We start from the raw sequence: 57,671 nt of genomic DNA, 5'->3' as shown, positions 1-57,671 counted from the left end.
AGCGGGAGCAGGGCATCACCATCGATGTCGCCTACCGCTACTTCGCCACGCCCCGGCGGCGGTTCATCCTCGCCGACACCCCCGGCCATGTGCAGTACACCCGCAACATGGTGACCGGCGCCTCGACCGCCGAGCTGGCCGTGGTCCTCGTCGACGCCCGCAACGGCGTGGTGGAGCAGACCCGCCGCCATGCCGCGGTGGCCGCCCTGCTGCGCGTCCCGCACGTGGTGCTGGCCGTCAACAAGATGGACCTCGTCGGCTACAAGGAGTCCGTCTTCGCCGCGATAGCCGAGGAGTTCTCGGCGTACGCCACCTCGCTCGGCGTTCCGGAGATCACCGCGATCCCGATCTCGGCGCTCGCCGGCGACAACGTGGTGACGGCGTCGGCGAACATGGACTGGTACGGCGGTCCGACCGTGCTGGAGCACCTGGAGACCGTGCCCGTCGGCAGCGACCCCTCCGACGACGCCGCCCGCTTCCCGGTCCAGTACGTCATTCGCCCGCAGAGCGCCGAGCACCCCGACTACCGGGGTTACGCCGGCCAGATCGCCGCGGGTGTGCTGCGCGTCGGCGAGCAGGTGACCGTCCTGCCGTCCGGCCGCAGCAGCACCATCGAGGGCCTCGACGCGCTCGGCGAATCCGTGGACGTGGCGTGGGCACCGCAGTCGGTGACCGTCCGTCTCGCGGACGACCTCGACATATCCCGTGGCGACATGATCGTCCCGGCTGCCGCCGTCCCGGCGACCACGCAGGACATCGAGGCGACCGTGTGCCATCTGCACGACCGCCCGCTGAAGGTCGGCGAGCGCGTGCTGCTCAAGCACACCACCCGCACGGTGAAGGCGATCGTCAAGGACATCCCGTCGCGGCTGAGCCTGAACGACCTGTCGCAGCACCCGGCTCCGGGCGAGCTGGCCGCCAACGACATCGGCCAGGTGAAGATCCGTACGGCCGAGCCGCTGGCGCTCGACGCGTACGCGGACTCCCGGCGCACCGGCTCGTTCCTGCTCATCGATCCCGCGGACGGTACGACGCTGACCGCCGGTATGTCGGGCAAGGCTTTTGCGGCGGAGGAAATCCCTGCCGCGGCTGACGAGGAGGGCTGGGACTTCTAGTCATGGCGAACGAAGCATTCTCCAGCTTCGCGAAGGAAGGCGGCCGCGTCGGCAGCGGCGCCCGCGGCAGCGGCCAGGGCGGAGTCGGCCGATGTGTGCGCTGACGACTGAGCACCACGCAGCCGCGCACTCGCGCCACCGATTCCGAACTCCCCACCCCAGCTACCGCTGGGGGCGCCCCCAACCGCCGGGCGTGCCTTGACGCACGTGATCCCGGCTGCACGAAAGGACCTCCCGTGTCTGCCGATCGCACCACCCCCGTAAGAAGTCGCCGCCTCCTCGCGGCCGCAGCCACCCTCCCCCTCCTCATCGGCGCACTGGGCGCCTGCGGCTATGGCTCTCAGGCCAAGAAGGACGACGCGGCGCCGGCCGCCGCGAAGGGCAAGAAGCTCTCCGTCGACACGGTGAAGATCGGCTATTTCGCCAACCTCACGCACGCCACCGCCCTGGTCGGGCTGAAGAAGAACGGCCTGATCCAGAAGGAGCTGGGCGGGACCCAGCTCTCCACCTCGGTCTTCAACGCCGGTCCGTCCGAGATCGAGGCGCTCAACTCGGGCTCCATCGACATCGGCTGGATCGGGCCCTCCCCCGCGATCAACGGCTACACGAAGTCGCACGGCCAGAACCTGAAGATCATCTCGGGTTCGGTGTCCGGCGGTGTGAAGCTCGTCGTCAACCCGAAGAAGATCAAGAGCCTGGGCGACGTCAAGGGCAAGAAGATCGCCACCCCGCAGCTGGGCAACACCCAGGACGTGGCGTTCCTCAACTGGGTCGCCGAGAAGGGCTGGACGGTCGACTCCCAGAGCGGCAAGGGCGATGTGTCGGTGGTCCGCACCGACAACAAGGTCACCCCGGACGCCTACAAGTCCGGCTCCATCGACGGTGCATGGGTGCCCGAGCCGACCGCATCCAAGCTGGTCGCCGAGGGCGGCAAGGTTCTCCTCGATGAGAGGGACCTGTGGAAGGACGGCAAGTTCGTCATCACGAACCTGATCGTCCGCCGGCAGTTCCTTGAGGAACACCCGGATGTCGTCGAGGCGGTGCTGCGCGGATCGGTGAAGACGAACGCCTGGATCAAGGACAACCCGGACCAGGCCAAGGCCGACGCCAACGCCGCGCTCAAGCAGCTGTCCGGCAAGGCGCTGCCCGCGGAGGTGCTGGACCCGGCGTGGAAGAGCATCGAGGTCACCGACGACCCGCTCGCCGCGACGCTGGAAACCGAGGCCGGCCACGCGGTCAAGGCCGGTCTGCTCGAGAAGCCGGACCTCAAGGGCATCTACGACCTGACGCTCCTGAACAAGGTGCTGAAGGCCGAAGGCAAGCCCGCCGTCGACGACGCCGGCCTCGGCGCCAAGTAACCGCTCCCAACCCGTAGCAGCGCCCCAGGAGGTGACGCCCATGGCCACCGCACTCAGCAAGCAGCACACCGAGGATGTCTCGGACCTCTCGGTTCCGTACGCCGCCCGCATCGACCATGTGTCGAAGGCGTTCGGGCGCCCCGGCGCCCGGCAACTGGTGCTGGACGACATCAGTATCGATGTCGCCCCCGGTGAGTTCGTCTGCCTCCTGGGGGCTTCGGGCTGCGGTAAGTCCACCCTGCTCAACCTGGTCGCCGGGCTGGACAAGCCGACCTCCGGGGGCATCGAGACCCCCGGGGGCCGGCCGGCCCTGATGTTCCAGGAGCACGCCCTGTTCCCGTGGCTGACCGCGGGCAGGAACATCGAGCTCGCGCTGCGGCTGCGCGGGGTGCCGCGCCCCGAACGCCGCGACGAGGCCGAGCGGCTGCTGGAGCTCGTACGCCTCAAGGGCGCCTATGGCAAGCGGGTGCACGAGCTGTCCGGCGGTATGCGGCAGCGGGTGGCGATGGCCCGGGCGCTCGCCCAGGACAGCCAGCTGCTGCTGATGGACGAGCCGTTCGCCGCACTCGACGCCATCACCCGCGATGTGCTGCACGACGAGCTGACCCGTATCTGGGACGAGACCCGCCTGTCCGTCCTCTTCGTCACCCACAACGTCCGCGAGGCCGTACGGCTCGCCCAGCGCGTCATCCTGATGTCCTCCCGGCCGGGCCGCATCGCGCGCGAGTGGACGGTCGACATCCCGCAGCCGCGTCGCATCGAGGACGCCGCGGTCGCCGATCTGTCCATCGAGATCACCGAACAGCTCCGGGGGGAGATCCGCCGTCATGGCCAGCACTGAGACAATCCTCGACGCCACCACCGACAAGGTCACCGAGCCCGGCAAGAAGGCGTCCCAGGACCTGGCAGGGCTCGAAGCCGGCCTGGACGCGCTGGACACGGTGGAGGTCCGCCGTACGCCCCTGACCCAGGTCCTGACCCAGAAGGTCTTCCCGCCCGTCCTGGCCATCGCCCTGGTACTGGCCGTCTGGAAGCTCCTCGTTCTGGCCAAGGTCACCGACGACTACAAGCTGCCCGACCCGACGGCGGTCTGGGAGAGCGTGCGGGACCTGTGGCTCCAGGGCACGCTGTTCGACATCATCTGGACGAGTGTCTCGCGCGGTCTGCTCGGCTTCCTGGCCGCGCTGGCCATCGGTACTCCGCTCGGCCTGCTGATCGCCCGGGTGAAGCCGGTACGGGCCGCCATCGGACCGATCCTGTCCGGCCTGCAGTCGCTGCCGTCGGTCGCCTGGGTGCCGCCCGCCGTCATCTGGCTGGGCCTCAACGACTCGATGATGTACGCGGTGATCCTGCTCGGCGCCGTTCCCTCCATCGCCAACGGCCTGGTGTCCGGGGTCGACCAGGTACCGCCGCTGTTCCTGCGGGCCGGGCGGACGCTCGGTGCCACCGGGCTGCGCGGCGTCCGGCACATCGTGCTGCCCGCCGCCCTGCCCGGCTATCTGGCCGGACTCAAGCAGGGCTGGGCGTTCTCCTGGCGCTCGCTCATGGCCGCGGAGATCATCGCCTCCTCGCCTGATCTGGGCCTCGGCCTTGGGCAGTTCCTGGAGAACGGTCGCAACAACTTCGACATGCCTGGCGTGTTCCTCGGTATTCTGCTGATCCTCCTCGTCGGCATCGCCATCGATCTGCTGCTCTTCAGTCCGCTCGAGCGTCGCGTGCTGCGCAGCCGCGGCCTGCTGGGCACCCCCCGCTGAACGGACCCACGGAGTCCATCGCATGACCGCTCCCGTACTGTTCGTCGTCGCCCACGGCAGCCGCGATCCGCGGCACGCGGCGACCGTCACCGCGCTCACCGAGCGCGTACGGTCGCTGCGGCCGGGGCTGCGCGTTGAGACCGGCTATCTGGACTTCTGCGCGCCGAGCGTGCCCCAGGTGCTGGAGCGGCTCGCGGCAGAGGGAGCGCAGGACGTGGTCGCACTTCCCCTGCTGCTGACACGCGCCTTCCACGCGAAGGCCGACATCCCGGCGGTCCTGCGGGAGGCCTCGGCGCGCCTTCCCCAACTGTCGTTGCGCCAGGCCGATGTGCTCGGCCCGTCTTCTCTCCTCACGGCCGCCCTGGATCGGCGGCTGTACGAAGCCGGGGTGCGCCCCGGCGACCGACGCTCGACAGGGGTCGTGCTGGCCTCGGCGGGCTCCTCCGACCCGGAGGCGATCGCAGTGATCGCTGATATCGCGCGGGAGTGGCGGCTCACCGGTTGGTGCGCCGTGCGGCCTGCGTTCGCCTCCGCATCTCTGCCCCGCACCGAGGACGCCGTACGGGAGCTGCGCGCCGAGGGCGCCCGGCGCGTGGCCGTCGCGCCGTACGTCATCGCGCCCGGCTTTCTGCCCGACCGCATCGCGCGCGGCGCGCAGGAGGCCGGGGCGGACGTACTGGCCGACGTCCTCGGGCCCGCGCCTGAGCTGGCCCGGCTTCTGCTGCGGCGCTACGACGAGGCGCGCCTGCCGCGGCTGACGGCGATCAGCGCCTGATCCCCGGTATCAGACGTTGGGGACCTTCAGCTTGTTCCAGGTGGTCTCACCAGGCCAGCCGTCCGCGTCACTGCCGCTGAACCCGCACTTGCGCTGCCACGCGGCGTAGGACTTGCGGTCGGCATCGGTCCACTGCGGACCCGGGCCCTCCTCGTACCTGCCACAGCCCTCCGCTACCAGGCGCTTGCCCATCGCGGTGATGATCGCCGACCTCGGCTCCCTCTTGAACCAGGCCGTGCCCGGGAAAGGTTCGTACTTGGGCTGGGAGGGGCCGGAGCTGTCCTTGGCCGCGGCCAGGATCCGCGCCATGGGGAGCGCGCCAGGGTCGGAGTGGTCGTTCTCGGGTACGTGCTCGTGCCCGCAGTGGCCGCGGTAGGCGTTCCACTCCGAGAAGGACATGCGCCTGGCCTCGCCCGGCGCTTTGAAGGCCACCCCAGAGGTCAGCGGAACGCCGTGCTGGTCATGAGCCCACTTGGCGAAGTCGGCCAGGTCCCGGATCGCCCAGTCCGGCAGCTCCGGCATGTACAGGTGCTTGGTCGATCCCCATTTGCGGTGCGTGGCCGGGACGCAGGTGCCGACGATCTCGACCTGGCACACGTTCAGCGTGTTCGTCTCGACCCCGCCGGGCCGGTTCACCAGGGCGCGCGCGGAGGTGTCGAAGTCGAAGTGCTGGTACCAGACCAGCCGCTGGCCTTTGAAGTCCGGCTTGGCGGTGAAGTTGGGCGCGGACGCACCGCCGCCGTAGTCCGGCAGGCTGGTGCCCTCCGTCGAGTGCCACACGATGACGTTGGTTTCCATCGCGTCGCCGCCGTAACGCGACTGCCACCAGTACGCGGTGGATGCGCCCGGGTACTTCTGCGGGCCGCTCCTGGCCATGGTGTCTCTCCCCCGTCGTGTCAAGGGTCCTGCGACAGCCGCTGGTTCGGCTGTCCATTGGCTCAACTGAGGCTACTGAGCCCCAAGTTGTTCGATCACTGGTGAACGACGCCAGCCATTCGAGTTCGGTTGCGCGCTCATTTTTCCCCTGCCCCGGAGTGGTCCGTCTCACTCGTGATCGTCGCGGTATTGGCGCAGTTGTGGCGGGCCCAGGCGGCAATCGGATGTCCCCCCTCCACGCTCACATGCGAGCCGGAGGGGGTCCTCCTTGAGCCGCCCGGCCGTCAGCCTTCCGTCATCGACAACAGCTTGCTGATGGTGTTCCAGTTGCGGGCCGTGGCCGTCGTCCCATAGAAGCTGCTCTTGCCGAGGGTGTCGGCGAGGCGCGAGCGGCCAAGGCCGCTTGGGCAGTGGAGGTAGACCTCCTGCTCGCCGGCGCGGAACTCGTCCGGGAGGAACACCTCCGGCTCGAGGGTGTCCAGCCGTTCGAGGCCGGACGGTTTCCCGAGGAAGACAACGACGAGCTGCGCCGGGTCGAACGAACCGGCCGGGAAGGGATTGCGGTCGGCCACCGCCCGTATGTTCACGGCGGTGCGCGCCAAGCACGGGACCTCGAAGCCGAAGTGTTCCGCGATCGCCGACTCCAGCTCCCCCGCAAGCTGGACGGGGTCTTGCTCCGGCCCCGTGAAGACGGCGTTTCCGCTCTGCAGCAGCGTACGGACGTTTTCGTACCCCAGGCCGGTCAGCAGGTCGCGCAGCTGCGCCATCGGGACCTTCTTGTGCCCGCCCACATTGATTCCGCGCAGCAGCGCCACATATGTCGTCGTCACGGCGGAACCCTAAAGGAAACCCCATGGTCTATAGAGACCCGGTATCTGCTCATCACGCTGCGTGGGGCGTAGGCGGGCGGCCCTTCTCGTACACGGTCAGCCCCCGGGCGAGCTGGAGAGGCACCAGAAGCAGTTCGACGATGAGTCCCTTCCATGCGTAGTAGAGATTGACGACCTTGGTCGGGTAGACGGAGGGGATGTTCAGCAGCACCTGGAGAACCGACAGCTTCCGCCTTCGCGCCGCGTAGACCAGGGGTGGTGCGGTGAGGAGCATTTCGGCACCGGCCCACCAGGCGAGGGCCAGGACCAAGGACTGCCCCGTGGTCGCCGCGAGGACGAACGGAGTGGCCCACCACAGGGGCGCCGTGATGATCTCCAGCAGCGCGAGGAGGACCCACAGGGCGAGCAGAGGTTTCCTGATGACCAGCCGCCCCATGTGCAGCCGGACGTTCTGGCAGAACCCGGCCATCCACCGCCACACCTGCTTCCGCAAGTAGGTCAGGGTCTCGGGGTCGGCTGCCCAGGCGACGGCGTCACCGACGTAGACAGCTCGTCGGCCCTCGATCTGCTGAGACCAGGTGAAGTCCATGTCCTCGACGATGGTGCGCTCGGGAAACCCTCCGAAGGCGACCAGGTCCGCACGCCGGAACGCCGAGCAGCAACCGGAGCAGACCATGGGGCTGTTGGCGCGGTTCTGGATTGGCCGGTGCCAGTGGAATCCGAAGAGGTACTCGACAGATCTCCCGCGCTCCCACACCGTGCGCGTGTAGCGGGTCTGCACAGTGCCCGCCGCGACCACCACGTTCGGATCGTCGAAGGCGGGTGTGATCCGCTCGATGTAGTCCGGGGCCAGCACCGTGTCCGCGTCGACCGCGAGCACCAGATCGGTGTCGCAGTGAGGCAGCGCATAGTTCTGCGCCCTCGCCTTACTGCCGAGGTTGCTCGGCGGTCTCAGCACGGTCACGCCGTACGCCGCCGCCACCTCTCCGGTGCGGTCGGACGAGCCGTCGTCGATGACGATGACCTTGTCCGCCGAAACCGTCTGCCGCAAGACCGATTCCAGCGTCGCCGGCAGGCCTTGCTCCTCGTTGTGGGCCGGGACGATGACAGTGACGCTTCGCATGCTTGATTCCCCCGAGTTTCAGAACGCCGCTTGCCATGACGGTGGCCAGCCCGATCACGCCGTAGACGATGGTGCTGAAGCCGATGAACGGCAGACCCCCGTGCATCTCATCCCCCTGCGTCTCATTCCTGGCGTGTGTTCATCACCGACGGTAGCCGTTAAGGCCGATCCTCGCTTCGATCCGTCACTGCCTGTGGATAACTCGGCGACGCCGACACCCCCAACTCCCAGTCAGACATCGAAGAACAAGACCGGCCGCCGCGCCCTGTGGGGGTGGACGCGACGGCCGGGACCGTGGGAAGGACGGTGAGGGTTACTCCACGACCTTCAGCAGCTTGTTCGGGGTGCCCTGGCTCGGGTTGGAGATCTTGTCCGGCGTGGCACCCTCGGTCAGGGCGGTTGCCACCTGGCCGGGGGTGGCGTCCTTGTGGTTGCCCAGGTAGACAGCGGCGGCTCCCACGACGTGCGGAGTGGCCATCGAGGTACCGGAGATGGTCTTGGTGCCCTCGTCGCTGTCGTTCCAGTCGGAGGTGATGTCCGAGCCGGGGGCGTAGACGTCGACGACACTGCCGAAGTTGGAGAAGTCGGACTGCTTGTCGTCGATGGTGCTGGAGGCGACGGTGATCGCTTCCTTCACCCGCGCCGGGGACCCCTGGCCTGCGTCGGTGGACTCGTTGCCGGCCGCGACCGCGAAGGTGACGCCGGAAGCGATGGCCTTCTGTACGGCCGCGTCGAGCGCCTCGTCCGCGCCGCCGCCGAGGCTCATGTTGGCGACGGACGGGCCCTGGTGCTTCTGGGTGACCCAGTCGATACCGGCGACGACCTGCTCGGTGGTCCCGGAGCCCTGGCCGTCCAGGACCTTGACGGCCACGATCTTGGCCTTCTTGGCGACGCCGTGCTCGGTGCCGGCGATGGTGCCGGCGACATGGGTCCCGTGGCCGTTGTCGTCCTCGGCCTTGTCGCTGCCGTCAACGGCGTTGAAACCGTAGGAGGCCCGGCCGCCGAAGTCCTTGTGGCTGATGCGCACGCCGGTGTCGATGACGTACGCGGTGACGCCCTCACCCGCGCCGTCCGGGTAGTTGTACTTCTTGTCGCCCTGGGTGTCGGCCTGGTCGATCCGGTCCAGACCCCACGACGGCGGGTTGTCCTGCGTGGCGTTGATGGTGAACTTCTTGTTCTGGACGACCTTGTCCACGGACGGGTCGGCCGCGAGCTGCTTGGCCTCGGTCTCGCTCAGGCCGCTCGCGGAGAAGCCGTTGACGGAGGAGTAGTTCTCCTTGAGCTTGCCGCCGTACTCCTTGGCGAGGTCGCTCTTGTCCGCCTTGTGGTCGAGCAGGACGATGTAGCTGCCGGTGACGGCGCCTTCGGCGTTCGCGCCGTAGATCTTGCCCTCGGCGGGCGCGGCGCCCGCGGGGAGGGCGATGAAGGTGCCTCCGGCGATCACGGCGGCGGCGGCGGATATCGCCACGGTGAGCCGACGTTTGCTGTAACGCTTGTGTGTAGCCATGAAGAGGTGGCTCCTCGTGTGCTGTGTGGGGGGTTGAAGCGTTTGTTGCAATCACCCCCGGTCCACAGGAAGATCTGCGCCCGGGAGGCTCGAAAACCCTTGCGGATTGACCCGTGCAAAGCAATACCGACTGGCCGTTGTTATTTAAATAACAAGGTTTCATAAATATAAATCCAGCTAAAATGGGGCAGGAGTTGAGGCGGAGGACCTCAACTCCGTTCACAAAAAAGTCACTTATGGACTCAAATCGGCTGACTAGTGCCGCGTCAGCCAGGGTTTGCCCGGTAGCGAGGTGGCCTGGTGCGGTCAGCTGCAAGGCGCCGGATCGGCCTCGTAGTGGGCCTGCTCGGTCGATCGGGCAACGCAGCAGATGGCCGTGCCAGGGCGGCGAGCGGGGCAGACCCTGGCTGACGCGGCACTAGTCCCAAGGCCGTGAAGTTAACGGGTCTCGCGGGTTGTCCAGGGGCCTGTAGGTGAGGGTTTGGCCGGACATGAAGAGCGGAGCCCCGGTAGAACTGCAGTCGACCAAGACAGCCGTTCACAAAGACCGGAGGCTCCGCTGTCCGGACAGTCTGCCATCACCCGTGCCGTCACGGTGGCCGGAGGCCGGTTTGCGCCCGGTCATCTCGGTGAACTCACCCAGCTTGTGCCCTTCGAGATGGTCGACGAGGCGCTGAGCGCCACCAGGGCCGTGCAGTCGCGGTTGCGGGATCTGCCCTCCCGGGTCGTGATCTACCTGGTCCTGGCCGCGTGCCTGTTCCCGGAGGTGGGATACCCCGGCGTGTGGCGCAAGCTCACCGGGGCGCTCGTCGGCCTACCGCTGGTCGCGCCCACGGCGAGCGCGCTGGCCCAGGCCCGCCGACGCGTCGGCAGCAAGCCGCTGCGGTGGCTGTTCGACCTGCTGCGCGGCCCCGCCGCAACCCCGCACGGACCACAGACCCACTGGCGCGGGCTGCTGGTGGTCGCGCTCGACGGCACCACCATGACCGTGCCTGACAGTCCCGCCGTCCTGACCAGGTTCACCAAGCAGGCGGGCAACCACGGCGGGACCGGCTACCCACAGATCCGCCTGCTCGCCCTGGTCGCCTGCGGCACCCGCACCCTCATCGATGCGGTGTTCGGCCCCACCACCTCGGGCGAGACCACCTACGCCCCGCGCCTGCTGTCCAGCCTCCGGCCGGGGGTGATCCTGCTGGCCGACCGCAACTTCGCCGCCCAGAAACTGGTGGCCGGTATTGCGGCCACCGGAAGCGAGGTCCTGGTCCGGCTCAAGAACGGCCGCCGGATGCCGGTCCTGGCCCGCTGCCGGGACGGCTCCTACCTCTCGACGCTCGGACCGGTACGGGTTCGCGTCGTCGACTGCGAGATCACCATCACCACCACCTCCGGGAAGCACACCGGTCTCTACCGGCTGGCCACCACCCTGCTCGATCACCACCGCCACCCGGCAGCCGAGCTCGCCGCCCTGTATCACCAGCGCTGGGAGATCGAAACCGCCTACCTGGAACTGAAGTCGACCATGCTGGGGGGCCGCGTCCTGCGGGCCCGCACCCCCGAAGGCGTCGAGCAGGAGATCTACGCGCTGCTGGTGGTCTACCAGCTGCTACGGACGGCCATGGCGGATGCAACCAGCACCCGGCCCGGCACCGATCCGGACCGGGCCGGCTTCACCATCGCCTGGCAGGCCGCCCGCGACCAGATCATCCTGGCCGCGGGCGTCATCGCCGACACTGTCATCGACTTGGCCGGCACGATCGGCCGACATGTCCTGGCCGGCCTGCTGCCCGCACGGCGCCTGCGGATCAGTCCCCGGATCGTCAAACGCGCCATATCCAAATACCAGGCCCGAGGCTCCCGCATCGACCGGACCAGCTACAAAGCCACCACCAGCATCGAAATCCTCGCGGCCGCCAGCCCTTGACAACCCAGCCCAGCCGCAAACTTCACGGCCTTGGCACTAGCCCCTGGGCTCCCGGCCTTCGCCGCAGTCGCCGCTTCAGGCCGCCTTCGCCTTCTCGAACGATTCGAGCGTGCGCGTGAAGTCCCGTGTGGACAGCAGAAGTTTGTAGATGATGGCCAGCTCGAAAACCAGCAACAAAGCGGCCGCTCCGACGGTCACCCGGGCCACGGCGTCGACCGCCGGGGCGACGATGAACACGGCCATCTGGAACTCGATGCCGCTCACCAGATGCGTACGGATGCGGTGACGCAGCAGGAAGGAGCGGACGCGGAGGTACCAGGGGAAGCGGTGCCGGAACTCCTGATGCAGATCGACGACCGCGGCAACGCCTTGTGGTTGCGGCTCCTGCGCACCCACTGCCTCCGCCACGGTCTCCTCCTGCTGGAGGTCGGCTTCAGGGTTCTCCCTCAGAAGGTCCTCCATGAAGGCGAGTTCTCGCTCGTCCTCCGCGCGCCGCGCCTCGCGGGCCCGCGCCTTGATCTGCTTGCGCATCCCATGCCGGATCTTGAAGATCTGCAGGGCGTCGACGTAGCGGAGCATGTCGAGGAAGACGACGACGAGCGCCAGCCACAGATAGCCGACCTCGCCGGTCCGGGCGTACTGACCACCCATCAGCGTCACGGCGCAGGCCAGCACACGCATCCGGTCGAAGACATAGTCCAGCCAGGCGCCGAAGACCGAGCCAGTGCCGGTGAGCCGCGCGAGCTTGCCGTCCATACAGTCGAGGATGAAGCTCGCGTGGTACAGCGCGGCGCCGGTCAGCAGCCAGCCCCAACCGCCCACCGCGAAGCAGCCGGCGGCACCGAGGCCGAGGAGGAGCGCGAACCAGGTGATCTGGTTCGGAGTGATGCGCGTCCACTTCGCCGTCCAGCGGACAAGAGGGGTGGCGACCGGATCCACGAGCAGCACGGTCCACCAGGCGTCACGCTTCTTCTCGGTCCTGCGGCGCACCTCGGCAAGGGGCGGTATGTCCTTGGGCATGGCCAACTTCCGGTGAGGAAAGACTGATTTACCTGACGTTAGGAATGTCGTCACCTGAAGTACAAGATTCGTCCCGTGCAACCTTTGACCTGGGGTAACGGTCTGCCTTTGTGCCTGAGTCGATGGCAGTCTCAGGCCCCGGCACCGAGCCTCTGGTGCGGAGCAGGTGCGGACGTGCGCTGGATGAGGTATGAGACCAGAGTGAGCCACTGATCCGGGGTCGCCTGGGCGACGACCGCCGTCCGGTCCAGCCGGGCGACGCGGAAGGCCGCGTCGAGCCCGCGGGCGCCGTACGCACGGCGCAGCGAAGCGTACAGCGCCCCACCGACGCCCGGGAAGCCGAGCGCCACCAGCTGCTCGTAGCCAGCGAGCACGTCCCGCGGCAGCAGAGGTCGCGGCCTGCGCTCGATGCGCAGAATGCCCGCGTCGACGCGCGGGACCGGCCGGAACTCCTTGCGCCGGACGCGGCCGGGCAGGCGCGGCCTCACCGGACTGCAGGGGCCGCAGGCCGGGACCGGCTGAGAGACTGACTGCTCAGACGCGGGTGAGGAGCACGGAGGTGGGTGTGCGGGGCAGCACGGCAGGTGAGGGGTTCACGCAGGAGCGGGCGCGGCGAGTGCTCGCCGCCGCCGGGCACCCGGCCGAGGAGGCCGATGCCCGGCTGCTCGCGCTCGGCGAGAACGCCGTCTTCGCCCTCGGCACCCGCGGCCCCGTCGTCCGTATCGGCCGCAGCCCCGAGCTGCTGGAGCGCGTACGCCGCGAACTGCGCATCGCGGCCTGGCTCGCCGAGCAGGGTGTCCCCGCGGTACAGCCCGCCGAGCCGGAGGCACGGCTGGTGGACGGGCATCCGGTGACCGTCTGGCAGCGGCTTCCGGAGCCGGTTCGGCCCGCCGGCGCCCGTGACCTGGCCGAGCTGCTGCGGCTCGTCCACGCGCTGCCCGCGCCGCCATTCCCGCTGCCACGGCGTGAGTTGCTGGGTGGTGTCGACCGGTGGCTGCGGCTCGCCGGCGACGCGATCGACCCGGCCGACGCCGCGTTTCTGCGCGGGCGGCGGAAGGAATTCGCAACGGCCGCCGCGAAGCTCGTGCCGCAGCTGCCGCCCGGACCCATCCACGGCGACGCGCTGCCGCGCAACGTCCATATCGGCCCGCGCGGGCCGCTGCTCGTCGATCTGGAGACGTTCTCGCACGACCTGCGCGAGCACGACCTGGTGGTGATGGCGCTGACCCAGGACCGCTACGGCCTGCCCGAAGGGGAGTACGCCGCATTCACCGCGGCCTACGGCTGGGATGTACGGGACTGGGAGGGGTGCGCGGTCCTGCGCGGCGCCCGCGAAATCGCGAGCTGCGCCTGGGTGGCCCAGCACGCACCCGCCAATCCGGCAGCCCTCGCCGAGTTCCGCCGCCGGATCGCGTCCCTGCGACAGGACGATCCCACGGTGCGCTGGCACACCTTCTGAACGGCCGTCCTTCGGCGGGCTCAGGACGGCAGGGTGCCCCAGCGGCCAACTGCCGTCCGGCGGTGGCCGCTCACGTGCCCTCGGAAGCCGGTTCCGCTGTCAGCCTCTGTGCGGGGATCACCGGCCAGGCAGGCTCAATGTACGCCGACGGGTCGGACGTACGCCGGAGATAGCTCTGCAGAGAGGCCGACTGCTCGGCTGCCGCCCGCACTTGGATGTCGCTCAGCTCCGCCAGCGGTACGGCCCCGACCGCGGGGTGCTCCTCACCTATCCGCCGAGCCACGCGCACCGCGGCCACCGCGTCGGCCCGTGCGTCGTGGGCCCCCTCGAGAGGCACCCGATAGTGGGCGCACAGCGCCTGGAGAGTGCGCCTCCCCTTCCGGTACCGGTCGACGTGCTTGTCCAGGACCAAGGGGTCGATGACGGGATACGGCGTGGCGCCCAACCGCTCCGACAGCGGCTCGATGCCGTACCGCCGGCACTCGCGGTCGAGGAGGGAGAGGTCGTACCGCGCGTTCATGACCACCAGCGGTGTACCGGTACGGAGCACCTGCGCGACGGCCTGGGTGATCTCCTCGATCGTGGGAGCGGCGGGAAGCCCGTATCTGCGGGCGCGATCCGTCGAGATGCCGTGGATCGCCGCAGCCTGTTCCGGAATGACCACTCCGGGGTCGAGCAGCCAGGTCCGCTCCTGCGAGACCCCTGCATCCGGCTCCAGCCTGACCAGTGCCGCGGTGACGATGCGATCGGCCTGGATGTCGGTGCCCGTCGTCTCCAGGTCGAAGCCGACCAGCAGCTTCCGGTGCCAGCTCATACGGCGGCCCCCCTCATTCATGGTGCTTTCCCCCCGGTGTGCACTTCACCTTCCCATGCACCACTGACAGTCGATCCACCGCCGGCCGACGGCTGCCCGCCGCATGCGGTCAGGACACGGCCCGGGAGTCCGCCCACACGCTCTCGAATTCCTCCCGATAGGTCTGGAAGAGGCCGCCTTCAGCGTCCTTGTCGCGTTCCTGCACCACATCCCGGCCACCGGCGCGCAGCACCAGCACCGGGGCTTCCATGCCCCGCGCCCGCCGCAGATACGACTGGACCACGGCCAGCCCGTCCGCGCCGTCCCCGTTGACCAGGTAGGCGGTGAAGCGCGGCGTCTCGTCGAAGACCCGGATCTCAAAGCCGCCGGTGTCCCGCAGCCGTGCCCGGACCCGCCGCACGTGCATGATGTTCATCTCGACGGAGCGGCTCAGCTCGCCTTTCTTCAGGCCGAGTTCGCGCTCGCGGCGGCGCACCGCGCTGCTCGCCGGGTTGAGGAAGAGCAGCCGGGTCCGGCAGCCGGATTCGATCAGCCGCACGAGCCGCCGCCCCGAGTAGTTCTGCACCAGCAGGTTCAGGCCTATGCCGATCGCGTCGAGGCGCCGGGCGCCGCCGAAAAGGTCCTCGGCCGGCAGCTGCCGCTGTAGCCGTACGCGGTCGGTGTGAATGCCCACAACGTCCGCGTACCGGTCCCCCACGAGGTCCTCCACCGCGTCGACCGGCAGCCGGTCGGCCGACGGCGTGGCGGCGCCGGTGCCGAGGATCTCCAGCAACCGGGCCGAGGCGCGCTCGGCCTGGGCGAGGACCGTCTGGGACAGCGCCCGGTTCCGCGAGACGATGTTACGGGCCACCTCCAGCTCGTCCAGGGCGAGTTCGAGTTCCCGGCGGTCGTCGAGATACGGCTCGAAGCACGGCCAGTGCTGCACTATCAGCTCGCGCAGTTGCGGCAGCGTGAGAAAGCTCAGCACATTGTCGTCGGCGGGGTCGAGCAGATACCCCTTGCGCCGGCTGACCTCGCGTACGGCGACGGCCCGTTGTACCCACTCCTGCCCGGCCGGCCCGGCCGCGGCCACCACCCACTCATCGCCGTGCACCGGCTCGTAGATGGGGCTGAGCACCGCGGCGACGACCGCACGCAGCCGCTGCTCGACGAGGTTCAGCCAGATGTAGGCCCGTCCGGCCCGTCGGGCGCGGGTGCGCACCTCGGCCCACGCGTCGGCGCCCCAGTCCAGTTCTGCTCCGATCTCCATCGGCCGCGCCAGGGACACCGCGCCGGGTGGGACCTCTGTGGCGCCGCCCTCGTGACCTCCGTCACCAGGGGGCAGCTCCAGCCCGCCCGAGCTCACTTGTGTACCGCCTTCCGCCCCGGGCCGTTCGATCAAGGAAGGGTACTGCGAGGGCGGGAGGCGGTGCACGCTGAACCAGGGGGTCTGGGAATGTTCACCCGGAAAAATGCACCGGGTGAACATCAACTGCCCTCACTGGCCAGTCGGTTGTCCGTTCTGACCGGCAAGTTCCGCCGGGGTGAGGGGATTCATGGCGGTCACATCGCGCGGCGCGAGCTGGAAGCCCTGCCAGTGGACGGGCATCGGCGCCTGGTCCTCGTCGCGCGCCACGTGGTGGAAGCCGACGTTGACCCAGACGACCGGGTGCTTGAGCGTCTGGCCGTTCACCCACTTGTCCACGCTGGTGCCGGGGCAGCTGCGGTTGTGACTCGCGTACTGCTGGCACTTGTCGAACTCGGTGAAGTAGACGTCGTGCCTGGTGTAGGGCCGGCCGGAGTACTTGTCGGTGCGGCCGAGGACGATCTCGTACGACCGCGGGTGGTTGTCCTTGTTCCTGCCCGCGGTGCTCACCACTCGCCACCAGCGCTGCGCAGCGGTGTCACCCGCCAGTTCCTTGGTGACGTCGGTACGCGTGGTCTTCGTCGTCGGGGTCTGGCCCGGGCGGGTGGTGGTGGCCGCGTCGAACTGCTGCACCTTGGCGTTCGGCGAGCCGTCGAGGCCGAAGTTGAGCCGCCAGAAGACGTTGTGGCTGTGGCTGACGGCGTAGCTCCGGGCGCCCTTGCCGATCGGCCAGCCCCGGCCGTCGGAGGAGTCGTAGTCGAAGGGGGAGAGATTGCCGGTCGCGCCGGCCTGGGCGGAGATCGTGCCGTCGTCGGAGAACCGCCACTCGGTGATGTACTCGTACCAGCCGACCTTGTTGACGCTGTAGACGAGCATGTCCTTGCCCTGGGCGGACCACACCTTGTCGCTCGTGTCAGAGGCGGCGCGGTAGGCGTGCCCGCGGGCGCGGGTGGTGGTGCACAGGCCGTTGACCGCGGTCATGTGCGGCAGTGCGACCTTCTTGAGGGTGCCGCCGGGGCATTCCTGGGGGCCGAGGTTCTGCACGCCCTCACCGAAGCCGGCGCTGGTGAGGTCGTCGTACTCGGCCGACCCGTTGTCGTACGGCACATGGATCTGGGCGAGCTTGGCGGTGGTGAGCACGGGTATCGGGCGTGCCTCGCCCTTCGGCTGGTAGCTGACCTTGTCCAGGACCAGACCGGCCTTGCTCTCGTAGTGCCAGCACATCCGCCAGGTGGTGCCGCCGGAGAGCGTCTGCTCGATCCGGGAGCCGGCGCTGCAGTCCGCGGCAGCCGCCGGCGCCTGGGGAGCCCTGGGCGCCGCATGGGCCGCCCCTGCCGGGCCCGCCGCGGCTGCCGCGCCGCCGACCAGCACCGCCGCGGCGACGGCCGCCGACACCCGCGTACGGGCACGGCTGATGGTTCCTTCACGCATGGGTGATGACTCCGCTTTCTCGCGTCTGTCGAGTCTGTCGCGTGTCGCGTTGGTCGCGTGTCGCGTCTGGGGACTAGTGGATGCGGCCCACGGTGCGGGCGCTCAGGTCGACGACCAGCTGCCGGGTGTCGATCCAGGGGCCGTTCTTGACCTTGGGGAACAGCCGTACGCAGCGGTGCTTGCCGCACTCGCGCAGTCCGGCCGGTCCGCTGTTCTCCTCGTCGACCCGGTAGATCATGCCGGTGGTCTCCAGCTGGCCGGGGTCGTTGAGCGCCTTGCCGGTGGCGTCGCGGTAGTCCTGCTTCAGCCCGTCGCTGAGCGGGCTGCCCAGCAGTACGCGGACGGCTTCCGCCGCCTCGGCCCGGGTCGGCGGCGGCTGCTCACCGTGCCGGGTGCCGGTCTCCTCGACCTTGCCGGTCGACAGATTGACGGTCTTGATGACGAGCGTGTCGTGCTCGTAGTCGTAGTACGAGACCTCGGCGCGGCGCGGCGGAGAGGTGTCGTCGACCTCCGAGGGCCGCAGCTCCGCGAGGTCCGTGCTGAGCCACTGCGGTCCCGTACGCCCCCTGACGTTCTCGGCCGCGGAGCGCAGCCCCGGGTTCAGCGCCAACCGCTCCGCGCGCTGCAGCTCGTCATCGGTCAGCGCGTCGCGGCCCGTTCCCTGCTCGCCCGCAGGGGCGTCCTGCTCGACGACGCCGGGCTGCTGCTCCGCCTGGCCGTCCCCCTGCCCCTGTCCTGACGCCTGGCCCTGGGCTCCGGCGCGCGCGCCGGGTCCGTCCGCGGCACCGGCGTCCCGCGGCAGCGTCACTCCGATCATCACCGCGGTCCCTGTCACCGCGATGGCCGCACCCGCCACCACCTTGCCCAGGTGGCGGTGCATCATCCTGCGCACAATGCTCCCCCTGCTTCCCCAGCTCCCCTGCTGGCTGCATACGGCGTATGCATCGGTCACCCGGTAGGACGAGCCCGAGTCGTAGGAGGTTGCCCCTCTTTCGAGGAAGATCTGACGAAAGTGCCCCACAACTGCGCGGCTTGGGCAAGGATTCCTGTTCGACCGGGGAATCGCCATCTCGCGGAGCCCGGATCAGAAATGGAAGAGTCGACATCATGCAGGTCTGGCCGGGACAGGCGTACCCCCTTGGCGCCACCTACGACGGCGCCGGTACCAACTTCGCGGTGTTCTCCGAAGCAGCCCAGCGCATCGAGCTGTGCCTGCTGCACGACGACGGCTCGGAGACGGCGGTGGAGCTGCGCGAGTCTGACGCGTTCGTGCGACACGCGTACCTGCCGGGCATCATGCCCGGCCAGCGCTACGGCTTCCGGGTGCACGGCCCGTACGATCCGGCGAACGGGCACCGCTGCAACTCCGCCAAGCTGCTGCTCGACCCGTACGCCAAGGCCATCAGCGGCACGATCGACTGGAGCGAGGCGGTCTACGGCTACCACTTCGGCCGGCCGGGTGACCGCAACGACCTCGACTCGGCGCCCCACACGATGGCGTCCGTGGTGGTCAACCCGTACTTCGACTGGGGCGACGACCGGCCGCCGCGGACCGACTACCACCGCACCGTGCTGTACGAGGCCCATGTCAAGGGCCTGACCATGTTGCATCCAGCGCTGCCGGAGGAGCTGCGCGGCACCTACGCGGCACTCGCCCAGCCCGCGATCATCGAGCATCTGACCGAGCTCGGGGTGACGGCACTGGAGCTGATGCCCGTACACCAGTTCGTGCACGACCACCGGCTGGTCGACGCCGGAATGGCCAACTACTGGGGCTACAACACCATCGGCTTCTTCGCCCCGCACAACGCCTACGCCTCCTGGGGCGACCGCGGCCAGCAGGTCCTGGAGTTCAAATCGGCCGTACGGGCGCTGCACCAGGCGGGCATCGAGGTCATCCTCGACGTGGTCTACAACCACACGGCCGAGGGAAACCACCTCGGGCCGACGCTGTCCTTCCGCGGCATCGACAACGCCTCGTACTACCGGCTCGCCGAGGACCAGCGGTACTACATGGACACCACCGGCACCGGGAACTCGCTGCTGATGCGCAGCCCGCACGTGCTCCAGCTGATCATGGACTCGCTGCGGTACTGGGTGACCGAGATGCATGTGGACGGCTTCCGGTTCGACCTGGCGGCGACCTTGGCCCGTCAGTTCCACGAGGTGGACCGGCTGTCGTCGTTCTTCGACCTGGTGCAGCAGGACCCGGTCGTCAGCCAGGTGAAGCTGATCGCCGAGCCGTGGGACGTGGGGGAAGGCGGCTACCAGGTGGGGAACTTCCCGCCGCTGTGGTCGGAGTGGAACGGCATGTACCGGGACACGGTGCGGGATCTGTGGCGGGGCGAGCCTCGCACGCTCGCCGAGTTCGCCTCCCGGCTCACCGGATCCTCCGACCTCTACCAGGACGACGGCCGGCGGCCGCTCGCCTCGGTGAACTTCGTGACCTGCCACGACGGCTTCACGCTGCACGATCTGGTGAGTTACGACCACAAGCACAACGAGGCCAACGGCGAGGGCAACCGGGACGGCGAGAACTACAACCGGTCCTGGAACTGCGGGGCGGAGGGGCCGAGCGACGACCTCGGAGTGCTGTCGCTGCGCGCACGGCAGCAGCGGAACTTCATCGCGACGCTGATGCTCTCCCTGGGCGTGCCGATGCTCAGCCACGGCGACGAGTTCGGCCGTACGCAGCACGGCAACAACAACGCGTACTGCCAGGACAACGAGCTGTCCTGGGTGCACTGGCCCGGGCCGGACGAGGACCGCAGGCTGCTGGAGTTCACCCGGTCGATGGTCTGGCTGCGGCGCGACCACCCGGTCTTCCGGCGCCGCCGCTTCTTCCACGGCAGACCGATGGAGGGCACACACGACGAGCTGTCGGACATCGCGTGGTTCACCCCGGAAGGCGAGGAGATGACCCAGCGCGACTGGCAGGCCGCCTGGGCGAAGTCGCTGACCGTCTTCCTCAACGGCCAGGCCATCTCCGAGCCGGGACCGCGCGGCGAGCGCATCTCGGACGACTCGTTCCTGCTGATGTTCAACGCCAGCGACCGGGCGCTGGACTTCGTGGTGCCGGTCAACCACGGGCGGCAGTGGCAGGTGGTGGTGGACACCTCGCTCTCGGAGGGCGTAGAGCCGGGCACCGGGCGCCGGGTGAAGGCGGGCGACCGCCTCACCCTGATCGACCGCAGCCTGACGGTACTGCAGCGCCCGGCTTAGCCACTGGCGTCGGCCACTCAGATGCTCCGCCCGGCGGCACATGTCGCTGGGCGGGGTACGTAGGTGTCTATGACGCCTGAGCCGACCGCCGAGCTCCCGCAACCGTCCTTCACGCCGCCGACCGCCACCTACCGGCTCCAACTGCAACCGGACTTTCCCTTCTCCGCGGCAGCGGAGGCGGTCCCGTACATCGCCTCGCTCGGGGTCTCGCATCTGCATCTGTCGCCCGTGCTGGAGGCCGTCCCCGGCTCGGCACACGGCTACGACGTGGTGGACCACCAGGCCGTACGGGCGGAACTGGGCGGCGAGGACGGGCTGCGCGCGCTGTCCCGTACCGCCCGGGCGCATGGGCTCGGCCTGGTGGTCGACATCGTGCCGAACCATATGGCGGTGCCGGCACCGGAGCGGCTGAACCGGCCGCTGTGGGAGGTGCTGCGCGACGGGCCGGAGTCTCCTTACGCGCGCTGGTTCGACATCGACTGGGCCGCGGACCCCACGGCGGGGCACGGCGGCCGCGTGCTGCTGCCCGTCCTCGGCGGGCGGCTCGGCGACGAGCTGTGCCACATCGATCGCGACGGAGATGTGCTGCGCTACTACGACCACGAGTTCCCCGTCCGGCCCGGCACCGGTCATCTGCCGTTGCCGGAGCTGCTGGATGCGCAGTGGTACCGGCTCGGCTGGTGGCGGCTGGCCCGCACGGAGCTGAACTACCGGCGCTTTTTCACCATCTCCGGCCTGATCGGGGTGCGGGTGCAGGACCCGGAGGTGTTCGAGGCGACCCATGCCAAGGTGCTGCGGCTGCTGCGCGAGGGTGTCGTGGACGGCTTGCGGATCGACCACCCGGATGGGCTCGCCGACCCCGGGGCGTATCTGCACCGGCTCGACCGGGCCACCGGCGGCCGCTGGACGGTCGTGGAGAAGATTCTGACCGGAGAGGAGCGGCTGCCCGCCCACTGGCCGGTCGCGGGCACCACGGGGTATGACGCGCTGCGGCGCGTCGACGGCCTGTTCGTCGACCCCGACGGGGCGGCTGAACTCGTCCGTGGTTACCAGGAGTTCACCGGACAGCCGCCCGACCGAGGGGGCGCGTGGCAGGCCACCGTGCGCCGGGCGGCGTACCGAGTGGTCACCCGGGAACTGGCCGCTGAGGTGGCGGTCCTCGGCCGGACGGCCGCCCGTGTCTGCGCGGCCACGCCCGCTCTCCGCGACCACGCGCCCTGGGCACTGCGCACCGCGATCCGCGAACTGCTCGTCCGGATCCCGGTCTACCGCCCGTACGCGGTCGCGGGCGGCCCGCTGCCGGACGGGGACGCGGAGATGCTGCGGGAGGCGGCGGAGAAGGCACGGGATGCCTTCACCGTGCCCGAAGAGGCGGACGCGGTGGACGTCGTACGGGACCTGGCCCTGGGCCGGCTCGGGGTGACGCAGGATCACGTCGCGTTCTGTTCGCGCTTCGCCCAGACCTCCTCTGCGCTGCGCGCCAAGTCGGTCGAGGACATGGCGTTCTACCGTTACGCGCCGCTGCTGTCGGCCGGGGAGGTCGGGGGCGAGCCGGGCTGCCCGGCGGTGTCCGCGGACGACTTCCACGCCTTCTGCGCCCGGCTGCAGCGCGACTGGCCGCACAGCGGCACGGTGCTGTCCACGCACGACACGAAGCGCAGCGGTGACGTACGGGCCCGGATCGCGCTGTTGTCCGAGGCCCCGCGCGAGTGGGCCGAGCTGCTGGAGCGGCTGACGAAGGAGACGCAGCCCGGCGGAAGCACAGGCGCCGATGGAACGGATGTCTCTACGCCCCCTGCTGCGCGCGCTCCCGACCAGCACGTCGCCTGGACCGCCTGGCAGGCGGCCTTCGGACTCGGGCTACCGCACGGTGACGGCACACCGCGGGAGCGTCTCGTGCCGGCGGTGGTGAAGTCGGTTCGGGAGGCCGGGCTGAGCACCTCCTGGACCGAGGGCGACCCGGAGTACGAGGCGGCGGTGACGGCTTTCGTCGAGGGCGGGCCGTGCGGTCCGCCGATGTACTCACTGGCCGTCTTCCGGCGCTCGCTCGACGCGTACGCCCGGGCGAACGTCCTCGGCGCGGCCCTGTTGCACCTGACCATGCCCGGGGTCCCGGACCTCTACCAGGGCACGGAGCGGGAGTACGCGGCCCTCGTCGACCCGGACAACCGGCGGCCGGCACGCTTCCGGCCGGACATCCTGTCCTCGCTGGACGAGGGAGGCATCCCGCGCGGCCTGTCGGAGGAGAAACTGCGGCTGACGTCCGTCACGCTGCGGCTGCGGCGCGAGCATCCGGACTGGTTCGGTGCGCTGGGCACGTACGAGCCCCTGGGGGCGCGGGGCGCGGCGGCCGGCCACTGCGTCGCCTTCGCCCGCGGGGGCCGGGTGGTCACGGCGGTCACACGGCTGTCGCGGCGGCTGGAGCAGGCGGGCGGCTGGGGCGACACGGAGCTTGCTCTCCCGGAGGGCCGCTGGAGGGACCTGCTGGCGGGCCCTGACGGGGGCTACGAGGGCACCGGGGGCGCTGTACACGAGGGAACGGTGCGGCTCAGCGAGCTGTGCGCGGCGCGGCCGGTAGCGCTGCTGGTGCGTATCTGACGCACCGCGCCCACCCCCCAAAACTCTCAGAGTTCGTCGATGACCAGCCAGCTACCGTCCGCCGCCTGCCAGTGGCACAGCCTCGACTGATCGTCGGTCCACGGGGCGCGCTCGGGCCAGTCCACTGCCCGGAGCTCCTCGCCCACCGGGGGACCGCAGCGGTCGACGACCAGCTGGACCGCGGATACCCGCTGCCGGCGGGCTCTCTCGCGCGCCGGGCCGCGCGCCAGAAGCACGTACACCTTGCCGTCGGGCCCGACCCAGAACTCGCCGTCGTCACCTTGCACCAGTTCGGGAGCCTCAACGGGTAGCTCGCCGCGCTCCAGAGCCTCTCTGAGCGCGGTCAGCGCCACCTGCCGGGCCCTGCTGCCGACGGAACCTTTCCTCGCCATGCCTCCATGCTCTCTCCGGGCGCGGCCCCACGCACGGGGAGCGACCAGGCAGCAAACCAGCAGGAGCCGACCGGGTACGCAACGTTGCCGAGCCCGTCGCCCGGCGCACCGGGACATCACCGCTTCGGGCGCTGATCCGCAGGTCGAGCGCCGGTGCGCGCGGGATGCGCTGATGCGCCCAGCGCCCGTATCGCGCAGCATGGAGGCACCCCGGACGAGAAGGAGCCGCCAGTGCTGTTCGAGGTGTGGGCGCCTGACGCCCGACGCGTCGCGCTCCATACGGAAGGCCGTACGCGCCGCATGGAGCGCGACCCCGTACGCGCGGGCTGGTGGCGGGCCGAGGCGCCCGCCGCGGACGGCAACCGGTACGGCTTCTCGCTGGACGGCGGCCCCGTCCTGCCCGACCCGCGGTCCCGTCGCCAGCCGGACGGCCCCGACGGGCTCAGCGCCGTCGTGGAACACCAGCGCTTCGACTGGCGGAACGCCTGGTACGGCAGGCCGCTGCAGGGAGCGGTGCTGTACGAGCTGCACATCGGCACCTTCACGCGCGAGGGCACCTTCGACGCGGCCGCCGAACGCCTCGGCCATCTCGCCGCGTTGGGCGTCACCCATGTCGAGCTGATGCCGGTGTGCCCGTTCCCCGGCAGGCATGGCTGGGGGTACGAGGGGGTGTCCCTGTGGGCGGTGCACGAGCCGTACGGCGGCCCCGAGGGGCTCAAACGATTCGTCGACGCGGCGCACGCCCACAGTCTGGGCGTGGTCCTGGACGTCGTGCACAACCACCTCGGCCCGTCCGGCAATCACCTGCCCGCGTACGGGCCGTACTTCACCGACACCCACCACACTCCCTGGGGCGCGGCCGTCAATCTCGACGCCCCGGGCTCGGACGAGGTCCGCGGGTATCTGATCGGCAGCGCCGTCAGCTGGCTGCGGGACTACCGGCTGGACGGGCTGCGGCTCGACGCCATACACGCCCTGCACGACTCCCGGGCCCGGCACTTCCTCGAAGAGCTCTCCGCCGCCGTGGACAGGCTGTCCACGGAGACCGGACGCCCGCTGTTCCTGGTCGCGGAGTCCGACCGCAACGACCCGCGCACCACCACCGCGCGGGAGGCGGGCGGCCTCGGCCTGCACGCCCAATGGAACGACGACTTCCATCACGCCCTGCACGCTGCCCTCACCGGCGAGTCCCAGGGCTACTACGCCGACTTCGCCCGCGACCCGCTCGCCGCCCTGGCCAAGACCCTGACCGGCGGGTTCTTCCACGACGGCACGTTCTCCAGCTTCCGCGGCCGCACCCATGGCCGTCCCCTGGACCCGCGGACCGCGTCCGGGCACCGGCTCCTGGCCTACTCCCAGACCCACGATCAGATCGGCAACCGCGCCGTGGGCGACCGGCTCTCCGCGTCCCTCTCCCCCGGCCTGCTCGCGTGCGCCGCGGCCCTGGTCCTCACCTCCCCCTTCACCCCGATGCTGTTCATGGGTGAGGAGTGGGGCGCGGGCACACCCTGGCAGTTCTTCACCGACCACACGGATCCGGAACTGGCCGAGGCGGTGCGCTCCGGCCGCCGCCGGGAATTCGCCCGCCACGGCTGGTCCGCCTCCGACATACCCGACCCCCAGCACCCCGCCACTCGCGACCGGTCCTGTCTGGACTGGTCGGAGCCCAGGCACGAGCCGCACGCCCGGCTCCTCGCCTGGTACCGCGAGCTGATCGCGCTGCGCCGCGCCCGCCCCGAGCTGGCCGACCCGGACCTGGGCACCGTCGATGCCGCGTACGACACCAAGGACCGATGGGCGGTCGTCCGCCGCGGCGGGGTGCGGGTCGTGGTCAGCCTCTCCCAGGAGCGCTACGTGGATGTGCCGGTCGGCGCGGAGTACGAGAACGTGCTCGCGGCCTGGCTGCCGTGCGAAACGCTGCCGGGCGAGGGCCTGGTCCGTATCCCGCCGGAGTCGGCGGCCGTGCTCGCGGTCCCCGACTGATCCACGGTGCCTGGCAGGCCACCGGGCGGGAATGGATCAGGCGAAGGCCGGCCCGTCCGCGGAGCGGCGGCCCAGCTCGGACACGAATGCCTTGGCCGGCTCGACGAGCATCGCCTCGAGCACCGCGAGAGCGATCTCGGACAGCACGGCGGCCAGGAACAGGAAGGGGGCATGGGGACCTCACACAGGTACAGGAACGGACCCGGAAGCATCGGCAGAGACTTCCTGCGCCGAAGAGTGCCCCCGCGACGGCGAAGCAGCGGCACCCTCCGGTGCGAACCGACGGTGAACACCAGACACAAGTCCGGCGGTCCACTGCCAGGCGAGAGGCAGCAGTACGGAGCCTCCCGCCACGGCCAGGCTGATCGTCCACCCTGTGGGCCCCAGCGGCCGGTTGCCGAAGAAGGAGCTCAGGCCGGGGACGGTGACCACCAGGGCGAGAACCGCCAGCGATCCCAGGACGGCGGCGGCCACCACCGGGTCCCGGCCCGCGACGGTCAGGGTCTGCAGCAGCTGGGATGCCACCAGCGCGACCAGCGCCACGGTCCCCGCATGGGTCCGGGTTCCCGTTGACCGGGCCAGGAACCAGGCGGCGCAGACGGCGGCCGTGGTGATGACGGCCCGCAGCCGCATGTCCCGTGTGAGCGCCGTGCCGAGTGAGGTCTCGGGCCCCTCGGCCAGGAGCTTGTCGGCACTGCCCGCCGGTGGACGGGCGGCGATGGCCACGGCCGGCAGCATGTCGGTGAGCAGGTTGACCAGCAGCAGCTGCCGCGCGCCCAGTGCGCTGCGGCCGGTGAGCAGCACCGACGCCACGGTGAAGGCGATCTCGCCGAGGTTGCCGCCCAGCAGGACGCCCAAGGCCTTGCGTACGGAGGACCACATGGCACGGCCCTCGACGATGGCGTCGACGACGGTCTCGAACCGGTCGTCGGTGACCACCACGTCGGCGGCGGCGCGGGCCGCGGGCGTCGCCCGGGAGCCGAAGGCGATGCCGACGTCGGCGATGCGGACCGCGGGTGCGTCGTTGGCGCCGTCGCCGGTCACGGCGACCACCCGGCCGGCCGCACGCAGCGCCGTGACGATGCGGACCTTGTGGGCGGGGGTGACCCGGGCGAAAACCTTGATCGCCGGCAGTACCTCGGCCAGGGCGGCATCGTCCAGGGAGTCCAGTTCGGGGCCCGTCATCGTGCTCGCCCCGTCACCGACGCGCAGCTCGCCGGCGATAGCCGCCGCGGTGCTGGGGTGGTCGCCGGTGAGCATCACGATCTGCACCCCGGCCTTCTCCAGCCGGGCAACGCTCTCGGCAGCGGTAGGGCGCACGGGATCCGCCAGGCCGAGCAGGCCGAGCAGGCACAGCTCGTCGACCGCGGAGTCGTCCAGGACGGGGTGGGCTTCCTGCTCCTGTTCTTCACCGGTGGCCTGTTCACCGATGGCCTGTTCACCGATGGCCTGTTCACCGATGGCCTGTTCACCGATGGCCTGTTCACCGATGGCCTGTTCGCCGGCGGGCGCCCCGCCGGCGGTGCGTTCGCCGACGTCGGCATTGCCGACGGTGCGTTCGGCGACCGCGAGGACGCGCAGGCCACGTCGGGCGAGCTCATCGATCTCCCGGCGGGTCTCCTCCCGTAGGTCGGCCTCGAACGGCAGCTCGACTCCGGCCCGCAGCACCCGATCGCAACGGGCCAGGACGACCTCGGGGGCCCCCTTGAGGATCAACCGGGCTCCTCCGTCCCGGCCGAGCACGGCGTGGTAGCCGCGGCCGGGTTCGAACGGCAGCTCCGCCACACACACCCAGCCCTCGGCGGGCTCCCCGGAGGGTCCCCCGGAGCGAAGCCGCTCGGCCGCGGCAGCGATCGCGCGATCCGTCGGATGGGCCATCTTCGCGGCGGGGCCCGCCGGTCCGGCGAGGGCTGCGGCCCTCACGATCCGCTGCAACTGGGGGGTGAGCGCGTCGACCGGTCGACGGTCGCGGAGGTCGGAGACCAACTGGAGGCTGATTCTGCCTTCCGTAAGGGTGCCGGTCTTGTCGAAGCACAGCACGTCGGCCCGGCCGAGCGCCTCGATCGTGGTAGGGCTGCGCACCAGCGTGTTGCGGCCGGACAGCCGCCGAGCCGCCGCCAGTTCCGCGACCGTCGCCACGAAGGGCAGCCCCTCGGGCACGGCGGCGACGCAGAGGCTGACGGCGGATCCCAGCGCCGCCCCCAGCCGCCGTCCGCGCGCTGCCTCGATGGCGAAGAGGACAGCGCCCGAGGCGATGGAGAGCGGCAGGAACCAACGGCCCAGCCCGCTCAGCCGGCGCTCGACGCCGCTCGGCGGAGGGCCACCCTCCGGCGCGGCCCGCGCGGCGCTGCCGGCCTCCGTGGCATACCCGGTGGCGACGACCGCGGCGAGGCCGCTGCCCGCCGCCACCGCGGTCCCCTGATACAGCATCGAGTGACGCTCCGCCACCGCCTGCGCGGCCGTGGGCGCGGGAGACTTGGTCACCGGCTGAGACTCACCGGTGAGGCTGGACTCGTCGACCTCCAGGCCCGTGGCGCGCAGTATCCGGCAGTCGGCCGGGACCTCGTCGCCGGCGTTCAGCTCGATGATGTCACCGGGCACAAGCCGGTCGGCGGTGTCCGCGGCGGCGCTGCCGCCCCGCCACAGCCGTACCCGCGTCGCGGTCCCCTGGAGGAGCCGCCGGGCCGCGCGGTCCGCCCCCAAGTGCTGGGTTCCGCCGATGAGCGCGTTGAAGACCAGGACGCCGATGATGAGCACCGCGTCCAGTGGAGAGCCGAGCCCCGCCGAAATGCCACCGCCGGCGGCCAGCACCGGAGTCAGCGGGTTGGCCAGCTCCTCGCCGACCCTGGCGAGCAAGGAGGCCGCGGCGGGTTCTTCGGCGCCGGCGGTGAGTTGCCGCCGCCGCCCGGCCTCGGCAGCGTCAAGGCCCCTGAACGACGTGCCCAGCCGACCCAGTACCTGACGCGCCGTCATGGCATGCCACGGTGTGCGCTGGACGGGGACCGGCGACGGGCGCCTGCCCAGCGCATGCCCCGCCCACTCGCCCATGGTGCAGCCGGCGAGCGCCGCGCAGTCGGAGAACAGCCGGGCCCGCGGCAGCGCACGGGGCGTCCTGGCGATCAGGGCCGTGCCGGCCCCGAGCACGGCGCCGGCCACAGCGGTCCGGGCGCAGCGCAGGCTCACCAGCTGGGCCTCCGCCATCGCCACCAGCAGCAGGTGTGCGATCTCCGGCGGCCCTACCAGGTCCGCGTCCCAGGGCACCCGACCTGAGCCGGGAAGGGTCACGCCGATGCCCACATCCGCCCGGGCAAGGGCACGCCGGGTCCGGGTCGTGACCACGGCCACCCCGTGCCCGTCCGCCTGCAGAGACCGGACGAATGCCGCCGTGCGGGCGCCACCCACGGGTACGGCCTTGTCCACCCCCAGCCGGCGGTTCAGCCCCAACGGTCCCCCCACCAGCACCACCCGGCCACATCCCCGAGCGGCCCGCACCAGGTGCTCCGCCATCGGCCGCAGCTCCGGCACCAGGCTGGCGACGGCGACGGGACGGCCCTGACGACTCACCAGGAGTACCTGCGCCTCGTGCCCCGCCCACGCCGCGGCCTGCTCGGCCGCCGCCGGGGGCAGCTCACCGGCCGTGTCCACCACCGGCCGCAGCTGCCAACCGGCCTTCTCCCGGGGCTCCGACGGGTCGAATCCCTCGAGCGTCTCGTGAATCCGCGCGTGGAGCTCGCCGACGTCCTCTCCCTCAGTAGAGGCATCGGCGGCATCCTCATCCCCCGCCTCCACCATGGATGCTGACGGGCAATCCGTTTCAGCCGACTGCTGCGTGAGCGGCATCACTGCCTCGATCGTCCACGTGCCGGCCGCCAGCACCCGGGCGTCGAGGACCACCGTGTCGACCCTGTCCAGACGACGCAGCGCCTCGGGCCACAGGACGAGAGCGCCACGGCGGGAGGCCGCCCGCCCCACCGCGGCGGCGAAGGACTCCCGGCCCGCTTGCGGAGCCCTCGGCGTACCGGCCATCAAGACGGTGAGCCCGCGGCCATGGATGCGGGTGAGGACGCTGGTGAGCCCGTACGCCGCGAGCGTGGTCGGCACGGCCACCCTGGCGTATCGCTCCCCGAGCCCGGGCGGCAGCGGGGCCGGCCGCTGGTACGCGGGGGTGGCCTCATGACGGTACGCACCGTCGCGGCGCCCCAGCCGGACCGCCCACTCCTCCCACGCCCAGCGGCGGGTCCGGACCTCCGTGTACCGGCTGAACGACTGGAAGGCGGCGACTGCCGGTCCCAGCGGCCGGAAGGTCAGCATCGAAACGAGCAGGTTGGCGGCAGACCAGATGGTGTCCGCGGCGGCGCCGAGCCGGCACGCGAGGGCCTGCCCCACCCGCGGGGTCGCCTCGACCAGGTGGAGCAGCGTGGGCACCGCCGGATGCAGGCCAGGGACCCGGGCGGCCCGGGCGACGATCGCCACGCCCGTCGCGGCCAGGCCCGCGCCGAGCCGGACGGCCGCACCGAGCTGCCGCTCCGGGGCCGCCGGCCAGCCGATGGCAGGAGGAGCATGCTCCTCGGCGGCCATTTCGGCTGCCGCCTCCGCCCTGGCGACCAGTGTGGGGATCTGTTCCCAATCCGCGGTGGTGTCACAGGCGACGTAAACGCAGCCGAGCGTCCCGTTCACCTCGGCCCGCGTCACCCCGGGCACGCCGCGCAACGCGGTCTCCAGTTCGCGCGCGGCCTCGCCGGTGCCGGGCCGGCCCAGGTGGCGTACCTCGATCAGCAGGCCGCCGGGGACCTGCCACACCCGCCGGGCGTCCGACACCGGACGGGGCAGCCGCTTGAACAGGACCGATGGCGTCCGCACGGCGATGGCCGCGGCGCCCGCGGTCGTCCGGAAGAGCGCCCTGGGGATCGAGGTCCAGTGCACGCCGCCTCCACTGGCGGAACCGGTGACAGACCTTACTTGCTCCTGATCCATTTTAGGCGTGTCTGCCCAGCGAAGCCCCTTCCATCCAGGTCTTGCGAGGTCACGGCGGGGCAGGGGCTCATCACATGGCGCAGCCGCTCCCACCCCGGTCCGCACCCGGTGGTCGCCCGGTCCTGGACCCGCGAACCCGCCACCGGACAGTCACATGACCGACCGGACAAGTCCTAGTCGACGACGGCGAGTTCGCGCGCGGTGTTGTTGAACCGGCGGCCGCCGTCCTGCGTGACCGTGACGATGTCCTCGATGCGGACCCCGAACCGGCCGGGCAGGTAGATGCCCGGCTCGATGGAGAAGCACATGCCCGGCACGAGGGGCTGCTCCTCGCCCTCGATCATGTAGGGCGGTTCGTGCGTGGTGACGCCGATGCCGTGCCCCGTGCGGTGGATGAACCGCTCCCCGTACCCCGCGTCGGTGATGACGGCGCGGGCCACGCGGTCGATCTGCTGGCAGGCGACGCCGGGCCGTACCGCCTCGAACGCCGCCTGCTGCGCCTGGCGGACGATGTCGTGGACGGCCTGCTCCTCGGCGGTGGGCTCGCCGACGTGCACCGTACGGGAGGTGTCGGAGCCGTAGCCGTGCTTGAGGCCGCCGAAGTCGAGGACGACCATGTCGCCGGGCCGGATGACCCGGTCCCCCGCCTCGTGATGCGGGTTGGCGCCGTTGGGGCCGGAGCCGACGACCGTGAAGTCCACCTGTGAATGCCCCAGCTGGGTCAGCAGATGGGCGAGTTCGGCGGCGATGTCGCTCTCGCGGCGGCCGGCGAATCGCACCCGCAGTATCTCCTCGTACGCCGCGTCGGCGGCGGCCCCGGCCGCGGCGAGCCGGGCCAGCTCCCGCTCGTCCTTGACGGCGCGCAGCATGGGCAGGGAGGCGGTGAGCGAGACGTATGCGGTGCCGGGCAGGGTCTCCTGGAGGCCGAGCAGGTGCATCGCCCATGCGTTGTCGCTGATGCCGAAGCGGCCCTTCGGGTCGAGCAGCGCGGCGGTCAGGGCGTACGGGTCCTTGCCGTCGGTCCAGTCGCGCAGGGTGAGGGCGTCCGCGCCCGCGGCCTCCTCCGCGTCCGGCCGCTCGAGGGTCGGCACGATGAGTACCGGCTCCTGGCCGGGCACGATCACGAGCGCGGTGAGGCGCTCGGTGATGGCCGTCGGCTGGTACCCCGTCAGATACACCAGATCCGGGCCGGGTGCGACGAGCAGCCCGGCGAGCCCGGCAGCGGTGGCGGCTTCGGCGGCACGCGCGATCCGGGCCGCATAGTCCTCGGTGGTGAACGGGGCAGGCGGTGCGGTGTCGTCGAACGGACTCGTCATCACGTCTCACTCCTCAGCGGCGAGGGTTGCGTACCCCAGTCTTCCAGCGCCCGGCAGCGCTCGCGCGCCCGTCCGGCGGAGGAGATGTTGCGAGTCCGATCCCGGCCGGAGAGGTTGAGCGGGAGGCCACCACGACTCTCGGCGGGCGCGGCCGGAGCGCGCCGGTCGCGGTGGGTGCGAGGAGTGACTGCGATGCGGATGTTGATCAGGGCTCGCTTGGAAACCCATGCCGCGAACGAGGCTGTCCGGAACGGCAAGCTGCTGAAGATCATGGGGGCGGTCCTGGAACGGCTCAATCCGGAAGCCGCCTACTTCACGACGACCGAGGGCGGCCGCTCCTGCATCATCGTCTTCAACATGGAGGACAGCTCCCAGATGCCGACGATCGCGGAGCCGCTCTTCCAGGAGCTTGGCGCGGAGATCGAATTCTCGCCGGTGATGAACCGCGAGGACCTGCAGAAGAGCCTCTCGGCCCTCCAGCAGAAGGGCTGATCCGGTGACATCCCATCACCGCCGGGCTCTGCCTGCTCGGCTTGCCCCTGGTCTCCCGGGGCGCGGGGCCGCTGACACGGCTGGTCTCCTCAGGCGAATACCCCCAATGCCCCGCCGCTTCATGCCCGCTGCGTGACAGCCGTGTACGGCTGTCGGGCCTGAGCCGCCCATGCCTCACGCCGGCACACACGTCGGCGTACGTAGCCGCCGGGCAGCTTGTCATGGACACGATCTCGACACGCTGGCCGCCTCACTGAACCACTCCAGTCGCCGCGCCGTGGCACCGCCGTGCCCGGACGCGGTCACCCCCCCACTTGCGCACCACCCGACGAGGAGGACCCTCACATGGCAGGGACGCGTTATTCCTGGCGAAGACTCGCCAGTGCGACCGCAGCCGCTCTGGCGGCAGTCGCGCTAGGCATCGGTTCCACCCTTCCGGCCGCCGCGGCGGCCGGAAAGGAGGGGCAGATTCTGGGCGCCGGAGGCCCCGGCGAGGTCAAGGGCAGCTACATCGTCATGCTCAAAGACCACGTGCCGAACGCCGATTCCACGCAGGGCCAGGCACTCGCCCGGAAATACGGGGCCAAGATCAACCGGACATACCGCGCCGCGCTGAACGGCTATGCGGTCGAGGTCTCCGAGGAGCAGGCGAAGAAGTTCGCCGCGGACCCCGCCGTGGACTCGGTCGTACCGAACCACATCTTCTCGATCAACGCCACGCAGCCCAACCCGCCCTCCTGGGGCCTGGACCGTATCGACCAGCAGTCCCTTCCGCTGAACAACAGTTACACCTACCCGGACTCGGCCGGCCAAGGCGTCACGGCGTACATCATCGACACCGGCGTACGCATCACCCACCGCGACTTCGGCGGGCGCGCCTCGTACGGCTACGACGCGATCGACAACGACAACACCGCGCAAGACGGCAACGGCCACGGCACTCACGTGGCCGCGACGGTGGCCGGAACCTCCTACGGCGTCGCCAAGAAGGCCAACGTCGTCGCGGTGCGGGTGCTCAACAATCAGGGCGTCGGAACGACCGCCCAGGTCGTCGCGGGCATCGACTGGGTGATGCAGCACGCCGTCAAGCCGGCGGTGGCCAACATGAGTCTCGGCGGTGGACCCGACGCCGCGCTGGACCGAGCCGTGCGCAACTCCATTGCCTCCGGGGTCACCTACGCCGTGGCCGCGGGCAACGACAGCTCCAACGCCTCCAACTACTCCCCTGCGCGCGTGACCGAGGCCATCACCGTCGGCGCGACCACCAGGAGTGACACCCGGGCCAACTACTCCAACTACGGCAGCATCCTGGACCTCTTCGCTCCGGGCTCGTCCATCACCTCGGCGTGGAACGGGAGCGATTCCGCCACGAACACCATCTCCGGCACCTCCATGGCCACTCCGCACGTGACCGGAGCCGCGGCCCTCTACCTCGCACAGAACCCCTCCGCCACCCCGGCGCAGGTCGCCGGCCAGCTGACCAGCACGGCCACCAACGGAGTCGTGGGCAACCCGGGCTCCGGATCGCCGAACAGGCTGCTGAACGTCGGTGGCGGCGGCACGACACCGCCGCCGCCACCGACCGGTCCGCGATTCGAGAACGCCACCAACTACCCGATCTCGGACAACTCCACCACGGAATCACCGATCACGGTCAGCGGCGTCTCCGGCAATGCGCCGTCCGGCCTGAGCGTCGACGTCGACATCAAGCACACCTGGATCGGTGACCTCCGGATCGATCTGGTCGCACCCGACGGTTCCACCTACCGGCTCAAGAACTACGGCGAAGGGGGAAGCAGCGACAATGTGATCCGTACCTACACCGTCGACGCCTCCTCCGAGGTGGCGAACGGCACATGGAAGCTCAGGGTCAGCGACAACGCCCGGTTCGACACGGGCTTCATCGACAGATGGGTTCTGCAATTCTGATCCACTCGGTCATCTGACCTGATATCGACAGGACTCGTCGAAGACCCTGTCCCGGCCGGGGCCGCGCCCGCCGCGCGGCCCCGGCCGGCCTCAGCCGTCGACCGCCAGGCGGATGCCCAGCACCAGCAGCACCCCGCCGGAGATCTGCTCCAGACGGCGGCGCACCGCCGCGCGGTCGAAGAGCCGCTTCATCCGGCCCACGAACCACACATACGTGCTGTAGTAGCCGACCTCGAACACCGCCTGCACCGCCCCCAGCGCGACGATCGTGGGCAGGTGTGGTGCTCCCGCGGGCACGAACTGCGGCAGGAAGGACATCGCGAAGACCGCGGCCTTGGGATTGGCCAGGTTCATCAGCACGCCCGCACGGTACGAGCGCCAGGAGGATGCCGAGGACGCGGGGACGTCGGCCTCCGGGCGGGCGACGGTCTCCAGGCCGTGGCCGCGCCGGGCGGCGCGGATCGCCTGTACACCGAAGCCGATCAGCACGGCCGCCCCGACGATCCGCATCACGTCGTAAGCGACTTGCGAGGCGGCCAGCAGCGCCGAAAGGCCCAGGGCGGCCACCACGCCCCAGATGAAGACCCCGGTCTCATTGCCGAGCACGGTCATCAGGCCGGCGCGCCGGCTCGCCATCGACTGCCGGATGATCAGGACCGTACTGGGCCCGGGCGAGGCGGCGATCAGCAGGCAGGCGCCGAGGAACGGCAGGAGGGTACTCAGCATCCCGTCATCCTCAGTCCTGCCGTCCGGGTCGCGCCAGCGATTTACACAGACCCGGGAGGGGTTTCAGAGTTCGACGAGCCGTACCTCGGTGGCCTTGATGCTGATCCAGGTGGCGCTGTGCTCGGCCAGGCCCAGGTCGGCCGCGGCGGCCGGTGTGATCTCGGCGATGAGGTCGGGCACGTCGTCGGCGACGATGAGCACGCGTATCCGGCTGCCGAGAGCGGTGAGCTCGCGGACTTGGCCGCGCCAGACGTTCCGCGGGCTGCCGGAGGGGCGCTCGCGGTGCAACGAGACGGCTTCCGGGGCGATCACGGCGAGGGCTTCGGTGCCTTCGGGGAGCGGGTCGGCGGACACGACGCGGCCGCCTCCGCTCAGAGCGAGGCCGTCCGAGACCGCCGTGCCCGGCCAGGCATTGCGGCCGAGCATGCGGGCCACCCAGGGAGAGCGGGGGTTCCTGGTGACATCGGCGGGGTGCGCGTCCTGGAGCACCTGCCCGTCGTCCAGTACGAGCACCCGGTCGGCGAGCGACACGGCTTCGACCGGATCGTGGGTGACGATGAGGCAGACGCCGCCGAAACCGGTGAGATGTTCGCGCAGGGTGTGCCGGACGTGCGCCCGAGTGGTCTGGTCGAGCGCCGCGAGCGGCTCGTCGAGCAGCAGCAGCCGGGGCCGGGTGGCCAACGCGCGGGCCAGCGCCACACGCCCCGCCTGGCCGCCGGAGAGCTGGCCGGGTCTGCGGTCGGCGAGATGGCCCACGCCGAGGCGGTCCAGCCACTCCTGGGCGATGCGCCGCGCCTCCCGCCGAGGGACACGGTGGGCGCGCAGCCCGTACGCGGTGTTGCTCAGCGCGCTCAGATGCGGGAAGAGCGCGCCGTCCTGCGGGACCCAGGCCACGCCGCGGCGGTGCGGCGGCAGGCCGGAGACCTCGTGGTGGTCGCCCAGGCGGAGGGCGGTGGTACGGGCGCGGGGGGTGAGGCCGAGCAGAGCGCGCAGAAGGGTGGTCTTCCCGGCGCCGTTGGGCCCGACGACCGCGATGGTCTCCCCCGGATCGGCGTCCAGGGTCAGCCGGGTGTAGCCGGTGACCTCCGTGTACAGCGGCCAGCGCTCAGGGGGTACCTCCCAGCGGTAGCTGGGGGAGGGTTCACGGGTGGGTACAGCGGCGGGTGGCCGGGCCGGGCTCTCCTCCGTTACAGCGGACGGGAGTTCACCGGGCGGGCTCGTCCGGGGTGGGCGGGCCACCCCCCAGCGGCCGCGCAGGGCCAGGAGGACGAGCAGAGCGATGGCCAGCAGGAGCAGGGAGACCGAGGTCGCCGCCGCGGGCTGGTCCTGAAGCAGCAGGTAGACCTGGAGCGGGAGAGTCTGGGTGACGCCGGGCAGATTGCCCGCGAAGGTGATGGTCGCCCCGAACTCGCCCAGCGCCCGGGCCCAGCTCAACGCCGCTCCCGCCACCAGCCCGGGCGCGACCATGGGCAGGGTGACGGTACGGAAGACCCGTATCGGCGAGGCGCCCAGCGATGCGGCGGTCTCCTCGTAGCGACGGTGCAGTCCGGCGAGCGCCCCCTCCAGGCTGATCACCAGGAACGGCATGGCCACGAAGGTGGCGGCGAGGACCGCGCCCGCAGTGGTGAACGGGAGCGTGATCCCGAACCAGCCCTCCAGCCAGCCGCCGAGCAGCCCCCGCCGCCCGAAGGCGAGCAGCAGCGCCACACCGCCGACGGTCGGCGGCAGCACCATCGGCAGCAGGACGAGGGAGCGGACGAGCGGCTTGCCGGGGAAGTCGACCCGGGCCAGCAACCAGGCGAGCGGCACGCCGAGGACGAGCGAGAGGCCCAGCGCCCAGAAGGAGACCACCAGGGACAGTCGCAGCGCCTGGGTCACGCCCGGGCTGCTGAGGTGTGCTCCGAGGTCGGCCCATGGGGTGCGCGCCAGTACAGCGGCCAGGGGAAGGAACAGCAGGGCGACCGCCGCGACCGCTGGTATGGCGAGCGGGAGCGGAACGCGGTGGCCGGCGGGATACGGGCGCTTCATGAGGTCGTTCTCTCTGACACTTCCGGTGCCGGACGGCGCTGTCCGGCACCGTCCGAGGGCAGGGCGAGCGTCCGTCCGTGTCCCAACCCCCCGCGGCCGGACGAACGCCGGTCAAGCTGCGCTTACGGCTTCATGAAGCCCGCATCGCGCAGGATCTTCTGTGCCTGCTCGGAGCCGAGCCAGGTGACGAAGTCGGACGCCTGCTCGCTGTTCTTGGACTGCTTGAGCGTGGCCGCCGGGTACTCGGCGATCGCGTTCTGCTTCTCGGGAATCTCGACGCTGCCGGCCTTGTCCCCGGCCGATGTGGCGTCGGTGACGTAGACGATGCCGGCGTCGGCCTCGCCGAGCTCGACCTTGCTCAGCACACCGCGCACGTTAGCCTCTTGGGAGACCGGCTTGACGGTGACCTTCTGGGCGTCGAGGACCTTCTTGCTGTAGCGGCCGACAGGGACCTCGGGCGCGGCGAGGACGACCTTGAGGTTCTTCTCCCCCAGGTCCTTCAGCCCGCCGATCTTCTTCGGGTTCCCCTTCGCGGTGGCGATCACCAGGCGGTTCTTGGCGATGACGGCCGGGCTTGCGGTGTCGCTCTTCAGCCCGTCCATGGTCTTGGTGTCGGCGGTGACCAGCGCGTCGGCCGGAGCGCCCTGCTGCACCTGGGCGGCGAGCTCCTGGGAGCCGGCGAAGGAGAACTTCACCGTGGTGCCGGGGTGCTCCTTCTCGTACGCGGCACCGATGTCCTTGAAGACATCGGTGAGCGAGGAGGCGGCCAGGACCGTGAGCGTCGTCTGCTTCGCGGGCTTCGCGGCGCCGGCCTTCGCGCCCGTGTCGGCGTTGTTGCCGCACGCGGCAGCGAACGGAATGAGCAGCGCGGCGGTGACAGCGGCCACGGCACCACGAATGGCACGCCGCCGGTCGAGGACGTGGGACATGGGGACGTTCTCCTCGATGCTGTGCGAGCGCCAGGCCCGCATCGGGTCAACACTCAGGCACGGGGAACGGCCCGGGCTCACGAGGTTGTGTTCCAGAAGTGGTGCACCGTGCTGTCAGGCACGGTCGATGTGGACGCTGGTCGACTTCACGCGGGCGATGGCCTCCATCCCCACCTCCAGCCCCAGTTCCTCGACGGCTTCGCGGGTGAGCAGCGACACGAGGCGGTGGGGGCCGGCCTGGATCTCCACCTGAGCGGCGATGTCCCCGAGCTTGACCGCGGTGACGATGCCAGGGAAGGCGTTGCGGGCCGAGGTGTAGGAGGGGTCCTCGTCCGTGGCGGCGCTCTCGGCGAGGGTGACCGAGAAAGCCGCCAGGTCCCGGCCGTCGATCAGACGTCGCCCCGACTCATCGCGGTGGGTACGCACTTTCCCGGCGTCGGCCCAGCGCCGCGCGGTGTCGGGGCTGACGCCGAGCAACCGCGCTGCCTGACCGATGGTATAGGACCGCATGTCCGGCACTCTAGGGAGAATGTCTTACGATCTGCAAGCCTCTACGGGGAACCGGCTGGCAAGTGCGAGGGCGACGCATTCCGGCGCTGCACGGCAGGTTCGCCTCGCGCGCCTAAAGTTGACGCCATAACGGGATAAAACACCCATGCCGCATTGGACAAGGACCCCCATGAGCCTGACCATTCGCAACCAGATCCCTGGCACCGTCACCTCCGTCACCGCGGGCGAGGCCATGGCGACAGTCAAGGTCCGTCTCACCGGCGGGCAGGAGATCACCGCGGCCGTGACCCGGGATGCGGTCCAGGAACTCGGTCTCTCCGAAGGCACCCGGGTCAGGGCCTTGATCAAGTCCACGGAGGTCGCGCTGGCCACCGGTCCGGTCCAGGGGCTGAGCATTCGCAACCAGCTCCCGGGCAGCGTCGACTCGATTGCCATCGGCGGCGCCATGGCGGCCGTCAAGGTCTCCGTCCAGGGCGGTGAACTGACCGCCGCCGTCACCAGGGACGCCGCCTTGGACCTCGGCCTGACGGCAGGCTCGCAGGTCGTCGCGCTGGTGAAGTCGACCGAGATCGCCCTTGCCACGTCCTGACGGGAGCGGCCAGAGGCCGACGCCGTCACCAGCCGATCAGCGTCACCGGTGCGGAATACGGTCCACGGTGCGCATGGGGGAACGAGGCAACGCATCATTCGCCTTTCGGGCGAGGGCCCCCGTCGTGCCTGGCCGCCCGAATCGCGACAGGTTGACCTCCGCCGGAAAACGGCAGGAGGTCCTGCCGTTCCGATCGCCGATCGCACCTTCCTGAGGCGGTTCGCGGGCCATCTGGAGAACGGTCAGGCGGGCGTGAGCGACCCGGCGATCATCACCGGCTGACCTCCGGCGTCGAAGCCTGGGCCCCACCGCTTCCAGCGGCGGGGCCCGCTTTATGGCACGGGCACAGAGACGTGGTCCCGCCCCTCCCAGGAGACCCAGATTTCGTTCGGCAGAGCACCGCCGAGAGTCCCGTCCATGAGGAACTCGACGGCCTCGCCCGGCCGCACCACCGCGTCCTCGGGCAGGTTCCGCACGACAGACGGAAGGTTCGCAGGGTTGATGCGCACGTTCTTCAGGGTCTTCCCGCCGACGTTGCGCAGGGCGTACGCGTGACGGCTGATGCGCTCCAGAAGCCAGGGGACGTAGGGGCGGGCGTCCCAAGCGGAGCGATCGTTGGCTGAGGACCCTTGCGGCGCCTCGCCGGCGCCCCCTCCATAGGGAGCGGGCTGCTGCGGATGGCCCCACGAACCCGGAGCACCACCGCCTGGCGGGGTCGAGGGTCCCGGCACAGCGGTCCCAGGTGGCGGATGCCCGTAACCGTACCCGCCTCTGCCTGTCCGCACAGTCTGCGGCTCCGAAGCGTCGTCCGCAGGGTCAGCGACGTCGTTGCGCCTGGGAGGAGCGAGCTGAGCGGCCGACAGACGCCCCAGCATCTCTTCCATGACCAACGCGCGACGTTCGGCGGCCTCGATCTGACGACGCTGCAGCTGCGACGCCTCGGCCTGCAGCTCGTTCTGCCGCGCGAGATCTCGCCGCTGAGTACGAGCCTGGTAGAGCGTCAAGAACGCCGAACCGAGGGCGATCACCGTACTGCCCCAGGACGCGGCGTCGCCCGCCTCAAGTGCCATGCTCACCATGAGGAGATCTTCTCAACACCACACCGCGGCGGTAAGTGTCATTCGCAGAGCCGCGAAGGCGAGATGGCTCATGCCACATCTTCGACGGGCGCGGTCAGTCCTCGTCGGGGGTCAGCCGCAGGGAGATGGAGTTGATGCAGTAGCGCTGGTCGGTTGGGGTGGGGTAGCCCTCGCCCTCGAAGACGTGGCCCAGGTGAGAGCCGCACCTCGCGCAACGGACCTCCGTCCGCACCATGCCGTAGGACCGGTCTTCCAGCAGCTCGACCGCGTCGGAGTCCTTCGGGTCGAAGAAGGACGGCCAGCCGCAGTGGGATGCGAACTTCGTGTCCGAGCGGAAGAGTTCAGCGCCGCACGCCCGGCAGGAGTAGACGCCGGACGTCTTGGTGTCGGTGTACTCGCCGGTGAAAGCGGGCTCGGTGCCGGCCTGGCGGAGGACGGCGTACTCGGCGGGCGACAGCTCCGCGCGCCACTCCTCGTCGGTCTTCTCGACTTCGTACGCCATGTCGTTCCTCTCCTCAGCTCTCGAGGCTCTCCAGGCGGGCGAGGATCCTGGGACCCAGCTCGGTCACATCGCCCGCCCCCATCGTGAGAACCAGATCACCGCGCTTCGCCATTCCCGCGATCACATCCGGGATCGCGTCCATCGAGTGCCCGGCGCGCACGTCCGCACCCTTGGCCGCCGCCGCGTCAATGATCAGCTCGCTGGTGACACCGGGTACCGGGTCCTCCCGGGCCGGGTAGATGTCCAGGACGACGGAGGCGTCGGCGAGGGCCAGGGCCTCGCCCATCTCGGCACCCAGCTCCTGCGTACGGCTGAACAGGTGCGGCTGGAAGACCACAAGCACCCGCCCCTCCCCCGCGCCACCGCGGATCGCCTCGAGGTCGGCGGTGATCTCGGTGGGGTGGTGCGCGTAGGAGTCGATGACCTGGACGCCGGCCGCGGTGCCCTTGAGCTGGAGGCGGCGCTTGACGCCGGTGTACCTGCCCAGGGCGGGGGCCAGCTCCGCTGCGGGCACACCCAGGGCGGTGCCGGCGGCCAGCGCGGCGACGGCGTTGAGCGCGTAGTGGCGGCCCGGCACGGAGACCGTGAAGGTCAGCTCCTCCTCGTCGAGCCGGACGGTGACCTCGCTGGCCAGGCCCTGCGCCGCGATCTTGAGGACACGCACCTCCGCGTCGGCGGCCTCGCCGTACGTCACGACCCGCAGGTCCGCACGCCCCGCCACCCGTCGGATCAGCTCGCGCGCGCCGTCGTGGTCGGCGGAGACGACGAGCGTGCCGCCGACGCGGATGCGGCCCACAAACGTCTCGAAGGACTCGTAGATCTCCTCCATCGAGGCGTAGTTGGCGTGGTGGTCGAGCTCGACGTTGAGGACGATGGCGACCTCGGGCGCGTACTTGTGGAAGCTGCGGTCGCTCTCGTCGGCCTCGGCGACGAAGATCTCGCCGCCGCCGTGCCGGGCGTTGGAGCCAGGGGCGTCGAGGTCGCCGCCGATGGCGTACGACGGGTCGAGGCCGAGGGCGGTGAGCGACACGGCCAGCATCGAGGTCGTGGTCGTCTTGCCGTGGGTGCCGGCGACGGCGATCGGACGCAGGCCCTCCATCAGCGTGGCGAGGGCGTCCGAGCGGTGCACCACGGGGATGCCGAGCTCGGCGGCCCGGGCGAGCTCGGGGTTGTCGGTACGGATGGCGCTGGAGACCACCACGCAGGTCGCGTCGTCGGCGAGGTGGTGGGCGGCATGCCCGATGTGCACGGTGGCGCCGAGGGCGCGCAGCGAGTCGACGGTGGCGGACTCACGCGCGTCACTGCCCGCGACGCATGCGCCACGCATGGCGAGAATCTTGGCGATACCCGACATTCCGGCCCCGCCGATGCCGATGAAGTGCGGTCGGTCCATGGCGGACGGGACGGCCGGTGCCATGCATGTCTCCCCAGGTCGGTGTCGCGGTGCGCCCGCCCTGGCCGGGCAGGCGCGGGGCCAAGCCTATTCGGTGTGGGCGTACAGCTTGAGCACCGGGACGCCGACCTTGTGCCGGGCGCGGGAGGTCCAGTCGCGGTGGAAGAACTCCTCGACGAGGTGGGGGCGGGTCAAAACGATCACCTCGTCGGCGTTGGTCTGCTCGACGACCCCCTTCAGCAGGTCCAGCGGGTGCTTCTCCACGATCTGGCCGACCGCCTCGCACCCGGCGGAGCGCAGGGCTTCGAGGGAGTGGCTGAGGGCGCGCTCGGCGGGCTCCAGGGCGGCGTGGCCGCTGCGCTCCTCGCCCTCGTGCACGGCCTCGTCCAGCTCGCCGAGGGCCACGTCGTCGAGGGCTCTGAGCAGGCGGTCCTGGTCACCGTGAGGCTGCATGAGGACGACGAAGGAGACACGCTCGTCGCCGTGCAGCGTGGTGACGAGCTCCACATCAGTGGGCACCAAAGGCTTCTCGATCATGAGTACGGAGGTGAACACGGCAGGAGCCCTTCTTCCTCTCGGGCCGTGAAGGCCCCAGAACCATCCTGCCCCGTGCCCCGCACGGGGCCTGCGTGTCTAAGTGTGCCCCTCGGACACTAATCGGAACGATCAATTCCGGCGCCTGTCAGACCTTGCGGTAGCGGGTGAAAAGGAACCCGCTCTCCTCCAGAACGGACGCCAAAGCGAACCGTTCCGGTTCAGCGAGCCAGGGACCGTCCATGATCCTCGGAGCCGCGCCGACGGTGACGAGCGGAGCGAGCGAGAGGCACAGCTCGTCGAGCACTCCGGCCACGGCGAACTCGCCGAGGAGCCGGGGTCCACCCTCGGTCAGCTGCCGGGTCAGGCCCCGCTCGGCCAGTGCCTGTACGGCCCTCGCGGGCTCCACACCCTCGCCCTCACCGGCGAAGATCACCTCGGCGCCGGCGGCGCAAGCGGCCGTGACCCGGTCGGCGTGGGCCGCCGCACCGGTCAGCAGCAGGGTGGGAACGAGCGGCTCCGTGAAGAGCGGAAGCGAGAAGTCCAGGTCGAGGCTCGCGGTGACCACGGCGATCGCGGGGGCGGCGGACTGGCCGAGCGCCGCGCGGCGGGCGGCGAACGCCTTCCGCTCCCGGGCGGGCCGGTAGCCCTCCTGCCGTACCGTTTCCGCACCGACCACGATCACATCGGCCAGGCCGCGCAGCACCCCGAAGATCCGCATGTCGGCCTCGGAGGACAGCGGCTGGGAGCGACCGTCGTGGTGCGCGGCACCGTCCAGCGAGGCCACCATGTTGCCGCGCAGCCAGGCGCCCCCGGCTCGCTCGCCGGTGCTGTCGGGATAGGCGTACAGCTCGGCCAGCTCGTCGAGATTCCACTCGCGCTCGGTGGGATCTGCGCACTGGGCGTTCGGTGGGAACAGGCATCGCATGCGGGCAGTCTGGCACGGAGCCCCTTGCCCGGGGCGCTCGTGGCGGTAAGGGAGCGTGGGCGGCGATCTGCGTGCCCTCGCCATGGTCGACCCAGCGGAGTGGGGCGGGGCGGCAATGCCGGGACTCACCCGGGAGGGATTACGCTGGGTCGCTGTGTCGTCCTCCTTCCCCGCTTCCGAGCCGCAGCCGAGCCCGATAGCCGATGAGTCCCCCGACGGGGCGCCGCTGTCGCTGTGCGCCCGCGAGCCGCATGTGCCCGCCGACCGCCTGGTAGCGGAGATGGTGCCGCCGCCTCGCTTCGGCGCCGTCCGCTTCGACACCTATGTCCCCGACCCGGCGCAGCCCAGCCAGAGCGAGGCCGTACAGATCCTGCGCGGCTTCGCCGCCGGGATCAGCGGCGGTGCGAGCGCCGTCGGTGGGCGCCGCCGCTGGTTCTCCCGGAAGCCGGCCGCCCCGGCCGGGCCCCGCGGTGTGTATCTCGACGGCGGTTACGGCGTCGGCAAGACGCACCTGCTCGCCTCCCTCTGGCACGCCACCCCCGCCGCCCCCGAGCACAAGGCCTTCGGCACGTTCGTCGAGCTGACCAATCTCGTCGGCGCCCTCGGCTTCCAGCGGACGGTCCAGACCCTCAGCGGGCACCGTCTGCTGTGCATCGACGAGTTCGAGCTGGACGACCCGGGCGACACCGTGCTGGTCTCCACCCTCCTCGGCAAGCTCGTCGACGCGGGCGTCGCACTCGCCGCGACCTCCAACACCCTGCCCGGCAAGCTCGGCGAGGGCCGCTTCGCCGCGGCGGACTTCCTGCGGGAGATCCAGGGGCTGTCCGCCCACTTCCGGACCCTGCGGATCGACGGCGAGGACTACCGCCACCGCGGTCTGCCCGAGGCCCCGCCCCCGTGCTCCGACGAGGAGGTCACCCGGGCCGCGTACCGCACCGCGGGGGCCACCCTCGACGACTTCCCCTCCCTGCTGGAGCACCTGTCCAAGGTCCACCCCAGCCGCTACGGCGCGCTGTGCGACGACATCGATGTGGTCTGCCTGACCGACGTCCAGCCCGTCCCCGACCAGTCGACGGCACTGCGGCTGGTGGTGCTGGCCGACCGGCTGTACGACCGGGAGACGCCCGTGCTCGCCTCGGGTGTGCCGTTCGACCGGCTCTTCAGCGAGGAAATGCTCAAGGGCGGCTACCGGAAGAAGTACTTCCGGGCGATCTCGCGGCTCACCGCGCTCGCCCGGGACGCAAAGCCACTCGTAGCGGCACAGGTTCCGTAGCGGCCGCGCCATGGACGTCACGACCGAGTAGGCCCACTACGAGGCCGATCCGGCGCCTTGCAGCTGACCGCACCAGGTCACCTCGCTACCGGGCAAACCCTGGCTGACGCGGCACTAGCCGGAGCAGGCGGTGCGCTGGGCCTCCTGCCACTTGCAGACCGGGCAGAGGGTCACGCCGCCCTGTGACGCTGGGTACTCCGTCGGCTCACCGCACTGCACACAGTCCGCGTACGGCGGCCCGGCCGCCGTACGCGCAGGCCCGTCCGCCTCGGCCTGCCGCGGCGGGGCGGCGTAGCAGTCGCTCGTACGGTTGTCCATGGGGTCGGAGCCTACTGGGACGGGCCGTCCTGGTTCTGGCGGCTGGCAGACTGGGGCGCGTGACCCGTACAAGCCCCAGCACCGGCGCCGGCCAGGACAGCAGCGCCGGCACCAGTCCGTTCCAGCACGAGGCCGAGGCGCGGGACGCCGCCCCGCAGTTCGTCCTCCCTCTCGTCGTCCGGATCGAGCGGGCCGCGCCGCCGGCCCGTACGGACGCCCTGGAGACGGCGGCACGCGCGGTCCTGGTGATGCTGTCGGACGAGCGGTCCGCCGCCCCGGGCGGCGAGTGGTACCAGGCCGTGCAGGACTGGCAGGACGCCCGGATTCGCAAGGTGGTGCGGCGGGCGCGGGGCTCGGAGTGGCGGCGCGCCGGGGCGCTGCCGGGCATCACGGTCACGGGCGGCTCGGCGGAGGTACGGGTCTTCCCGCCGGTACCGCTCGACGCCTGGCCCAAAGACCTGGCCAGGCTCCAGGTCTCCGGCACCGAACTGGACGACCCGGAGCCGCCCGCGGCCCCTGACCTGTCGCAGCCGGTGCTGTGGCTCAGCCCAAAGATCGACATGTCGGCCGGGAAGGCGATGGCCCAGGCGGGCCACGGCGCCCAGCTGGCCTGGTGGGAACTCTCTGACGCCGAGCGGGAGAAGTGGCGAGCGGCCGGGTTCCCGCTCGCCGTGCGGACGCCGGACGCGGACCGGTGGGCGGAACTGACCGCGAGCGGGCTGCCCATGGTCCGGGACGCGGGCTTCACCGAGATCGCCCCCGGGTCCTGCACGGTCGTGGCGGACCACCCGGCCTTGCGAGGGAGTCGGTCCTAAAGGACGGCACATGGGGCTTGGCGCGACCTTTGGGCCATAACGGGACGCGCAACACCGGGACTCGGACGTACAGCCCGCCAGACGCCAGGAGTTCGCAGATTGCACCGTTCACGGCTGGGATGCAGCGGCCGCGCACGGCAGGCCCCAGCCGGTCATGGACACGGCACTCTCCGCCGATCGAGCGGGTACCGGAGCAGGAAGGCACACGCGGGCCCGCAGACGTATTCCGCTACGCGTACCGGCCACGGACGGCCCCCCGCCCGGACCGGGCGCTCGCCCGGCTGGGCTGGTCACCAGGCTGAACCTCCCCCGCCACCCGCTCGAGAGCCCGGGATGAACACAACGGCCGTGCGATCCGTACACCACCGTGGCGCAGCTTCGCCGAACGTGACCCAAGTCGCTTGACCGACCGGGCGGTTCGCGCTTGGCTGACCCAACTCGACCCGCTCTGCGTGCACATTCGCAGAACGGAAGTCTGCGCCCAGCGCACACCGTGCGCCGCCCTGGCAGGAGACACACGACAGATGCGACTCATAGGAAACATCAACGGGACCAAGCTGATCATCGTCGCCCTGGTCGCGACCCTCGGCGCGCTCATCTACCCGGTCTGGTCCTACGCCGACCGTTCGGGGACCGGCGCGGCGAACCTCGAGTCCGGGACCGTGCCCACGAAGTGGGGCCCGCTGACCGCCCCGGACCGGGACTTCCTCGTCCGGGTGCGGCTGGCAGGGCTGTGGGAGCTGCCCGCCGGCCAGCAGGCCATCGAGCGCGCCCCGACCCAGGCGATCCGGGACACGGGCGACCACCTGATCGTCGGCCACACCGACCTGGACGCCCGGGCCCGCGATGTCGCCGCAAAGCTCGGTGTCGAGCTGCCCAACGAGCCCAACGAGCAGCAGCAGGGGTGGCTGAGGGAGCTGTCGGCCGCCCGCGGCATGGACTACCAGCGGAAGTTCGCCAACCTCCTCCGCTCGGCGCACGGCAAGATCTTCCCGATGATCGGGGCGATCCGGAACAGCACCCGCAACACCCTGATCCGGGAGCTGGCCGACGCCGCCAACATCACCGTCCTGGACCACATCACCATGCTGGAGCGCACCGGACTGGTCGACTTCGACGCCATCGCCGCCGACTCCGTGGCCGGTTCCACCGCCAGCCCGACCGGCCCGCCGCCGCCCACCTCGACCGTGCTGCCCTCGCCGGTCCCGGTCACACCGAACGGCAACGAGAACCTGACGTCCAAGCCGTCCGCCGAACCGACGGGCCAGGCCGAACCCGGTTCCGCCACCGAACCCACAGCGAACTCCACGGCGCTGTCGGTGTCCGGATCCGGCTATTGACGTCCACGCCGTAGGCCCCGATGAGGAGATGCGAGGGACAAACCTCAAATCATCCTCTGAACCCGGGCGCTCCAGGGTTCGGCGCGTTGAGGCCGGGCCATCACTCCGGCACCTGACTACGGATCACGGTCGATCACGCGACGCGAAGGAGGGGAACCATGGAGCGCCTGGGAATGGGCATCGGCTGGCGGCCCGAGATAGCCGGGACGGTGGAGCGGCTGCCCGGCCTGGACTGGGTCGAGGTGGTGGCCGAGAACATCTGCCCGGGCCACCTGCCCGCATCGCTGCTGCGGCTTCGCGAGCGCGGGATCACCGTCGTCCCGCACGGGGTGTCGCTGGGGCTCGGCGGCGCCGACCGGCCCGGCGAGGCGCGGCTGGCGGCGCTCGCCGAGCGGGCGGAGGCGTTGGGCTCGCCGCTCGTCACCGAGCACATCGCATTCGTACGGGCCGGGGGGCCGCTGACCGCCTCACCGCGGCTGGAGGCCGGACACCTGATGCCCGTACCGCGCACCCGGGAGGCGCTGGACGTGCTCTGCGCGAATGTCCGGATCGTCCAGGAGGCGCTGCCGGTGCCGCTGGCGCTGGAGAACATCGCGGCGCTGATCTCCTGGCCCGGCGAGGAGCTGACGGAGGGGCAGTTCCTCGCCGAGCTGGTGGAGCGCACCGGGGTGCGGCTGCTGATCGACGTGGCGAATCTGCACACGAACCATGTCAACCGCGGCGAGGACCCCGCCACGGCACTCGACGAACTGCCGGTCGAGGCCATCGCGTACGTGCATGTGGCGGGCGGGGTGGAGCGGGACGGCGTCTGGCACGACAGCCATGCCCACCCGGTGCCGCAGGCGGTTCTCGACATCCTCGCCGAGCTGTGCGCGCGGACGGACCCGCCGGGCGTGCTGCTGGAGCGCGACGAGGACTTCCCCTCTCCGGAGGAATTGGCGGGCGAACTGGACGCGATACGGACCGTGGTCCGAGGCACGGACGCGTCGCCGGGCGCAAGCGACGACGAGGGGGCTCGGGCCAGGGCGCCCGGCGGCGTACGGCCGGACGCCTCGGAGGTGGCCGAAGGCACGCGGCAGCGGCTCGGGCTCGTACAGGCCGCACTGCTCTCCGCACTCGTCGCCGGAACCCCGGCGCCCGAAGGCTTCGACCGGCAGCGGCTGCGCGTCCAGAGCCGCGCGCTGGTGGCCAAGCGGGCCGATGTGGTCGCCAAGGTCGCGCCCGAGCTGCCGGAGATTCTCGGCGCCGGTTACCGCCCGGCCTTCGTCCGCTACGCCCAGACCGGTCCGATGACCGGCGGCTACCGCCGCGACGCACTGGACTTCGCGGAGCATCTCCTGACCGCGGGCGAGCCCGCCGATGACGCGGCAGCTCGCCGGCGGCTCGAGCAGTGGTGGCGGGAGCGCTCGGGCCCGGCGCCGCTGCGATCCGGCCGCCTGGCACGCCTCCTGCGCACCAGGCCCCGGCCTCGGCGGAATCCGGCGCCCGCCGCCCCGCATACGGCAGCGTGAGGCCCGCTGCTCTGCTCCGACTGCCGCCTCGGCTGCGGCAGTTGACCGACGTCGCACCGAGGACTCATCGACACCCGCGCCGGTGGACGGCGTCCGCGCACGTCCGCATGGTGAATAAGGCATGGCGGGCGGTGAAAGCGTCCAGTAGAACACCGCCATGTGGGTGCTCTTCCTCGTCGTCGCCTGGGCCGCCGTCCTCATCTCGTGCGTCCGCCTGTGCCGGGCGGCCCTCGCTGCCGCCGACGAGCCGCGCCCCGAGCCGGGCGCGCCTGAGCACCACCGGCTCGAGTGCTTCATCTCGCTGTACGAAACAGCGTTCCTCGCGGGAGGCCCGCAGCGGGTCACCGATCTGACCCTGGTGTCGATGTCGCGCGAGCGCCGTCTGCTGTTGGCGCACACCGGCTGGGCCACCGTCGTCGATCCGGACGGCCGTGATGAGCTGGAGCGCTCGGTGATCACCGCGATCGGCCCCGACGGCCAGTCCCGGATACCGGCGATACGCGCCGCACTCTCCACCGCCGACTCCGTACGGGCCCTCGGTGAACGGCTCACCGCGGCCGGACTGGCGGTGCCGGCCACCGCTCGTACGGAGGTGGCCGACGCCGTACGACAGTTGCGGGGCGCCGCCCTGCTGGTGCTGATCACCGGCGCGACCGCCGTGTTGACATTGGCGCCGGAGGGCGGCCAGGGTGCGGTCGCGGCTTGGTTCGCGCTGCCGCTCGTGCTCGTCGCCGGCTGTCTGGGCATCGCGCAGATGGAGATGCACCCCTACAGCAGCTGGGCGTCCCCCGCCGGACAGCGGCTGCTGGGCCGTATCGACCCGCCAGGGCGCCCGGCCGCTGGGGGGCGCCCCGACGACCCCTCGCTGCTCACCGCGCTCGCCGTGCACGGGCCCGCCGCCCTCCCCGATCCCGCGCTACGGGCCGCGCTCGCCGGAGGCCGCCAGGCCCGGCGGTGGCGCGGCTCCACCTGACCGCGGCAGTCACCGGCCCAGGCATGCACCGCTGATCCCCGGGTGAGCAGGCCGAGCGGTGCGCCATGGTCCGCCCGAGGGCATCGGCCCCGACACCACAGGCCGGTCCTTTACTTACTCATCAGCCCCACGAATCATCCCTTTCATCATTTTTCATACGAAGGGATGGCTTAGTGAGAGGAACAGCGCTGTACGGCGTCCTTGGGTCGCTGGTACTTGCCGCAGTCGCCACCGCCCCGGCCGGCAGCGCCAGTGCGGCCCACACCCCGGTCAGCAGAACCCCCGAGGCCCAGAGCGCCCCCGAGGCCCAAGGCACCGTCGTGGCCGCCAAGCACGCCGCGGCCGCCGGAATCACCTTCGGCAACTGCCCGGACACCCAGGACCTCCCCGCCCCCGTCCAGTGCGGCACCGTCACCGTGCCGCTCGACTACGCCCACCCCGACGGCCGGCAGCTCAAGCTCACCGTCAGCCGTCTCCGCGCTTCCGGTAAACCCGCGGCCCGCCAGGGCGCCCTGGTGTTCAACCCGGGCGGACCCGGCGCCTCGGGCATCGACTTCCCGCTGTACGCGGGACTGCCCGAGTGGCACCGCCTCGCCCGGGCGTACGACTTCGTCGGCTACGCGCCGCGCGGTGTCGGCGGCTCCGCGCCGCTGTCCTGCCAGGAGCCGGCCGCGTTCACCAAGGCCCCGACCAACTCCCAGGAGCAGCCGTCGCAGGCCTACAAGGAAAGCCGTAAAGCACGTGCCCTCGCCTACGCCTCGGGCTGCGCCGCCCGTATCGGCCCGTCCCTGCGGCACTACACCTCGCTCAACAACGCCCGCGACCTCGAGGTGATCCGCGCGGCGCTCGGCGAGCACCGGCTGAACTTCATCGGCGCCTCGTACGGCACCTACTTCGGCGCCCTGTACGCCACGCTCTTCCCCGGCCACGTGCGCCGCATGGTGTTCGACAGCGCGGTCGACCCCGACCCGCGGAAGATCTGGTACGGCAGCAACCTCGACCAGTCGCGCGCCTTCGAGCGCCGCTGGGCCGACTGGCGCAGGTGGGTCGCCAAGCACGACGCCGCCTACCACCTGGGGCGCACCGCGCAGGAGGTGCTGCGCAATTACCGGAAGGCGCAGGCGCGTCTGGAGCGCCGGCCCGCCGGCGGCGTGGTCGGGACGGCCCAGCTCCAGGCCGCGTTCCTCCTGGTCGGCTACTACGACAGCTACTGGCCGTGGCGCGCCCAGGCGTTGTCGGAGTATCTGCGCGGCAACCCGAAGCCGCTGATCCAGCAGGCCGCACCGCATCCGGAGACCGCACAGACGGAGGAGAACGGCAACGCCGTGTACACCGCGGTCGAGTGCAACGACGCCCCCTGGCCGCGCAGTTGGCAGACCTGGGACCGGGACAACACCAAGCTCGCGCGCACCGCGCCGTTCGAGACGTGGGACAACGCGTGGCTCAACCTGCCGTGCGCCTACTGGAAGCAGCCACAGCAGCGGCCGCTCGACGTCCGTACGGCACCCGGGGTGCTTCCGCCGGTCCTCATCCTGGCCGCGGAGCGGGACGCGGCGACGCCGTACGAAGGGGCGGTCCGGCTGCAGCGCAGGCTGTCCGGGGCCTCGCTGGTCACTGAGCGCCGAGCGGGCACGCACGGCATCGCGGGCGGGCCGAACGCCTGCGTCAACCGGTACCTGGACACGTATCTGCTGCGCGGCCAGACCCCGGGACCGCGGGCGTACTGCGGGCCACGGGCGGAGCCGCGGCCGTCCCAGGCGCAACTGCTGATGCTGCCCAAGGCGCAGCGCAACGGGCGGCCGTTGCCCTGACCAGCAGCCACAGCGGGCCGCTCCGCGCCACCGCGCGGGGCGGCCCGCTTCGTACCGCGGGGCCTGCGGGCCTCAGGCCAGACCGGCGACGAGCTCCGCGACCGGCTTGCGGCGGCCGGTGTAGAACGGCACCTCCTCGCGGACGTGCAGCCGCGCCTCGGAGCCGCGCAGATGGCGCATGAGGTCGACGATGCGGTGCAGCTCGTCCGCTTCGAAGGCCAGCAGCCACTCGTAGTCGCCGAGCGCGAAGGAGGCCACGGTGTTGGCCCGGACGTCGGGGAAGCCGCGGGCCATCTTGCCGTGTTCGGCGAGCATCCGGCGGCGGTCCTCGTCGGGCAGCAGATACCAGTCGTAGGACCGGATGAAGGGGTAGACGCACACGTAGTCGCGGGCCACCTCGTCGGCGAGGAAGGCCGGGATGTGCGACTTGTTGAACTCGGCGGGGCGGTGCAGCGCCATGTTCGACCAGACCGGCTCCATGGCGCGGCCGAGCCGGGTGCGGCGGAAGAGGTTGTACGCCTCCTGCAGGGCGTCGGCGGTTTCCGCGTGCCACCAGATCATCAGATCCGCGTCGGCCCGCAGACCGGACACGTCGTACGTGCCGCGCACCGTGACATCCTTCGCCGCCAGCTGCTCGAACAGCTCCTCCACCTCGTCGGCGTACCCGGAGCGGTCCTCGGGCAGCACATCGCGCAGCCGGAACACCGACCAGAGCGTGTACCGGATGACCTCGTTGAGGTCCTTGGCCTTCTTGCCGGCGTTCGGGATCTTCTCAGGAGCAGCAGTCATGCTGTCTATTCTCGCTCCCCTTGCCGGGGGCTCGGCGCCAGGGTGGCGAGCAGGGCGTCGGCGGCGGTGCGGGCGCTCGCGATGCAGGCGGGAATGCCCACGCCGTCGTACGCCGCGCCGCACACCCGCAGGCCCGGCAGCTTCGCCACCTGCTCGCGGATGCGGGCGACCCGGTCCAGATGGCCGACCGGGTACTGCGGCAGGCCGCCGTCCCAGCGGGTGACCTCGGCCGCGACGGGCTGGGCCTCCAGACCGACGGCCTCGCGGAGGTCGGCGCGGGAGACCTGGACCAGCTCGGCGTCCTCGCGCCGCAGATCGTCCTCGTCGCCGAACCGCCCGATGGAGGTCCGGAGCACGAACAGGCCGGGGTCGGCATCCGCGATCCAGCCCCACTTACGGCTGGCGAAGGTGGACGCCTTGATGGTGCGGCCGTCGACGGGCGGCACGAGGAAGCCGCTGCCCTCGGGCATTCCGGCGATGGCGAGGTCAGCGCTGCGGTAGGCGAGCGTGACCAGGGCCATGGAGGCGTACTGGACGGTGGCGAGTTCGGCCGCCGCGGCCGGGGCGTCGGCGCGCAGCAGCCGGGCGGCGGCCGGTGCGGGCACGGCGAGCACAACGCCGTCCGCCTCGATCACGCGGTCGTCCTGGGTGGCGATCCGCCAGCCGCTGCCGGTGCGCCTGAGCTCGGTCACGGACACACCGGTGAGAATCTGGGCGCCCGCGGCCCTGCAGGCGTCGGCGACGGCGAGCGGCAGCCGTCCGACGCCGCCGTCGATGCCCATGAAGACCGGTCCCGCCGGCTGCCCGTTGCCGCCGTCGATGCCCAGTCCCGCCTGCTGCTGGGCGGCGGCCCGCCGCTGGACGTCCCGGACGGCGTCGAGCAGCGAGTGGTGTGATCGCGCCGCCTCGAACAGCTGCGGTACGGCGGCCCGCATCGAGATCCGGTAGGCGTCCCCGGCGTAGACGCCGCCCAGCAGCGGTTCGACGAGCCGGTCGACGACCTCGTGGCCGAGGCGTTCGGCGACGTACGCCCCGATGGCCACGTCCTCGCTGACCTCCATCGGCGGCAGCTCCCGCTCGCGCTCGATGCGCTCCAGGCCGGACTCGGAGATCACACCGGAGGCGGCGAGCGGTGCCAGGTCGCCGGGCACCCCCATCACATGCCCCTTGGGCATCGGCCGCAGCCGGCCGCGCGTCCACAGGGCGGCGGTGGTGGTGGCGGGGGCCTGGAGCCGGTCGGCCAGCCCCACCGCGCGGGCCAGCTCCACGGCCTCCGGCCGCCGCGCGAGCATCGCCTCGGCGCCGAAGTCGACCGGTACGCCCGCGATCTCGCCCGCCCGGAGCTTGCCGCCGAGCCGGCTGGAGGCTTCGAGCACCGTCACTCGGGCGACGCCGCCGTCGAGCAGCCGGAGCGCGGCCGTCAGCCCGGAGATCCCGCCTCCGACGACAACGGCATGGCCCGTGTGCTTGTCCGCCTCGCTCATGCCCCCACTGTCTCAGACCCCGGAACGAGTCCCGACCGTGACCACTTCGGGACCGTGCGATGGCAACCCGGCTCCCACCCGAGCCGTCCAAGGGGCAACAACCAACCACTGTGGGGGCCCGATGAACAATCCAACGACACCCTCGAGGCGGCCGTCGGCACGGCCTCGGCCACTCGCCCTGCTGGGCACCGTGCTGCTTGCCGCCTCGCTCGGGCTGTCCGGCTGCAGCAGTGCCGTGGAGGAGAACGCCAAGTCCGCCGCGCCTGACCGAGCCGCGGCACACGGCGACACCGATGCCAAGGGCGGAGGCGGGGCCGTCGAAGGCGGCCCTCGGCAGCCGGGTAATCCGGCCATGAGCGCGGCACCCAGGACGCCGAAGCTCGGCCCGTCCCACATCATCCGCACCGCCCGCCTCACCGTGCGCGTCAAGCACGTATCCACAGCCCTCGACACCGCGCGGACCACCGCCGAGAGCGCGGGCGGCTACGTCGGCGACGAGACCACCGGCCGGGACCAGAGCGGTCACGAGCAGTCCCGGCTGGTACTGCGCGTGCCCCAGGCGGAGTACGAGAGCGTCCTGGGCGACCTCGGTGACCTGGCCAAGGGCGGCGGCCGGCTCGTCGAGCGCAAGGTCGACGCCAAGGACGTCACCGACCAGGTGGTGGACGTCGAGAGCCGGATCAGGTCCCAGGAGGCCAGCGTCGCGCGGGTGCGGGAGCTGATGGACAAGGCGACGAAACTGAGCGATGTCGTCATGCTGGAAGGAGAGTTGAGCAACCGTCAGGCCGAGCTGGAGGCGCTCAAGGCGCGACAACAGTCTCTGAAGGAGCGCACCAGCATGTCGACCATCACCCTGATGCTGGTCGAGACCGAGCCGAAGAAGGACAAGGACGATGACGGGCCGGGCTTCCTGGACGCCCTGGCCGGCGGCTGGGTCGCGTTCGTCACGATCGTCCGCTGGATAGCGGTGGCGATCGGCGCAGCACTGCCCTTCGCCGCGGCCCTGGCCCTGCTCGCACTGGTGTGGCGGGCAGTGCGTGGCCGGCTGCCCGAACGCCCGGACAGCGGCGGGGCCACGACGGAATCCGCCACCACGCCGGACCGCACATAGCGGCTGCGGCGTCTCGTAGGGTCGGCGGGCGGTCTGGCGCACGCCCGCCGACCTGCGCATACGTATGCGAGGCAGCGAGATGCTCGCCGGGCGGCAGGTGGGTAGGCGGATCGCAAGGCGCGAGAGCGGGCCCACGCATGGGGCTGGAACCCGGATATCCTGCGCGGCTCTGCTCCGCTCCGGAACTCGGTGATAATCGCCCACATGCCCGAACTCACCCGGATACCGACCGTCGCGGCCCCGCCGCGCGCCTCCCGCAGGGAGCGTGCGGTGGCCTCGCTGCGCGTCGCCGCACCCGCCCTGCTGGCGTACGCCGCGGTGCGGCTGACCGGGCTGGTGATCCTGGGTGTGGCAGCCGCGGCCGCCGGGAAGAGCCCGCACACGCTGCTCAGCGCACGCTGGGACTCCTTGTGGTACGCGCGTATCGCCGACGGGGGATACAGCTATGCGGTCCAGCTCCCGAACGGCGACCTCCACTCCAGCCTGGCCTTCTTCCCCCTGCTGCCGGCCCTGGAGCGGGCGATCTCCGCGATCAGCCCGCTGAGCGCCGGGGACGCGGGTCTGCTGGTGAGCTGGCTCGCCTCGCTCGTCGCCGCGTGGGGGATCTACGCGGTCGGTGAGAGGCTGCGCGGGCGGGCGGCGGGGGTAGTGCTGGCCGCGCTGTGGGGCGCCTACCCGACCGCGTTCGTGCAGTCGATGGCCTATACCGAGACGCTGTTCACCGCGCTGGCCGCCTGGGCGCTGTACGCGGTACTGACCGGGCGCTGGGTGACGGCGGGCGGCTTGGCCCTGGCCGCCGGACTGACCCGGCCGTCGGCCGTGGCGGTCGTGGCGACGGTCTTCATCCCGGCCGCCGTGGTTCTGATCCGGGAGTACCGCGCGGGTACACCGCCGGGCGAGCTGCTGCGCGGGCACACCCGCATGCTGCTGGGCATTCTGCTCGCGCCGCTGGGCTGGCTGTCGTACGTGCTGTACGTGGGCGTGCGGCAGGGCAGCGCCTTCGGCTACTTCGAAGTACAGGGGCAGTGGGGCAACGGCTTCGACGGCGGTCGGGCGCTGGCCGGGTTCGTATGGCAGAACCTGACCACGAACGTTCTGGCCGGGCTCGGGCTGTGCGGGGCGCTGGGCCTGGTCTTCTGGCTGGTGTGGCTGTGTGTACGGCAGCGGCTGCCGCTGCCGGTGCTGGTGTACACCGGCGCGGTGGTGATGATCTCGCTGGTCGGCGCCGGGTACTTCGGGTCGCGGCCGCGGTTGATGATGCCGGGGTTTCCGTTGCTGCTGCCCGCGGCGGTGGCGCTGCTGAGGCTGCGGCCCGCGCGCCGGGCCTGGATCCTCAGCGCGGCGGCCCTGGCATCCGCCGCCTACGGCGCGGCCACCCTCCTGGGCTCCGGCCCGCCTTGATCACACACAGGTGTGGGCAGTCGCCCCGCTGGGCTGGGGGCACCACCCAGCGGTAGCCCCTTGGGCCTGACGGCCCTGGAGGTGCGCCCAGGGGGAGGGTGGGCACACCGCGGTCACCGGCGTGCAGCCGCGTACGAAGCAGCAACCCCCATCGAGGGTTCGCGCCGGATGCGGGTCCGGCCCGCCATAGCCCACAGCGTCAGTGGGCCGTCTCCGTGTGGACGAAGTCCACGAGGCGGCTGAGCGCATCGGGGTCCGTCGAGGGAAGCACCCCGTGGCCGAGGTTGAACACATGGCCCTCCAGCCCGCGCGCCGCCCCCAGCACCTCCCGCGTCTTCTCCTCGACCGCCTCCCGCGGAGCGAACAGCACCGCCGGATCGAGGTTCCCCTGGAGCGCCTTGCCGGGGCCGACCCGGCGCGCGGCCTCGTCCAGCGGCACCCGCCAGTCGACGCCGACGACATCCGCCCCGGCCTCGCCCATCAGCCCGAGCAGCTCGCCCGTACCGACGCCGAAGTGGATACGCGGCAGGCCGTAGCCGGCGACCGCGTCGAAGACCTTGGCCGAGGCCGCCATCACCGAGCGGCGGTAGTCGGCGGGGGCGAGCGCGCCCACCCAGGAGTCGAAGAGCTGCACCGCCGAGGCACCCGCCTCGATCTGCACCTTCAAGAAGGCGGCGGTGATGTCCGCGAGCCGGTCCAGCAGATCGGCCCACAGCTGCGGATCGCCGTACATGAGCGCCTTGGTGTGCTCGTGGTTGCGGGACGGGCCGCCCTCCACGAGGTAACTGGCGAGGGTGAACGGCGCTCCCGCGAAGCCGATCAGCGGGGTGGCGCCCAGCTCGCCGACCAGCATGCCGACGGCCTCGGTCACGTACGTCACGTCGTCCGGCTCGAGCGCCCGCAGCCGCTCCAGGTCGGCGCGGGTACGGATCGGCTGGGCCACGACCGGCCCGACGCCGGGCTTGATGTCGAGGTCGATGCCGATGGCCTTCAGCGGTACGACGATGTCGCTGAAGTAGATCGCCGCATCGACCTTGTGCCGCCGGACCGGCTGCAGCGTGATCTCCCTGACGAGGTCGGGGCGCATGCAGGAGTCGAGCATCGGGATGCCCTCGCGCACCTTCAGGTACTCCGGCAGCGAGCGCCCAGCCTGCCGCATGAACCAGACCGGGGTGTACGGCACCGGCTCGCGGCGGCACGCCTTCAAAAACGCCGACTCGGCGACGGCTGTGCTGGTCTGCTGCTGGCCCGACGGGCGCTCGTTGGCACTCACGTCCAGAATCTTCGCATGCGGCCGTCAAGACGGTGTGTGCACCCGGGTGTCCCTACCCGGCGAAGTCTCCGGTTCCGCCTAGTCTTCCGGGCATGGCTGCGGCTGAGGGACGACTTTCGG

At 71.0% G+C, this 57,671-nt stretch carries 48 protein-coding genes (2 of these 48 cut by a window edge); 22 read left to right on the top strand and 26 right to left on the bottom strand.

Translation table 11 applies throughout. From position 1 onward, the window contains the following. The 5 genes from ACY34J_RS01820 to ACY34J_RS01800 all read left to right on the top strand — a co-directional run. A protein-coding gene (locus ACY34J_RS01820) for a sulfate adenylyltransferase subunit 1 (protein ID WP_462724486.1) crosses the window boundary here: on the top strand, window positions 1-1,115 show its 3' portion. Its footprint begins 217 nt before the window's first position; only the last 1,115 of its 1,332 coding nucleotides appear in the window; its start codon lies beyond the left edge, outside the window; the stop codon is at window positions 1,113-1,115. Window positions 1,116-1,351: 236 nt separating this feature from the next. After that, the gene (locus tag ACY34J_RS01815) at window positions 1,352-2,473 is read left to right on the top strand and encodes an aliphatic sulfonate ABC transporter substrate-binding protein (RefSeq protein ID WP_462724485.1); all 1,122 of its coding nucleotides are present in this window, start codon (window positions 1,352-1,354) and stop codon (window positions 2,471-2,473) included. Between the two features lie 40 nt (window positions 2,474-2,513). Further along, a complete protein-coding gene (locus tag ACY34J_RS01810) occupies window positions 2,514-3,314 on the top strand; it encodes an ABC transporter ATP-binding protein (RefSeq protein WP_462724484.1) in 801 nt (266 codons plus the stop codon). After that, window positions 3,301-4,227 carry an ABC transporter permease gene (locus ACY34J_RS01805; RefSeq protein ID WP_462724483.1) on the top strand — a complete coding sequence of 309 codons (927 nt, stop codon included), beginning with the start codon at window positions 3,301-3,303 and terminating at the stop codon, window positions 4,225-4,227. The genes ACY34J_RS01810 and ACY34J_RS01805 overlap by 14 nt, the downstream gene beginning before the upstream one ends. Window positions 4,228-4,249: 22 nt before the next feature. Further along, a complete protein-coding gene (locus ACY34J_RS01800; RefSeq protein ID WP_462724482.1) occupies window positions 4,250-5,002 on the top strand; it encodes a sirohydrochlorin chelatase in 753 nt (250 codons plus the stop codon). Between the two features lie 9 nt (window positions 5,003-5,011). On the opposite strand, the gene ACY34J_RS01795 is transcribed toward ACY34J_RS01800, so the two are convergent. From ACY34J_RS01795 to ACY34J_RS01780, 4 genes are all read right to left on the bottom strand, one after another. After that, entirely contained in the window at window positions 5,012-5,878 is an 867-nt protein-coding gene (locus tag ACY34J_RS01795) for a peptidoglycan-binding protein (protein ID WP_462724481.1), read from the bottom strand. 284 nt (window positions 5,879-6,162) lie between these two features. Next, a complete protein-coding gene (locus tag ACY34J_RS01790; RefSeq protein WP_462724480.1) occupies window positions 6,163-6,708 on the bottom strand; it encodes a DUF1697 domain-containing protein in 546 nt (181 codons plus the stop codon). A gap of 52 nt (window positions 6,709-6,760) precedes the next feature. Continuing rightward, window positions 6,761-7,831: a glycosyltransferase family 2 protein gene (locus tag ACY34J_RS01785; protein WP_462724479.1), complete on the bottom strand. Its 1,071-nt coding sequence runs from the start codon at window positions 7,829-7,831 to the stop codon at window positions 6,761-6,763. 313 nt (window positions 7,832-8,144) lie between these two features. Further along, window positions 8,145-9,338, bottom strand: a complete 1,194-nt coding sequence (locus ACY34J_RS01780) for a S8 family peptidase (RefSeq protein WP_462724478.1) — start codon at window positions 9,336-9,338, stop codon at window positions 8,145-8,147. A 595-nt stretch (window positions 9,339-9,933) separates the two neighbouring features. Between ACY34J_RS01780 and ACY34J_RS01775 the strand changes: the two genes are divergently transcribed. Further along, window positions 9,934-11,259: an IS4 family transposase gene (locus ACY34J_RS01775; RefSeq protein ID WP_462724477.1), complete on the top strand. Its 1,326-nt coding sequence runs from the start codon at window positions 9,934-9,936 to the stop codon at window positions 11,257-11,259. Between the two features lie 75 nt (window positions 11,260-11,334). On the opposite strand, the gene ACY34J_RS01770 is transcribed toward ACY34J_RS01775, so the two are convergent. Then, window positions 11,335-12,279 (bottom strand): CDP-alcohol phosphatidyltransferase family protein, encoded by a 945-nt coding sequence (locus ACY34J_RS01770; protein ID WP_462724476.1) that lies wholly within the window; start codon window positions 12,277-12,279, stop codon window positions 11,335-11,337. Between the two features lie 131 nt (window positions 12,280-12,410). Continuing rightward, a complete protein-coding gene (locus ACY34J_RS01765; protein WP_462724475.1) occupies window positions 12,411-12,767 on the bottom strand; it encodes an rRNA adenine N-6-methyltransferase family protein in 357 nt (118 codons plus the stop codon). A 71-nt stretch (window positions 12,768-12,838) separates the two neighbouring features. Between ACY34J_RS01765 and ACY34J_RS01760 the strand changes: the two genes are divergently transcribed. Next, the gene (locus tag ACY34J_RS01760) at window positions 12,839-13,738 is read left to right on the top strand and encodes a phosphotransferase enzyme family protein (RefSeq protein ID WP_462724474.1); all 900 of its coding nucleotides are present in this window, start codon (window positions 12,839-12,841) and stop codon (window positions 13,736-13,738) included. A gap of 70 nt (window positions 13,739-13,808) precedes the next feature. On the opposite strand, the gene ACY34J_RS01755 is transcribed toward ACY34J_RS01760, so the two are convergent. From ACY34J_RS01755 to ACY34J_RS01740, 4 genes are all read right to left on the bottom strand, one after another. Further along, window positions 13,809-14,552, bottom strand: a complete 744-nt coding sequence (locus ACY34J_RS01755) for an exonuclease domain-containing protein (RefSeq protein ID WP_462724473.1) — start codon at window positions 14,550-14,552, stop codon at window positions 13,809-13,811. A gap of 109 nt (window positions 14,553-14,661) precedes the next feature. Continuing rightward, entirely contained in the window at window positions 14,662-15,897 is a 1,236-nt protein-coding gene (locus ACY34J_RS01750) for an SAV2148 family HEPN domain-containing protein (protein ID WP_462724472.1), read from the bottom strand. A gap of 132 nt (window positions 15,898-16,029) precedes the next feature. Next, window positions 16,030-17,328 carry a copper amine oxidase gene (locus ACY34J_RS01745; protein ID WP_462724471.1) on the bottom strand — a complete coding sequence of 433 codons (1,299 nt, stop codon included), beginning with the start codon at window positions 17,326-17,328 and terminating at the stop codon, window positions 16,030-16,032. Window positions 17,329-17,401: 73 nt separating this feature from the next. Beyond that, on the bottom strand, window positions 17,402-18,211 hold the full coding sequence (locus tag ACY34J_RS01740; protein WP_462724470.1) for a Tat pathway signal sequence domain protein: 810 nt from the start codon (window positions 18,209-18,211) through the stop codon (window positions 17,402-17,404). A gap of 224 nt (window positions 18,212-18,435) precedes the next feature. Between ACY34J_RS01740 and glgX the strand changes: the two genes are divergently transcribed. Then, window positions 18,436-20,550, top strand: a complete 2,115-nt coding sequence (gene glgX, locus ACY34J_RS01735) for a glycogen debranching protein GlgX (RefSeq protein WP_462724469.1) — start codon at window positions 18,436-18,438, stop codon at window positions 20,548-20,550. A gap of 69 nt (window positions 20,551-20,619) precedes the next feature. Then, complete coding sequence (gene treY / locus ACY34J_RS01730; protein ID WP_462724468.1) at window positions 20,620-23,148, top strand: malto-oligosyltrehalose synthase; 2,529 nt, start codon at window positions 20,620-20,622, stop codon at window positions 23,146-23,148. Window positions 23,149-23,174: 26 nt separating this feature from the next. On the opposite strand, the gene ACY34J_RS01725 is transcribed toward treY, so the two are convergent. Continuing rightward, window positions 23,175-23,540, bottom strand: a complete 366-nt coding sequence (locus ACY34J_RS01725) for a hypothetical protein (RefSeq protein ID WP_462724467.1) — start codon at window positions 23,538-23,540, stop codon at window positions 23,175-23,177. A gap of 231 nt (window positions 23,541-23,771) precedes the next feature. Between ACY34J_RS01725 and treZ the strand changes: the two genes are divergently transcribed. Further along, entirely contained in the window at window positions 23,772-25,523 is a 1,752-nt protein-coding gene (treZ, locus tag ACY34J_RS01720) for a malto-oligosyltrehalose trehalohydrolase (protein ID WP_462724466.1), read from the top strand. A gap of 180 nt (window positions 25,524-25,703) precedes the next feature. Here the strand turns inward: treZ and ACY34J_RS01715 are convergent, their stop codons facing one another. Next, window positions 25,704-30,446 (bottom strand): cation-translocating P-type ATPase, encoded by a 4,743-nt coding sequence (locus tag ACY34J_RS01715; RefSeq protein WP_462724465.1) that lies wholly within the window; start codon window positions 30,444-30,446, stop codon window positions 25,704-25,706. A gap of 224 nt (window positions 30,447-30,670) precedes the next feature. Next, window positions 30,671-31,813, bottom strand: a complete 1,143-nt coding sequence (locus ACY34J_RS01710; RefSeq protein WP_462724464.1) for a M24 family metallopeptidase — start codon at window positions 31,811-31,813, stop codon at window positions 30,671-30,673. Window positions 31,814-32,005: 192 nt separating this feature from the next. Between ACY34J_RS01710 and ACY34J_RS01705 the strand changes: the two genes are divergently transcribed. Beyond that, the gene (locus tag ACY34J_RS01705) at window positions 32,006-32,305 is read left to right on the top strand and encodes a DUF3303 family protein (protein WP_462724463.1); all 300 of its coding nucleotides are present in this window, start codon (window positions 32,006-32,008) and stop codon (window positions 32,303-32,305) included. A gap of 345 nt (window positions 32,306-32,650) precedes the next feature. After that, complete coding sequence (locus ACY34J_RS01700) at window positions 32,651-34,234, top strand: S8 family peptidase (RefSeq protein ID WP_462724462.1); 1,584 nt, start codon at window positions 32,651-32,653, stop codon at window positions 34,232-34,234. 90 nt (window positions 34,235-34,324) lie between these two features. Here ACY34J_RS01700 and ACY34J_RS01695 read toward each other — a convergent pair whose 3' ends face one another. The 4 genes from ACY34J_RS01695 to ACY34J_RS01680 all read right to left on the bottom strand — a co-directional run bounded on the left by ACY34J_RS01695 (window position 34,325) and on the right by ACY34J_RS01680 (window position 38,427). After that, a complete protein-coding gene (locus ACY34J_RS01695) occupies window positions 34,325-34,960 on the bottom strand; it encodes a LysE family translocator (protein WP_462724461.1) in 636 nt (211 codons plus the stop codon). Window positions 34,961-35,023: 63 nt separating this feature from the next. Further along, window positions 35,024-36,988 (bottom strand): ABC transporter permease, encoded by a 1,965-nt coding sequence (locus ACY34J_RS01690; RefSeq protein WP_462724460.1) that lies wholly within the window; start codon window positions 36,986-36,988, stop codon window positions 35,024-35,026. A gap of 122 nt (window positions 36,989-37,110) precedes the next feature. Then, window positions 37,111-37,917, bottom strand: coding sequence for a molybdate ABC transporter substrate-binding protein (gene modA / locus ACY34J_RS01685; protein WP_462724459.1), 807 nt, complete (start codon window positions 37,915-37,917; stop codon window positions 37,111-37,113). A 114-nt stretch (window positions 37,918-38,031) separates the two neighbouring features. Further along, on the bottom strand, window positions 38,032-38,427 hold the full coding sequence (locus ACY34J_RS01680; RefSeq protein ID WP_462724458.1) for a TOBE domain-containing protein: 396 nt from the start codon (window positions 38,425-38,427) through the stop codon (window positions 38,032-38,034). 169 nt (window positions 38,428-38,596) lie between these two features. Between ACY34J_RS01680 and ACY34J_RS01675 the strand changes: the two genes are divergently transcribed. Next, complete coding sequence (locus tag ACY34J_RS01675) at window positions 38,597-39,016, top strand: TOBE domain-containing protein (protein WP_462724457.1); 420 nt, start codon at window positions 38,597-38,599, stop codon at window positions 39,014-39,016. A 332-nt stretch (window positions 39,017-39,348) separates the two neighbouring features. On the opposite strand, the gene ACY34J_RS01670 is transcribed toward ACY34J_RS01675, so the two are convergent. The 5 genes from ACY34J_RS01670 to ACY34J_RS01650 all read right to left on the bottom strand — a co-directional run bounded on the left by ACY34J_RS01670 (window position 39,349) and on the right by ACY34J_RS01650 (window position 43,452). Further along, window positions 39,349-40,095 carry a hypothetical protein gene (locus ACY34J_RS01670; protein ID WP_462724456.1) on the bottom strand — a complete coding sequence of 249 codons (747 nt, stop codon included), beginning with the start codon at window positions 40,093-40,095 and terminating at the stop codon, window positions 39,349-39,351. A 94-nt stretch (window positions 40,096-40,189) separates the two neighbouring features. After that, on the bottom strand, window positions 40,190-40,597 hold the full coding sequence (msrB, locus tag ACY34J_RS01665; protein ID WP_462724455.1) for a peptide-methionine (R)-S-oxide reductase MsrB: 408 nt from the start codon (window positions 40,595-40,597) through the stop codon (window positions 40,190-40,192). 13 nt (window positions 40,598-40,610) lie between these two features. Next, complete coding sequence (gene murC, locus ACY34J_RS01660; RefSeq protein ID WP_462724454.1) at window positions 40,611-42,014, bottom strand: UDP-N-acetylmuramate--L-alanine ligase; 1,404 nt, start codon at window positions 42,012-42,014, stop codon at window positions 40,611-40,613. Between the two features lie 63 nt (window positions 42,015-42,077). Continuing rightward, the gene (locus ACY34J_RS01655; RefSeq protein ID WP_462724453.1) at window positions 42,078-42,545 is read right to left on the bottom strand and encodes an indole-3-glycerol phosphate synthase; all 468 of its coding nucleotides are present in this window, start codon (window positions 42,543-42,545) and stop codon (window positions 42,078-42,080) included. A gap of 127 nt (window positions 42,546-42,672) precedes the next feature. Continuing rightward, window positions 42,673-43,452 carry a pyrimidine reductase family protein gene (locus ACY34J_RS01650; RefSeq protein WP_462724452.1) on the bottom strand — a complete coding sequence of 260 codons (780 nt, stop codon included), beginning with the start codon at window positions 43,450-43,452 and terminating at the stop codon, window positions 42,673-42,675. Between the two features lie 154 nt (window positions 43,453-43,606). Here ACY34J_RS01650 and zapE point away from each other — a divergent pair, with 154 nt between their 5' ends. Then, window positions 43,607-44,725: a cell division protein ZapE gene (gene zapE, locus ACY34J_RS01645; RefSeq protein ID WP_462724451.1), complete on the top strand. Its 1,119-nt coding sequence runs from the start codon at window positions 43,607-43,609 to the stop codon at window positions 44,723-44,725. A 114-nt stretch (window positions 44,726-44,839) separates the two neighbouring features. On the opposite strand, the gene ACY34J_RS01640 is transcribed toward zapE, so the two are convergent. Next, the gene (locus ACY34J_RS01640; protein ID WP_462724450.1) at window positions 44,840-45,043 is read right to left on the bottom strand and encodes a hypothetical protein; all 204 of its coding nucleotides are present in this window, start codon (window positions 45,041-45,043) and stop codon (window positions 44,840-44,842) included. Window positions 45,044-45,102: 59 nt separating this feature from the next. On the opposite strand from ACY34J_RS01640, the gene ACY34J_RS01635 reads away from it, so the two are divergent. From ACY34J_RS01635 to ACY34J_RS01615, 5 genes are all read left to right on the top strand, one after another. Then, window positions 45,103-45,858, top strand: a complete 756-nt coding sequence (locus ACY34J_RS01635; RefSeq protein WP_462724449.1) for a peptidyl-tRNA hydrolase — start codon at window positions 45,103-45,105, stop codon at window positions 45,856-45,858. Between the two features lie 533 nt (window positions 45,859-46,391). Continuing rightward, window positions 46,392-47,198: a DUF4142 domain-containing protein gene (locus tag ACY34J_RS01630; RefSeq protein WP_462724536.1), complete on the top strand. Its 807-nt coding sequence runs from the start codon at window positions 46,392-46,394 to the stop codon at window positions 47,196-47,198. A gap of 158 nt (window positions 47,199-47,356) precedes the next feature. Continuing rightward, window positions 47,357-48,709, top strand: a complete 1,353-nt coding sequence (locus ACY34J_RS01625) for an MbnB/TglH/ChrH family RiPP precursor modification enzyme (RefSeq protein WP_462724448.1) — start codon at window positions 47,357-47,359, stop codon at window positions 48,707-48,709. Between the two features lie 157 nt (window positions 48,710-48,866). Then, window positions 48,867-49,682 (top strand): TIGR04222 domain-containing membrane protein, encoded by an 816-nt coding sequence (locus tag ACY34J_RS01620; protein WP_462724447.1) that lies wholly within the window; start codon window positions 48,867-48,869, stop codon window positions 49,680-49,682. 173 nt (window positions 49,683-49,855) lie between these two features. Beyond that, entirely contained in the window at window positions 49,856-51,493 is a 1,638-nt protein-coding gene (locus tag ACY34J_RS01615) for an alpha/beta hydrolase (RefSeq protein WP_462724446.1), read from the top strand. A gap of 72 nt (window positions 51,494-51,565) precedes the next feature. Here ACY34J_RS01615 and hemQ read toward each other — a convergent pair whose 3' ends face one another. Beyond that, on the bottom strand, window positions 51,566-52,282 hold the full coding sequence (gene hemQ, locus ACY34J_RS01610) for a hydrogen peroxide-dependent heme synthase (protein ID WP_462724445.1): 717 nt from the start codon (window positions 52,280-52,282) through the stop codon (window positions 51,566-51,568). Window positions 52,283-52,287: 5 nt separating this feature from the next. After that, entirely contained in the window at window positions 52,288-53,766 is a 1,479-nt protein-coding gene (gene hemG / locus ACY34J_RS01605; protein WP_462724444.1) for a protoporphyrinogen oxidase, read from the bottom strand. Window positions 53,767-53,956: 190 nt separating this feature from the next. Here hemG and ACY34J_RS01600 point away from each other — a divergent pair, with 190 nt between their 5' ends. Beyond that, entirely contained in the window at window positions 53,957-54,877 is a 921-nt protein-coding gene (locus ACY34J_RS01600) for a DUF4349 domain-containing protein (protein ID WP_462724443.1), read from the top strand. Window positions 54,878-55,081: 204 nt separating this feature from the next. After that, complete coding sequence (locus ACY34J_RS01595) at window positions 55,082-56,278, top strand: hypothetical protein (protein ID WP_462724442.1); 1,197 nt, start codon at window positions 55,082-55,084, stop codon at window positions 56,276-56,278. Window positions 56,279-56,477: 199 nt separating this feature from the next. Here the strand turns inward: ACY34J_RS01595 and hemE are convergent, their stop codons facing one another. Continuing rightward, the gene (hemE, locus tag ACY34J_RS01590; RefSeq protein WP_462724441.1) at window positions 56,478-57,551 is read right to left on the bottom strand and encodes a uroporphyrinogen decarboxylase; all 1,074 of its coding nucleotides are present in this window, start codon (window positions 57,549-57,551) and stop codon (window positions 56,478-56,480) included. A 92-nt stretch (window positions 57,552-57,643) separates the two neighbouring features. On the opposite strand from hemE, the gene ACY34J_RS01585 reads away from it, so the two are divergent. After that, window positions 57,644-57,671, top strand: partial view of a DUF3000 domain-containing protein gene (locus ACY34J_RS01585; protein WP_462724440.1) — the beginning only. The gene runs 623 nt beyond the window's last position; only the first 28 of its 651 coding nucleotides appear in the window; it begins with the start codon at window positions 57,644-57,646; the stop codon falls past the right edge of the window.

It is taken from the genome of Streptomyces sp. HSS9-12, from assembly GCF_054963655.1.
The sequence above is the reverse complement of the archived record's forward strand: the minus strand, read 5'-3'. Positions and strand labels throughout refer to the sequence as shown.

What these genes read in the sequence shown, in the direction of transcription:
- ACY34J_RS01725 (WP_462724467.1), bottom strand. Translation starts at nt 23,540, where the DNA reads ATGGCGAGGAAAGGTTCCGTCGGCAGCAGGGCCCGGCAGGTGGCGCTG.
- ACY34J_RS01680 (WP_462724458.1), bottom strand. Translation starts at nt 38,427, where the DNA reads ATGCGGTCCTATACCATCGGTCAGGCAGCGCGGTTGCTCGGCGTCAGC.
- ACY34J_RS01745 (WP_462724471.1), bottom strand. Translation starts at nt 17,328, where the DNA reads ATGCGTGAAGGAACCATCAGCCGTGCCCGTACGCGGGTGTCGGCGGCC.
- ACY34J_RS01810 (WP_462724484.1), top strand. Translation starts at nt 2,514, where the DNA reads ATGGCCACCGCACTCAGCAAGCAGCACACCGAGGATGTCTCGGACCTC.
- ACY34J_RS01770 (WP_462724476.1), bottom strand. Translation starts at nt 12,279, where the DNA reads ATGCCCAAGGACATACCGCCCCTTGCCGAGGTGCGCCGCAGGACCGAG.
- ACY34J_RS01595 (WP_462724442.1), top strand. Translation starts at nt 55,082, where the DNA reads ATGCCCGAACTCACCCGGATACCGACCGTCGCGGCCCCGCCGCGCGCC.
- ACY34J_RS01690 (WP_462724460.1), bottom strand. Translation starts at nt 36,988, where the DNA reads ATGAAGCGCCCGTATCCCGCCGGCCACCGCGTTCCGCTCCCGCTCGCC.
- ACY34J_RS01705 (WP_462724463.1), top strand. Translation starts at nt 32,006, where the DNA reads ATGCGGATGTTGATCAGGGCTCGCTTGGAAACCCATGCCGCGAACGAG.
- ACY34J_RS01670 (WP_462724456.1), bottom strand. Translation starts at nt 40,095, where the DNA reads ATGGTGAGCATGGCACTTGAGGCGGGCGACGCCGCGTCCTGGGGCAGT.
- ACY34J_RS01625 (WP_462724448.1), top strand. Translation starts at nt 47,357, where the DNA reads ATGGAGCGCCTGGGAATGGGCATCGGCTGGCGGCCCGAGATAGCCGGG.
- ACY34J_RS01700 (WP_462724462.1), top strand. Translation starts at nt 32,651, where the DNA reads ATGGCAGGGACGCGTTATTCCTGGCGAAGACTCGCCAGTGCGACCGCA.
- ACY34J_RS01675 (WP_462724457.1), top strand. Translation starts at nt 38,597, where the DNA reads ATGAGCCTGACCATTCGCAACCAGATCCCTGGCACCGTCACCTCCGTC.
- glgX (WP_462724469.1), top strand. Translation starts at nt 18,436, where the DNA reads ATGCAGGTCTGGCCGGGACAGGCGTACCCCCTTGGCGCCACCTACGAC.
- ACY34J_RS01755 (WP_462724473.1), bottom strand. Translation starts at nt 14,552, where the DNA reads ATGAGCTGGCACCGGAAGCTGCTGGTCGGCTTCGACCTGGAGACGACG.
- modA (WP_462724459.1), bottom strand. Translation starts at nt 37,917, where the DNA reads ATGTCCCACGTCCTCGACCGGCGGCGTGCCATTCGTGGTGCCGTGGCC.
- ACY34J_RS01800 (WP_462724482.1), top strand. Translation starts at nt 4,250, where the DNA reads ATGACCGCTCCCGTACTGTTCGTCGTCGCCCACGGCAGCCGCGATCCG.
- ACY34J_RS01710 (WP_462724464.1), bottom strand. Translation starts at nt 31,813, where the DNA reads ATGACGAGTCCGTTCGACGACACCGCACCGCCTGCCCCGTTCACCACC.
- hemQ (WP_462724445.1), bottom strand. Translation starts at nt 52,282, where the DNA reads ATGACTGCTGCTCCTGAGAAGATCCCGAACGCCGGCAAGAAGGCCAAG.
- ACY34J_RS01695 (WP_462724461.1), bottom strand. Translation starts at nt 34,960, where the DNA reads ATGCTGAGTACCCTCCTGCCGTTCCTCGGCGCCTGCCTGCTGATCGCC.
- msrB (WP_462724455.1), bottom strand. Translation starts at nt 40,597, where the DNA reads ATGGCGTACGAAGTCGAGAAGACCGACGAGGAGTGGCGCGCGGAGCTG.
- ACY34J_RS01785 (WP_462724479.1), bottom strand. Translation starts at nt 7,831, where the DNA reads ATGCGAAGCGTCACTGTCATCGTCCCGGCCCACAACGAGGAGCAAGGC.
- ACY34J_RS01795 (WP_462724481.1), bottom strand. Translation starts at nt 5,878, where the DNA reads ATGGCCAGGAGCGGCCCGCAGAAGTACCCGGGCGCATCCACCGCGTAC.
- ACY34J_RS01805 (WP_462724483.1), top strand. Translation starts at nt 3,301, where the DNA reads ATGGCCAGCACTGAGACAATCCTCGACGCCACCACCGACAAGGTCACC.
- hemG (WP_462724444.1), bottom strand. Translation starts at nt 53,766, where the DNA reads ATGAGCGAGGCGGACAAGCACACGGGCCATGCCGTTGTCGTCGGAGGC.
- ACY34J_RS01780 (WP_462724478.1), bottom strand. Translation starts at nt 9,338, where the DNA reads ATGGCTACACACAAGCGTTACAGCAAACGTCGGCTCACCGTGGCGATA.
- ACY34J_RS01620 (WP_462724447.1), top strand. Translation starts at nt 48,867, where the DNA reads ATGTGGGTGCTCTTCCTCGTCGTCGCCTGGGCCGCCGTCCTCATCTCG.
- treY (WP_462724468.1), top strand. Translation starts at nt 20,620, where the DNA reads ATGACGCCTGAGCCGACCGCCGAGCTCCCGCAACCGTCCTTCACGCCG.
- murC (WP_462724454.1), bottom strand. Translation starts at nt 42,014, where the DNA reads ATGGCACCGGCCGTCCCGTCCGCCATGGACCGACCGCACTTCATCGGC.
- ACY34J_RS01640 (WP_462724450.1), bottom strand. Translation starts at nt 45,043, where the DNA reads ATGGACAACCGTACGAGCGACTGCTACGCCGCCCCGCCGCGGCAGGCC.
- ACY34J_RS01650 (WP_462724452.1), bottom strand. Translation starts at nt 43,452, where the DNA reads ATGCGATGCCTGTTCCCACCGAACGCCCAGTGCGCAGATCCCACCGAG.
- ACY34J_RS01740 (WP_462724470.1), bottom strand. Translation starts at nt 18,211, where the DNA reads ATGATGCACCGCCACCTGGGCAAGGTGGTGGCGGGTGCGGCCATCGCG.